Genomic DNA, 57322 nt, shown 5'->3' with positions numbered 1-57322 from the left:
GCATTGCGGCGCCGCTGGACGGCAGACAGCCAGACACGGCACCACGGGTCTCCGCGCCGCACGACCGCCCCTCCCGACCAAGGCGAACCCGGCCGCACTCACCCACCTGACCGCCCCAGCCCGCGCCGTCCCGATACCACGCCCAGCCCGCACCCTCCTCAGCTGCTCGCCCAGGCCCGCACCCTCCTCACCTGGCCCGCCAACCCGTGCCATCCCGACGGCCACGCCCGGCGCGCGCCCTCCCCCAATGCTCGGCCCGCACACTCCTCGTCTGGCCGCCCCAGCCCGCGTCGGTCGAGCTAAGCGATGCGGTCGACGGGCAGCGGGAAGTCAACAGTCACGTCGAGGCCGCCTTCCGGGCGGGGCACGACGCGTAACGTGGCGCCGTGGGCGGTCGCGATGGCCTGCACGATCGCAAGGCCGAGACCGTGCCCGCTCGCAGCCCGGCCGATCCGCTGCCCCTCCAATCGCTGAAACGGCTGCAGCAGCCGCCCGATCTCGTCCGCCGGGACCGCCGGCCCCGTGTTGCGCACCGTCAGCCGGGCCACCTCCCGCACCGTCGAACCCGCGCCACGCGCCGTCGCCCCGGCCGCGCCCCGAACCGGCGAGCCCGCACCCCACGGCAGAAGCCGGCCCACGCCCCGCGCCGCCGGAGCCCCGCCCCCTGCCGCTGGTCCAGGCGCGTCCCGGACCGAAGCGTCCGCACCCTGCGCCGCAAGCCGAGCCGCGGCCCGACCCGTCTGGCTGCCCGTGCTCTGCGTCGTCGGAGGGGTGGGGTCCTGCACCATGGACGTGACGACCTCGATCCAGCCGCCGTCGACGTTGTACCGCACCGCGTTGTCGACCAGGTTCGCCACCAGGCTCTCCGCCAGGCGTGGGTCGCCGGCGCCGACGGCCGGGCCCAGCGTGGCGTCGACACGGACGCCGCGGACCTTCGCCTCGCTCGACCGGCGGCGGATCGCGGCGGCCGCGATCTCGGCCAGGTCGACCGGCTCCGCCTGCTCGATGCCCTGCTCGCCGCTGGCGAGGGTCAGCAGGGCGTCGACGAGCCGCTCCTGGGCGGCGCCGAGAGCGAGCACCTCGCGGCACGCTTCGCGGAGGGTGTCGGCGGTGGCGTCGGGGTCGGCGAGCGCGACCTGCAGCAGCGCCCGCTCCGCGGCCAGCGGCGTGCGCAGCTCATGGGACGCGTTGGCCACGAACCGCCGCTGCGACGCGAACGCCGCCTCCAGCCGCTCGAAGACACTGTCCAGCGTCTCGGCGAGATCCGTGAACTCGTCGTCGTCACCGGTCTTCCCGAGCCGCCGGTCCAGGCTCGTCGCCGAGATGTCCTGCGCCGTGGCGATGATGGCGCGCAACGGACGCAGCAGCCGCCCGGCCGTGATCCAACCGCCGATCACCGCGACGACGCTGGCGATCAGCACCGTGAGCGCGATGACGCGGAACATCCGCTCCTCGTAGATGTCGGTCGGAGGGTCACGGATGATGCGGACGCCGCCGACGGTTTCGTCGGCGGGAGCGGACACGCTCTCCCCGAAGGAGAACAGCGCGATGCCGGCCGTCACGGCGATGATGAACGGCACGGCATACAGCGTCGTGAGCCGCAGCTGCAGCCCGCGGCGCGGCCGGCGTCGGGTGCTCACGGCTCCCCGATTCGGTAGCCGGCCTCGCGGACCGTGTGGATGAGCTCGGGCGCGCCGAGCTTGCCGCGCAACCGGCGGATCGTCGTCTTCACCACCGTGGTGAACGGGTCGGCCGCCTCGTCCCACACCCGCTCCAGCAGATCCTCGGCGGAGACGGGCCGGCCGTCGGCGGCGAGCAGGCACTCCAGGACGCCGAACTCCTTGGGGCTGAGCTCCAGGCGGCGCCCGCCCCTGGACGCGACCCGCCGGGATGGGTCGAGCGTCAGGTCGCCGAGCTCGTACACCAGCGGCAATGCCTCAGCGGGGCGCCGCGCGAGCGCCCGTATGCGGGCCACCAGCTCGTCGAAGTCGAACGGCTTGGGCAGATAGTCGTCGGCGCCGAGGCCGAGGCCGTCCACGCGCTGCTTGACGGTGCTCGCCGCGGTGAGCATCAGCACGCGACTGCTGGCACGGGACGCGACGATCCGCCGGCACACCTCGTCACCGTGGATGCCCGGCAGGTCCCGGTCGAGGACGACGACGTCATACCTGTTGACGGTGAGCCGCTCGAGCGCCTCCGTGCCGTCGAGGACCACGTCGACCGCCATGCCCTCACGGCGCAGCCCCGTCCCGACCGTCCTGGCCAGGACCTCGAAGTCTTCAACCACCAGCACCCGCATGCCACCACCATGCCAGGCCGAAGGTGTCAGTGAGGTGTCAGCCGCTGTCACCGTGATGTCACCGGCCGCCACGTACAACGGACCGCATGATTGTCGTCAGCGGACTCCGCAAACGATTCGGGTCGCACACCGCCCTCGACGGGATGAGCTTCGCCGTCGAGCCTGGCCAGGTCACCGGCTTCGTCGGGCCCAACGGCGCCGGCAAGTCCACCACGATGCGGGTGATCCTCGGCCTCGACGCGCCCGACGCCGGCACCGCGCTCGTCGCCGGCCGTCCTTATCGCAGCCTCACCCGCCCGCTGTGCCACCTCGGTTCGCTGCTCGACGCGGGCGCGTTGCAGCCCGGCCGCACCGCGCGCAATCACCTCCTGTGGATCGCGCATTCACAAGGGCTGCCGAGCCGCCGCGTCGACGAGGTCCTCGAGCGGGCCGGCCTGCAGACCGTGGCCCGGCGCGCCGCCGGCGGGTTCTCCCTCGGCATGCGTCAGCGTCTCGGGATCGCCGCCGCGCTGCTCGGCGACCCGCCCGCGCTGATGCTCGACGAGCCGTTCAACGGCATGGACCCCGAGGGGATCGTGTGGATGCGCCAGCACCTGCGCGGGCTCGCCGCGGAGGGCCGCGCCGTCCTCGTCTCCAGTCACCTCATGAGCGAGCTCGAGGACACCGCGGACCATGTCGTGGTCGCCGGCCGGGGCCGGGTCATCGCCGACACCAACATCGCCGCGCTGCTCAAGACGGCCGCCGCAGGCAGAGTCACCCTGCGCGCAGGTGCTTCTTCGATCGATGTCGCGGCAGGTGTACTGGAAGCAGAAGGCGCCTCCGTCAGCCGCACCGACGCCGGCACGCTGACGGTCACCGGGCTGCCGGCCGAGGCCGTCGTGACGCTGCTGACCACGCGTGGCGTGCCGTTCGCGGAGATCTCGTCGCACCGGGCCACCCTCGAGGAGGCATATCTCGAACTGACCCGCGACGCCGTCGAGTTCCGCGCCGCAACCGGGTCGGAGGCGGTGGCATGAGCGCCTTCGCACGGCTCGTACACGCGGAATGGACGAAATTCAGGACGGTGCGTGGCTGGTTGATCGGCATGGCCGCGGCCGCCGCCGCCATCGTCGGTCTCGGCCTGTTCCCAGGCATGGAGGGCACGTGCGGCTCCGGCTGCGGCCTGCCCGTCGGTCCAGGGGGCGAGGAGGTCACCGACGTGTTCACGTTCGTGCACCGGCCCCTCGCCGGCGACGGCACCATCACCGTCCGGGTCGCGTCGCTGACCGGCGAGCTGCCGCCCGACGGGCCGGGCAAGGGGCCGCAGCCGGGGCTGGTGCCGTGGGCGAAGGCGGGCCTGATCGTCAGGAGCGGCACGCAGCAGGGCGCCACGTATGCGGCGGTCATGGTCACCGGCGCGCACGGCGTGCGGCTGCAGCACGACTATGTGCACGACCGGGCCGGGAAGCCGGGCGCCGTCACCGAGTCGGCGCCGCGATGGCTGCGGCTGACCCGCGCCGGTGACGTCGTCACCGCCCTGGAGTCCGCCGACGGCACCTCGTGGACGGGCGTGGGCACCGTCCGCCTCAAGGATCTGCCGGCGACCGCGGAGGTCGGGCTGTTCGTCACGTCGCCGATGTTCGTGGAAGGGGTCGGCGCGGCCGGCGCGAGCAGCGCCCCCAGCCTCGCCACCGCCGGCTTCGACCACCTCACCACGACCGGCGGCTGGCAGTCCGCGACCTGGACGACCGAACGCATCGGCGGCACCGCCGACGAGCACCCGATCGGCAGCGGCCCGCCGCCCGGGCCGGCACCGGGCGACGCCCCCGGTGGAAGCAGAGCACCCGCCGGAGGACAGGCGCCCGGCGCCGAGCAGACCGGCGACGGCTTCACGGTCAGCGGCTCCGGCGACATCGCCCCGGCCGTGGCCGGCGCCGCCGGGCTCGGCACGACGATCAGTCAGACTCTCGTCGGCACGTTCGCCGGTCTGGTCCTCGTCGTCGTGGTCGGCGCGATGACGATGACCGGCGAATACCGGCGCGGCCTGATCCGCACGTCGCTCACCGCCGCGCCCCGCCGGGGTGCCGCGCTCGCCGCGAAGGCGACCGTGCTCGGCGCCGTCACGTTCGTCGTCGGGGTCGCCGCCGCGGCCGTCGTCGTCACCATCGGGCCAGGGCTGCTCCGCGACAACGGCGTGTATGTCCATCCGGTCTCCACCACCACCGAACTGCGGGTCATCGCCGGCACCGGCGCCCTGCTCGCCGTCGCCGCGGTCCTCGCCCTCGCGTTCGGCGTCCTGCTGCGCCGCGGCACCACGGCGGTCACGCTGGCGTTCGTGGCGACGGTCCTGCCGTACCTGCTGTCGATGACCGTCCTGCCCGTCGCCGCGGGTGCGTGGCTGCTGCGCGTGACGCCGGCCGCCGCGTTCGCCATCCAGCAGAGCACGCCGCAGTACGCCCAGGTGGAGGGCCTGTACACGCCCGCCAACGGTTTCTTCCCGCTCACCCCGTGGTCGGGGCTGGCGGTCCTGCTCGCCTGGGCGGCTGCGGGGCTGGCCTTCGCCGCGTACCGCTTCCGCAGGAGGGACGTATGAGCCGCGACCTGCTTCCGCCGGAACGGCGCGGGAACCATGACCTGCCACCGCCACCCGGCGAACACCGGGACCGCACCCCGCCACCGCTGCACGACCGGGCCGGCTCCTGGGAGGCCCGCCACCAGCGTGGAACAGACCCAGGGCACCTGCCGGCGGCGCTGCGACGCACGCCGACGACCGACCCGCAGCACGACCTGACGGCCGAACCGCAGCGCGAGCCGACGGCCGAACCGCGACATGAGACGACAGCCGGGCTGCGGCGCGGGCTGGCGGCAGAGTGGCGGCGGTATCTGCGGGCGGAGTGGACGAAGCTGCGGACCGCCTCGGAGACCGTGTGGCTGGTGCTCGGGATCGTGGCGGCGACCGTCGGGGTCGGCCTCGTTGTCGTGCTCAACATGCCGTGCGCCACCGAGTTCTGCGAGGGCGACCCGACGAAGACCGGCCTCACCGGCATCCAGCTCGGGCAGGCCGTCGTGGCGATCCTCGCGGTGCTCGCCGTCGGTGGGGAGTACAGCACCGGCATGATCCACGGCACCCTCGCCGCCATGCCGCGCCGCACCGGGGTGCTGGCGGCCAAGGCCGTCGTGGTCACCGCCGTCATCGCGCCCGCGGCGGCGGTGGCAGTAGCCGTCTCCGCCCTCGACGGCCGTCACTTCCTGCCGGCGGACGCGTCATGGCCGTCGGTCCTGCGGGCCACGGGTGGCTCGGTGCTGTACCTGATGCTCATCGGACTGCTCGCCCTCGGTGTGGCCACGGTGGTCCGCAACGCCGCCGCGGCGGTCGGGGTGGTGCTCGCCCTGCTGTTCCTGTTCCCGATCCTCGCCGCCGCCGCGCCCGACCCCGCGTGGGAGCGGCACCTGCTGCAGGTCGGCCCGATGACCGCCGGCCTCGCCGTCCAGGCCACGACGGGTCTGGACAAGTTACCGATCGGACCGTGGGCGGGCCTTGCCGTGACCGCGGCCTGGGCGGTGGGGGCGCTGGTCGCCGCGGTCATCACCCTGGAGGCCCGCGACGCCTGACCATCTCAGCACGCTGACGGCCCACCGCCTGACCGTGATGCGGCGGCCCGAGTGGCGCACGTCGCCCCGCAACCCTCCCGGCCGGCGGGCCGAGGCTGACGAGGGGGTCCGCTCCTGCCGGTCCAGCGCAGACCGACGAACCGCAGCGGGCAACCAGCGACACGACGGCCACCGCAGCCGTGATCGCGGCGGGGACCTGGTGGCGGGCGTTCATCACGGGGTGGCGCGGCGGTTCGATGGGGTTGTGCGCGGCGCCTTCGGGCCACCCGCCGGTTCAGGCGTGAGCACCACCGACTGCCAGAGCCGAGGCGACGCGCTCGCGGCACCGTCCGGGTTGATCGAAGGACGGAAACGACCGGACTCAGCCTTCGATCAACCCGAACGTGCGCCGCCAACGTGAGTTTGTGCGCGGCGCCTTCGGGCCACCCGCCAGTCCAGGTGCGAACACCACCGACTGCCAGAGCCGAGGCGACGCGCTCGCGGCACCGTCCGGGTTGATCGAAGGACGGGAACGGCCGGCCGCACGACCGGATTCGGCCTTCGATCAACCCGGCGGCGGGAGTGGGTGCTTAGGGGGAGGGGCGGGTGGGTACCGGGGCGGGTGTGAATGTCGCTGTGATTGCGCATGCTGGGAAGAGCATCGGTGGGGGGCTTGACGAGCTGCGGCGGGAGTTGGCCCGGGCGGGGGTCGAGGCGCCTGACTGGCGGGAGGTGCCGAAGAGCAGGAAGGCGCCGAAGCAGGTGAGCAAGGCCGTCGAGCAAGGTGCGGACCTGGTGTTCGTGTGGGGCGGCGACGGCATGGTGCAGCGGTGCGTCGACGCGCTGGCCGGGTCGGACGTGACGGTGGCGATCGTGCCTGCCGGGACCGCGAACCTGTTCGCCACGTCGCTGGACATTCCGCAGGACATCGGGGCGGCGGTGAGGATCGGGCTGGAGGGGACGCGGCGGCGGTTCGACCTGGGGAAGGTCGGCGGGGAGCACTTCGCGGTGATGGCGGGTGCCGGGTTCGACGCGGAGATGATCGATGATGCCGATCGGGGGATGAAGAGCCGGGCGGGGAAGCTGGCGTACTTCGGCACCGCCGTCCGGCATGTCACGGACAAGCCGGTCGAGGCGACGGTGGAGCTCGACGGCGCAGAGTGGTTCTCCGGGCCGGCGACCTGTGTGCTGCTGGGCAACATCGGCACCATCGCTGGTGGGATCGAGGCGTTCGACGACGCGAGTCCGTTCGACGGGCGGCTGGAGGTCGGGGTGTCCACCGCGCACGGCGCCCTGCAGTGGGCCCGGACGCTGGGGAGGATGGCGTTCGCGCGGACCGACGGCTCGCCGTTCGTAAGGGTGGCGAGTGCCCGCAAGGTCAAGGTGCGGTTCGCGGAGCCGGTGCTGCTGGAGCTCGACGGCGGCTCCCGGACCGAGGTCCGCAAGCTCAAGGCCCGGGCCGTGCCGGCGGCCATCAGCATCGCCGTCCCTTAATACGGGTGTGATAGGACACCCGGCATGCATCGCGGGTGGCGGATCGCCGGGGTACTGGTCGTGCTGCTGGCCGGCGGGTGCGGAGCGCAGGACGAGGCGCCGCCGCCGGCGGAGAACGGGGATCAGCTGCGGCGGCAGGCGCGGGAGGCGTTGGACCGGTACGACCAGGCGGTCGCGCGGGCCGGCGGTCAGGGGATCGGCGTCGTCGGAGTGCGGACCGGGCAGGTCGGCGAGTGGGAGGCCGACCAGGCCCGGCTCAAGGTGTCGCTGCTCGTGGGCAAGGTCGCCGCAGTCGCGGCGCTGCCCGCCGCCCCGCAGGCGGACGGTGTGGTGGTGTGGGACGGCGGCGCCAGTCGTACAGTCGCCGTCATCGCTGCCGGAGCGGCCCTCGCGGAGCTGGTCAAGGACGGTGCCGGGGACTGCGCCGACTGCCCGGTGATCGAGGTGACCGGGGCGCGGCTCAGCACGGCACGGATCCAGACGGCGCAGGGTGCGGCGACGGCGCCGGCGTGGGAGTTCGCGCTGCGGGGGTCGGCGGTGCTGCTGACCAGGACGGCGTTCGCGGGCGTGACGGTGGTGCCGCCGCCGTGGAACGCCAGCCACCCGCCGGGCGGGCTGAGCATCCAGACGGTGCGGGTCGCCGGCACGACGCTGACGGCGGAGTTCGTCGGGGCGGTCGACCCGGCGAGCGCCGGACCGTGCGGGGTCGACTACACGGCGGAGGCGGTCGAGTCGCCGAACGCGGTCGTCGTCATCGTCCACGAGCATCCGGCCTCCACGAACGCCCGGTGCACCGCTCTGGGCGCGACCAGGACGGTGACCGTGGAACTCGCCGCCCCACGACACGACCGGGCCGTGCTCGAAGTGCGACAAGGGCTGCCGGTGCCGGTCACGGGCGGATAATCGACGGTGTGGCACTGGAGAAGCTGGGTTTCCTGACGATCGGGTTGTTCGACGAGGCGGATCCGCGCAAGGGTCACGAGTCGACGCTGGAGGTGATCGAGCTCGGGGAGCGCCTCGGGTTCGACAGTGCGTGGGTGCGGCACCGGCACCTGCAGTTCGGGATCTCGTCGCCGGTGGCGGTGCTCGCCGCGGCCACGCAGCGGACCAGCAGGATCGAGCTCGGCACCGCCGTCATCCCGCTCGGCTGGGAGAACCCGCTCCGGCTCGCCGAGGACCTGGCGACCGTGGACGTGCTGTCGGGCGGGCGGCTCAACCCGGGGGTGAGCGTCGGGCCGCCGATGCACTTCGAGCGGGTGCAGGAGGCGCTGTACCCGCACACCGCCGACGCCGAGGACTTCGGCTACGACCGGGTGCGACGGCTGCTCGACCTCGTCCGCGGGGTTCCGGTCGCCGAGGCGAGCACGGAGGGCTTCGAGGTGTTCTCCGACCGCGTGCAGCCGCACTCCCCCGGTCTCGGCAGCCGGATGTGGTACGGCGGAGGCAGCCTCGCCTCGGCCCGCTGGGCGGGCGAGCACGGCATGAACTTCCTGACCAGCAGCGTGGTGAAGGCCGAGGAGTCGGAGGACTTCGCCGGGATCCAGCGCTCGCACGTCCGCGCGTTCCGCGCCGCGCACCCCGACGGCGACCGGGCCCGCGTCTCGCAGGGCCTGGTGGTCATCCCGACGGACTCCGCGACGCCCGAGCAGCGGCGGCGTTACGAGGTGTACGCGGAGCAGCGCACCCCGCGCACGGCGACGCCACAGGGACCGGCCCGGCTGATGTTCGCCCCGGATCTGGTCGGGACGTCGGCGCAGATCGCGGAGCGGCTGCACGCGCACGCCGGCTACCAGGAGGTGCGGGAGGTGGCGTTCGCGCTGCCGTTCACCTTCGAGCACGAGGACTATCTGCAGATCCTCACCGACATCGCCACGAATCTCGGCCCCGCGCTCGGATGGCGGCGGCGGGATGTCGATCCGGGCGGGGCGAGTTCGTACAGCGGGTGAAGGCAAGTCCGCACACCTGGAGGTACGCATGCGCACACTGAACGTGATCGAGTTTCTGACCCTGGACGGGGTCATGCAGGGGTTGGCGTCGCCGGACGACGATCGCGACGGCGGGTTCGAGCACGGCGGGTGGGGCGCGCCGTACTTCGACGACGTCCAGGCGGCCGCCGCGCTGGAGGGCCTGGCGTCGACGACGGCGTACCTGTTCGGGCGCCGCACCTACGAGCACATGATCGCGTTCTGGCCCGGGCAGCCCGACTCGAACCCGATGGCGGCCCACCTGAACTCGACCGTGAAGTACGTCGCGACCGGCACGCCGCGGTCGCTGACGTGGAACAACGCGCACGTGCTCGACGGCCCGCTCGGCCCGTCGGTGCGCAAGCTCAAGTCCGAGGGCGAGGGCACGATCGCGGTGCTGGGCAGCGGCGTGCTCGTCCAGGACCTGATCGCCGAGGACCTGGTGGACGGTTACCGCCTGTTCCTGCACCCGCTGCTGCTCGGCACCGGCAAGCGCCTGTTCCGCGGCGCGGCCGCCCCGCGGAAGCTGTCCCTGGTGGACTGCACCCCCACCTCCACCGGCGTCGTCATGCTGTCGTACGACGTGATCTAGACGACGTGCTTGCGGGCGGTGTCGCGGGCACGCGACACCGCCGGCATCCGGGAGCGCAGCAGCCACGAGTCGGTCTGGCAGCCGCGGCAGGTGCGCACGGCCCCGACCGGCACGCGGGTGTCGCCGCGGACGTACTCGAGCCGGTGCAGGTCGACGAGCGGGCGGCCGCATCTGCGGCAGTCGCCCTCGCCGGTGCCGATCGTCGTGTACGCGACGTGCTGGGTGGTGTACCGCACGGTCGAGTACGACTTCTCGTCGCCGATCCGCAGGTCGGGGTCGCGCGGGGCGCCCGCATACGGGCCGGTGTCGGCGTGCGAGACCGCTCCGGCCACCCCGCCGAGGACCCGGAACCGGCGGCGCAGCCACGCCATGAACGCCGACCGCCGCTCAACTGACTCCACGCGTGCCCCTGTCCCCCGACGGTGCCGGCAGCAGCGCGGCGAGCACGCCGGCGGCGACCGTCGCCACGTCGGTCGACGGGTCGACGGCATGCAGGAGGGCGAGGCCGCCGCCGAGTGCGCCCCACGCGACCACGAACTGCGCCAGCGGCACCGCCGGCCGGATCCCCAGCCGGCGGCAGTGGCGGTCGAGGTCGGCGGCGACGGCCTCGTCGAGGCGGCGCTGGGTCTCGGCCTGGTGTGCGGAGCGGCCCGCGACGGCGGCGAGGTGCTCGGCGGAGACCAGGGTCCAGCGGGCCGCCGCCGGGTCGCGGACGAACGCCGCCGGGTTGAGCACCTCCAGCAGCTCGTCGCGGCTGCCCGCGCGGTCGAGGGCGGCCCGCAGCCCGTCCAGCAGCGCGCCGGCCCGGGCGTCGACGATCGCCTGCCACAGGCCTTCCTTGCCGCCGAAGTGCTTGTAGACGGCGCCGCGCGTGAAGCCGGCCTCGGCGGCGATCTCCTCGACCGTCGCGCTCAGATATCCGCGGCGCAGGAAGACGGCCAGCCCGGCGTCCAGAAGCTGCTCATGCGTCCGTTGCTGCTGCTGTACGCGGGTCAGCCGCACCAACTCGCACCGCCCGAACTCAGAAACGCCGTGTATCCAGAAACACTACGTCACCGAATGAGTCGGCGACAAGAGCGCACCGAGGACGGTGTCGAGGTAGGCGCCCTGGCCGCCGGCGTCGGCCGGGAGCAGCGCCGGCAGGCGGGCGGCGAGCTGCGACTGCCCGACGTACGCCGAGTAGGCCAGCAGCGCCCGCCGGGCGGCCTCGTCCTGCGCGAACCCGGCCTCGGCGAACAGCTGCTCGACGTACTCCAGCCGGCGCCGGGTCACCCGCTGCACCACCGGCGCGACCAGGGGGTGGTCGGCGACGGCGAGGACGTTGGTCTCCAGCCGGCTCGACCGGGCGTGCCCGAGCACGGTCGTGAACAGCAACGACAGCTTCCGCGGCGGGTCCCCCGCCGCCTCCACCATGTCGATGATCGCGTCGGTGCAGGCGCGCTCCCACAGCTGCATGGTCGCCTCGATGAGCGCGTCGCGGTTGGTGAAGTGCCAGTAGAAGCTGCCCTTGGTGGCGCCCAGCCGCGCGGCGATGGGCTCGACCGCGACCGCGGGCAGCCCTCCGTCGGCGATCGCGGCCAGTGCCGCCGCCGTCCAGTCCTCCGCGCTGAGCCGCCGTTGTGCCATGCCCATACGGTAGCGTACGGTCCTTCCATACGGCACCGTACGGAACGAGGGACGGGCAGGTAGCCATGGAGAACGTTCAACGCCGCACGATCGACGCGCCGCCGGAGCTGATGGGCGCGCTGCTGGACCGGGTCGCCGGGCCCGACGGCGTGTTGTGGCCGGTCAAGGCCTGGCCGCCGATGCGGTTCGACCGGCCGCTCGGCCCGGGCGCGTCCGGCGGGCACGGCATGATCCGGTACGACGTCGTCGAGCACGTCCCCGGCCGGCTGCTGCGGTGCCGGTTCGACCCGGCGATCGGCGTCGTCGGCGAGCACGAGCTGCGGGTCGAGCCCGACGGCGACGGCACCGCGGTCGTGCACGTCATCCGGGGCCGGCTCACCGGCGCGATGCGGGTGCTGTGGCCCGTCGCCGTCCGGTGGCTGCACGAGGCGCTGATGCAGGACCTGCTCGACAACGCCGAGCGCGCCGGCACGGGCACGGTGCGCCGTCCGGCCCGATGGTCACCGTGGGTGCGCCTGCTGCGCCGCGCCTTCCGGGGGCCGCGTCGGGTGCCGCTCCCCCGCGGCGCGCGGCTCGCGGCCGGGACGCTGGACCGGGTCGACCTGATGGACGCGTGGCAGGGCACCCGGCCGCCGGGCGCGAGCGCCGACCCGGCCGCCTGGCGGGCCGCGATGTTCGGCCGCCCGCCGCGCTGGGTCGGCGCGCTGATGCGGCTGCGCAACCACATCCCGGGCCTGGAGCCACTCGACACCAGGAAGGTGTTCGCGCCGCTGGACGCCCGCCCCGACGAGGTCCTGTTCGGTGCCGACACCCGCCACTTCGACCTGCGGATCTCGCTGTTCGTCGACGCGGAGTCGGTGGTCTGCTCGACCCTCGCCCGCCCCCGGACCCGCCGCGGCCGTGCCTACCTGGCCGTGGTCGGCCGCGTCCACCCGTTCGTGGTCAGGACGATGCTCGGCCGCGCCCTCCGCGCCGCCCCACCGGCGATCGCCTGACCAAGACCGCCCCGGCGACCTGACCAGAGCCGCCCCGGCGACAACCTGAAAGACCTAAGCGGTACCCATGATGGCCAGCAGCGATCCGTCGGGGTCGACGAAGAAGGCCATCCACTCCTCCACCCCGTTCTCGTGCCGGTGGATCATCGTGGGCGGCGCCTGGAAGGTGACGCCGCGGCCGGTCAGCGAGTCGTGGGCGGCGTGGATGTCCGGCACGCGGAAGTAGATGATCGACTGGGCGGCGGGGTCGAACGCGCCGGACTCGGGCCGGCTCAGAAACAGCCGGGTGCCGTCGCAGTCGAAGAACGCCAGGTCGCCGAACGTGTACAGGTGGGGCAGGCCGAGCACCCCGCCGTAGAAGTCGGCCGCACGGCCGATGTCGCTCACGTGCCGGGCGATCTGCCCGATCGGTCCGAGCCCGAACAACGCCATGGACCCGACCATAGACCCGTCACTCCCGGACGGACGACAGGCGCCCCGGCGGCGTGCGCAGGGCGAGCGCCGCCGGCACCAGGCTCGCGACGAGGGTGATCGCCACGCAGACGCCGGCGATCACCCCGATCGGCGTCCACGGCACCACGGTGCGCGGGTCCGCAACGAGACCGGTGAGCCCGGCCCGCAGCCCGGCCAGCATCCCGGCGGTGACGGCGCCGGCGAGCAGGACCCCCGTGGCGCCCACCAGCAGCGCCTCCACCGCGATCATCGCGAGGACCTGCCGCGGCGTGGCGCCGCCGAGGCGCAGGACGGCGAGGTCCCGCACCCGGGCCCCGGTGGCCATGACGAGCGTGTTGGCGATCGCGATCGACGTGTACACCAGCGCCATGCCGAGCACGGCGACCAGCGCCAGGTGGTTGAGGCGGCGCTGCGCGGCGTTCAGCGACCGGAAGTACTCGGCGGCGGTGACGACCCGCGCACCGTCCAGGGTGGACCCGGTGAGGTAGACCGCGTCGGCGCCGGTCCGCGGGGCGTGCGCCGCCCGGAGCGCCCACGGCAGCAGGACCGTCTCGTCGAGGTCCAGCGACGGCTCCAGCACCGCCACGACCCGCAGCTGGACGGGCGAGGCGTCGTCCAGCCACAGCGTCGCCGTGCTGCCCGTCCGCCAGCCCGCGGCGCGGGCCAGCCCGGCGCCGGCCACGACGGTGTCGGTGCCCGCGAGGTCGGCGACCGAGCCGGAGCGCACCGGCAGCCGCAGCACACCGTCGATGCCCGGTCCGGCGTACAGCGCGTCGAACTCCTCCGGATAGTCGTCGGTCGACACGTACACGACGGACTGCGCCGTGGGAACGCCCACAAAAGCCCGTGGAGGACCGACGGCACCGGAAGCGACCGGGATTCCGGCGGACCCCGACGGCAGGGCGATCGAGCCGGCGGTGACGCGGGCGGCCGACGCGCGCTCCGAGGCGTCCCACAGCGTCGCGGTCGCTGCGAAGGTCGCCGCCGCGATGCCCACCGTGACGAGGATCGGCGCGACCGTCGACGCGGTCCGCCGGACCGCCGTGCGGGCGTTGTCGCGGGCCAGCGCGCCGGCGACGCCGGGCACCAGCAGCCCGGCCAGCCACGCCAGCCGCGGCGCGAAGACCGGTGCCAGCAGCGCGATCCCGGTGATGGCCAGCTGCGCGTCGAGCAGGACGAGGGCGATCGCCTCGCCGCCGAGGGACGGGACGACGACCAGCAGCGCGGCCGCGCCGCCGAGGAAGAGCACGCCGAAGACCCAGCGGCCGGCGGTCATGACCCGCCGCTCCGCGGCCGCCTCGCGCAGCGCCTCGATCGGGCGGACCTTCCCGGCCCGCCGGGCGGCGACGGCCGCGCCGGCGAGCGCGACGAGCAGGCTCACCCCGAAGGCGGCGAGCAGCGGCCACAGGATGAACCGGGCGGTGAACCCGGGCGGCGCGAACCCGGACCGGGCCAGCCACGCCGCGAACGGCGGCGCGACCAGCAGACCGGCGAGGCAGCCGGCGAGGCCCGCGACGACGCCGACGATGAGGGACTCGCCGAGCACGAGCCGCCGCACCTGGCGCGGCGTGGCCCCGGCGGCGCGCAGCAGCGCGAGCTCCTGCCGGCGCTGCACGACCGCGAACGCGAACGTGCCGGCGACCACGAACACGGACACGAAGAGGGCGACGCCGGCGGTGGTGCCGAGCAGCGACGCGGCGACGTCGAGGAGGTCGCCGCCGGGGTCGGCCTCGGCGCCGGCCCGGCGGTCGCCGGTGAGCACGGCCGGGCCCGGCCCGACGACCTCGCGGACCTGCGCCGCGGTGACCCCGTCGACGGCGATCGCGTCGACCCGCCCCTCGGCGAGCGCCGCCGCGGCCGGGTCGGTGAGGTAGACGGCCGGCGGGCCGGTGACGATCCCGGCGACGAGCAACGCCCGCGGCCCCAGCGGCGTCGACACCTCGACCCGGTCGCCCGGGCGGGCGCCCACGGCCTCGGGCAGCGCGACCTCGTCGTCGGCGTGCGGCGGACGGCCGTCGCGCACGGTGTACGGGTGCAGCCCCGCGCTCGACCACGGGTGCGCCTCCAGCGCGACGCCGGCCACGTCGACGGGGACGGCACGGTCCACGACGACGGTGGCGCCGGGCAGCGCGGCGAGCCGCTCGGCGGTGCCGGCCGGCAGCTGCCGCGGGCGGCGGGTCCGGGTGCTGGAGGTGTAGTGCTCCCCGTCGCCCTCGTCGACGGTGACGCTGACGGTCTGGCTGCCGGTGACGACGACGGCCGGCCGCGCGTACCACACCGGCGCACGGCCGCTGGAGACGGTCGAGGCGATCGTCAGGCCCGTCGTGGCGAGCAGGCACGCGCCCAGCGACAGCGCCACGAACACCCCGGCGAACGACGCCCACCGCGCCCGCAGCGTCTGCGCGGCGACGCTCAGCACGGGACCGCCTCCAGGGACGTCATGCGCGCGGCGACGGCCTGCGCGGTCGGCCGGTCCAGGGTGCCCGCGACGCGCCCGTCGGCGAGGAACACGACCCGGTCGGCGTAGGACGCCGCGAGCGGGTCGTGGGTGACCATGACGACGGTCTGCCGGCCGCCGCCGTCCGCCGTGGACACCATGGCGCGCAGCAGCCGCAGCACGTCCCGCCCGGTCGCGGAGTCCAGCGCGCCGGTCGGCTCGTCGGCGAACAGGACCGCGGGCCGGGTGACGAGCGCCCGGGCGATCGCGACCCGCTGCTGCTGCCCGCCGGACAGCTCCGCCGGCCGGTGTCGTCCCCGGCCGCCGAGCCCGACGGCGTCGAGGACGGCGCGGACCTCGGCGCGCGCCGGCCGCCGGCCCGCGAGGCGCAGCGGCAGCGCCACGTTCTGCTCCGCGGTCAGCGACGGCAGCAGGTTGAACGCCTGGAACACGAAGCCGATCGTGTCCCGCCGCAGCAGCGTCAGCCCGGTCTCCGACAGCGTCGACAGGTCGGTCCCGGCGACGGTGACGGTGCCGCCGGTCGGCCGGTCCAGCCCGGCGGCGCACTGCAGCAGCGTGCTCTTGCCGGACCCCGACGGGCCCATCACCGCGGTGAACGTCCCGGCCGCGAACCCGAGCGTGACCTCGTGCAGCGCGGTGACCGCCCGGTCCCCGGCGCCGAACCGCCGGTGCACCCTGTCGAGCGTGACGACATCCGTCTCCATGCCGTCGATTCCATCGTGGACGACCGGCCGGCACACGCCCGCACACCAGCCGAACACCGGTATGGCAGGCACTACTACAAACCGTATGGCAGGCCCGACACCATGATCCGCTACGATCGGCGCCTTCGAGGCGGAGGTATGGCATGACCACGGTTGCCGAACACATCGACGTGGCGTTCGCCGGGGACGGCGCCGGGGAGGCCGACCTGTCGTGGGGGCAGCAGGACATCTGGCAGGCGATGGTGCGCCAGCGCTCGTGGCTGCCGAACGGCGCCTGGGGCCCGCTGCCCGAGGGCACCACCGTCGACGACGTCGCCGAGCAGCTGCGGTACATGATGAGCCGCTTCCCGACGGCGCGCACGAAGCTGCGGTTCGACGCGGAGGGTCGCCCGAGCCAGGTCGTGGCCGGGTCCGGCGAGATCACCCTCGAGATCGTCGACGCGGGCGACGACGACCCGGCGGCCGTCGCCGAGGCGGTACGGCTACGGCTGCAGGACGCCGAATACGACTTCGCCGCGGACTGGCCCGTCAGGATGACCGCGGTGCGGTCCGGCGGCCGGCTGACCCACCTCGTCGTCGTCATGTGCCACCTGGTCGCCGACGGCTTCGGCACCGGCGTGATGCTGGAGGACCTCGCCACCAGGATCGAGACGCCGATCCCGGAGCTGCAGCCGCTGGAGCAGGCCCGGTGGCAGGCGTCGCCGTCCGGCCAGCGGCAGAACACCCTCGCGCTGCGGCACTGGGACGGCATCCTGCGCGGCATGGCACCGCGCCGCTTCCCGGACCCGGCCGGGAAGCCCGAGCCGCGGCACTGGCGGGGCGAGCTCACGTCGTGGGCTCTCGCGCCCGCGCTGCGGGTGGTGACCGAGCGGACCGGCGTGCCGCCGGCGCCGGCGCTGCTCGGGGTGTTCGCCGTCGCGCTCGCCCGGGTCACCGGGGTCAACCCGGTGGTGCTGCGCCCGATGGTCAACAACCGGTTCCGCCCCGGGCTGGACCGGGTGGTGTGCATGCTCGCCCAGTACGGCATCTGCCAGCTCGACGTGGCGGGCACGTCGTTCGCGGAGGTCCTCGACCGGGCCAAGCGCGGCGCCATGACCACGTACAAGCACGCGTACTACCACCCGGTGGAGCTCGACGACCTGGTCCGCCGGGTGGTCGAGGAGCGGGGCGGCGACCTGGAGCTGCCGGCCTACTTCAACGACCGCCGCGCCGCGGGTGAGGGCGGCACCGAGTTCCAGGGCCGCAAGGACGCGGCGTTCGAGTGGACGACCCGGCAGGACGTGCCGTTCGAGCCGCTGATCGTGCACATCGACGACCTCCCCGACGACGCGGTGCGGGCGATCATCTTCATGGACACGCACGTGATCTCCCCGGCGGACGGCGAGGCGCTGCTGCGCGGCATGGAGGCCGTCGCGGTCGAGGCCGCCCTGGACCCGGAGGCGCCGACAGGAGTGTGACGGCGCTGCGGCGATCCCGCCCCTGGTAAAGCCTTTCGAGGTTTACGATCTGGTTTGTCCGGATTGCGGACTTTGAGTTCGGGGGTATTGCATGGTCTCTGTGACGCGGGTTCTGGCGGTGGCTGCGGCGGCCGCGGTCCTGGTCGTCGGGGTGCCGGCCACGGCCGGCGCCAGCTCCGGCCACTACCCGGTGGCGACCTGGTCGATGAACGAGGGCCCGGGCGCCCGCACGATGATCGACAGCAGCGGCAACGGACTGCACGGCCAGATCGGCAACGAGGTCGGCACCGGCGTCGGGGTCCGCGGCGCGACCGGCTACCGGTTCACCCGCCTGCAGCCCGACCAGCCGCCCACGCACCCGCGGCACCTGGTGACCGTGCCGGACAGATCCGCCCTCGACCCCGGCAGCCGCGACTACGCCGTCACGCTCAGGCTGCGCACGACCTACCAGTTCGGCAACATCATCCAGAAGGGCCAGGCCACCACGTCGGGCGGCAACTTCAAGTTCCAGATCCCGAACGGCATCGTGCAGTGCCTGTTCCGCGGCTCCAACGGCACGATCATCGTGCAGGCGTCCCGGCGGATCAACGACGGCTGGTGGCACATCGTGCGCTGCGAGCGGACCCGCTCCGGCGTCAGCCTCGAGATCGACGGCCGGACCGTGGCCCGCCGCGGCGGCTGGACCGGCTCGATCTCCAACGCCTGGCCGCTGTCCATCGGCGGCAAGACCGACTGCGACCAGCGCGACGTCGGCTGCGACTACTACGCCGGCGACCTCGACTGGGTCGAGATCGAGGCCCGCTGACCCGCTGACAGGGCCGTTCAGTGCAGGATGCTCGCCGGCGGCGTGCCGGCGAGCACTCTCGCGCCCACCAGCGGGGCGTCCTCCGTCGCCGCCTGATGTACGCGCACCGCCTGATACGTGAGCCGGTCCGCGAGCGCCTGCCGCAGCGGCGGCCACAGCTCCGCCCGGCGCGCCGCGATCGCCCCGCCGACCGCGACCGCCTCCAGGCCCGCGCTGAGCGCGAAGTTGGCGATGCCGGCGGCCAGGCGCTGCGCGTACACCTGCCAGAAGCGCGGATCGTCGACGTCCTCCAGCCCCCGGCCCAGCCGCCGGCGCAGCTCCGCGCCGCCGAGCAGCGTCTCCAGGCATCCGGTCTGCCCGCAGCCGCAACGCCGGTCGTTGCCCTCGACGAGCTGGTGGCCGGCCTCGGTGGTCAGCGCCACGAAGTGCTCCCCCCGCCCGAGCCGCACGGCCGCGCCGACCCCGGTCGACAGGGTGAGGTAGCCGCACCGGTCCTCCCCGCGCAGCGTGCCGAGCGCGTGCTCGCCGAGCAGGCCGCAGGTCGCGTCGTGGGCGACCCGCACCGGGCAGCCGAGCGCCGCCGCCAGGTCGCGGCCCAGGGGCCGGCCTTCATACGCCCGCAGGTGCAGCGAGACCCGCACGTCGCCGTCCTGGGTGACCCGCCCGCCGAACGACACGCCGACCGCGTCGGGTGGCTCCGTGACCGCGTCCCGCAGCAGGGCGAGCTGCCGGTCGTAGTCCGGCTCGGTCGGGAAGCGCACGACCGTCCCGTCCGCGGCCGCCACTCTGGTACGGGTGCCGCCGACATCGAACGCCACGACCCTCATCGCCCGCGTCACCGCGGCGGCGCCGGCTGGTCCCACGGTCCGGGCTCCGCGGGCTGTTGGCTCAACGGCGTGACCGGCGGCGGCTGGTCCCACGGTCCGGTCTCCGGGGCCGGTCGGCTCCACGGGGTGGCGGGCGGCGCCGTCGCCAGCAGCGCGGCGATGACCAGCGCCAGCCCGAGCACCTGCAGGACCATGAAGAGCAGGTTCATCCCGGCGATGGCGACCCGCATCTCCATCCAGCGCCCGCCGCGCAGGATCTCCGGCAGCAGCAGCTGGTAGAGCAGGTTCGTCACGGCCCCCGCGAGCAGCACCGCCAGCCCCGCCGACCCCAGCGCCCGGACCCGCGGCAGCAGCCGCCCCCGCCGGTTCCACAGCAGCACCGCGCCGACGGTCAGCGTGACGACCGCCGGGAGCGCGAACAGCAGCTGCGGCAGGAGGTACTCCAGCTCGAACATGGGCCGACCGTAGCAGCGCACCCTCACCGCGCGGGGGTACGACAATGGAACGATGATCGACACGCTGCGGCACCCGACGGAGGACGACCACGCCCGCGTCATGGCGGTCATGGACGAATGGTGGGGCGGCCTGGGCGGCGAGTCTGGCAGCGTGTACCGGGCGACGCTGCTGCCCCGCCTGTACTTCCAGCACTTCACCGACACCAGCTACGTGCTCGACCTGTCCGGCGGCCGGCTCGGCGCGTTCCTCGTCGGGTTCGTGTCGCAGTCCGACCCCGGGGTCGGCTACATCCACTTCGTCGGTGTCTCGCCGGCGCTGCGGCGCACCGGGGTCGGCGGCAGGCTGTACCGCCGATTCTTCACCGACGTCGCGGCGCGCGGCGTCCGGAAGGTCCACTCGATCACCGGCGTCGCGAACCGCCAGTCCCTCGCCTTCCACACCCGGCTCGGCTTCACCCTTGTGCCGGGCGACACCTCGCTGGACGGCCTGCCCGTGCACACCAACTACGACGGACCGGGCCGCGACGCCCTCAAGTTCGTGAAGCACCTCCCATGACGACGCGGGTGGTGTTCTTCGACCCCGAGCACGGCATCGGGCTGCGGATCGCGGCCGGCAGCGGGCGCAGCTGGCAGGACCAGCCCGGCGGGGACCCGCGGCACGCCCACTGCTCGCTCGACATCCCCCGTGACACCCTGCTGCCGTACCCGGGCGAGGACCGGCCCTGCTCGGACACCCTGTTCGTGCCGTGGTCCGACCTGGCCGCCTTCACCGACGACCTGGCGGCGCTGCGACCCGGCGGCACCGCCCGCCTCGGCGACGCCGGCACCGCCCTGACGATCCGGATGCGCCGCGACGGCCACCTCCGCGCCGAGGCCGTGTTCAGCGTCGGCCACCACGTCGCCACCACCGTCCGCTGCCGCACCCTGTGGGACTGGCACCACGGCACCCCCGACGACCTGCCCACCCTGGCGGCCCGCATCCGCGCCGTGGACCGCGTCCGCGCCGCGGGCCGTTAGGATCGATCGATGTCGGTGCTGCTGGTGGGGGCGAATCCGGGGCTGACCGTGGAGCGCGACGGCGGGACGGTCGCGTTCGTGTCGGTGTGGCGGGTCGACTGGTCGGCGCACGGCGCCGGGCGGGCGATCGTGCTGTGGCACGAGGGCCGCACCACGCTCGTCACGGACCGGCCGGAGCTGGGCCGGTGGCTGGCGGACACGTTCAACCGGCACTTCCCCGAGGTCGGGGGGCTGCCGTGGCCGGAGCCGGCGCTCATCGAGGCGCCGGTCGCCGTGGAGCTCGACCTCGCCGCCGGCTGCACGGCCACCGGCGGCGGGATCACGGTCGAGCTGAGCGGGCCGTCCGGGCACCGCCTGATCGCCGTGGACGACTTTCAGGGCACCGGGCGGAACCTGTCCACGGTGTTCGCCCGGTGCGGGCACGGCGCCCTCACGGTCGCGGGGACGCCGGTGCCGGGGACGGCGTCGGGGTTTCTCGCCGACGCCGAAGTGTGGACCTCGGCAGGGTGAGCACGGCCGCGGCCAGCAGCAGGTGCACCGCGCAGAAGACGATCGCAACCGCCGGGGTGGGCGTGCCGCCGACGAACACCGTGATGTGCGACGCCCAGTCCAGCCGCGCCGGGCGCCCTTCCGGCCAGTCGTTGAGGTAGTAGAACGACAGGTCGTTGAGGCCCGACACGACCACCAGCGCCGACGCGAACCCGAGCCGCAGCACGCGCTCCGTGTTCGCGCCGCCGAGCCGGTAGCCGAACAGGATCGCCAGGACGGTGAACGCGTTGACGAAGATCGCCATCTGGTAGAACGGCGCGAAGTCGCCGCCGTCGGCGAGCGCGACGACCCGCAGCACGTACAGGGTGTCCAGGACGCCCATGTACCCGAGGACGACGGCGGCGAGCAGGACCAGGCCCGGCGCGGCCCGCTGCGGGAAGCCGCCGATCGCGACGACCGCGAACAGTACCGGGCTGATCCGCAGCAGGAACTCCGCCGGGTTGTCGATCGTGCGGTCCGGCGGCAGGACACCCATGATGAGCACGGTCATCGCCGCGCCGGCGAGCCCGGCCGCCAGCCACCACCAGCGACGGATCACTTCTGCGTCCAGAACGGCCCGAGCGCCAGCGCGTCCATGTCGGTCTTGAGGTAGCAGCGGACCGCGTCCTGCGGCGTGCAGACGATCGGCTCCTCGTTGTCGTTGAACGAGGTGTTCACCACCATCGGCACCCCGGTCAGCGCGTGGAACTCGCTGATCAGCTCGTGGTAGAGCGGGTTGTCGACGGGCGAGACGGTCTGCACGCGGGCGGTGCCGTCCTCGTGCGTGATCGCCGGGACGACGGCCCGCTGGTGCTCCAGGACGTCGAAGACGAGCAGCATGACCGGGCTCGGGTAGCCGCTGGCGAAGTACTCCCCCGCGTGCTCGACCAGGCACGACGGCGCGAACGGGCGGAACGGCTCGCGGTGCTTGACCTTCTCGTTGAGCCGGTCCTTCGTGTCGGCGCCGCGCGGGTCGGCGAGGATCGAGCGGTTGCCGAGCGCCCGCGGGCCGACCTCGCCGCGGCCCTGGAACCAGCCGATGATCTTCCCGTCCGCGATCGCGGCGGCGGCGGTCTTCGTGATCGGGTCCCGGCGCTCGTACGGCAGGCCGGCCTCCGCGAGCGCCTTCTCCATGTCCGCCTCGGCGTAGGTGGGCCCGAGGAAGATGTACTCGCCCCGCGGGCGGGGCAGGCCCAGCCCGGCGGAGACGACGGTCGCGGCGCCGAGCGCGGAGCCGTCGTCGGCGGCGGCCGGCTGGGCGAAGAACTCCTCGAACCCGGTCTGCAGCAGGATCTTGCCGTTCATGACGCTGTTGAGCGCGACCCCGCCGGCGGTCAGCAGCCGCGGGTTGCCGGTCTTCTCGTGCACCCACTTCGCGACGTGCAGGCCCGCCTCCTCCAGGGTGTTCTGCAGCGCGTACGCGACGTCGGCGTAGTGCTGCGGCACGGCGTCGCGGGTCTTCGGCCGGGGCGGGCCGAACGTGGCGCGGAACTTGTCCGACACCTGGTGCTTGCCCGTCGCGTGGTGGCGGAACCAGCTGAGGTTCAGCGCGTAGCGGCCGTCGCTGTCGAGGCGGACCAGGTCGCGGAACTGCTCCACGAACGTCGGCCGCCCGTACGCGGCGAGCCCCATGACCTTGCCCTCGTCGCGGGTCGGGTGGAAGCCGAGCCAGCCGGTGACGTCGGCGTACATGGCGCCGAGCGAGTGCGGGAACTTCACCCGCCGCAGGTCGTGGATCCTGTCGCCCTCACCGACGGCCAGCAGCGTGCTGGTGCCGTCGCTGCCGATGCCGTCCCAGGCGATGATCGCGGCGTCGTCCCACGGCGAGATGTGCAGGGCGCTGCCCGCGTGCGCGTGGTGGTGGTCGACCAGGTGCACCTTGAGCTTCGTCGGCCCGTCGAAGCCGGTCGCCGCCCGCAGCAACGCCTCCAGCTGCGACGCGCGGCGCCACAGCACGAGCAGGGTGCCGCCCATGTGGTGGTCGTCGGCGTTGGTGGACGTCTCCCGCCGGGTGGCCGTCTCATGGAAGCCGCGGGCCTTGCCGTAGTCGCCGGCGTCGTTGCGCAGCACGGCCAGGGTGGCCGGGAAGTAGCGCAGGAAGTGCTTGCCGGCGTGCCACAGCAGGCGCCGTCCCTGGAAGAAGTACGCGACGTGGTCGACGTCGCCGAGGGTGATGCCCGCGCTGCGCAGGCACCACTGGATCGCGCGGACGGGGAAGCCCCCGTCGTGCTTGATCCTGCTGAACCGCTCCTCCTCACAGAACGCGACGATCCGCCCGTCGTGCAGGAGTGCCGCAGCCGAGTCGTGGTGTTGACTCAAGCCGAGTACATACATTGATCCTCATCTCATTGACCGAAGATCGTCCAGGCCCCCCGCCAACCTGCAAAAGTATTGACGGAAGTGGTTGCCCAAGGGAAGCCTTCCGGTCGGATTGTTGACCGCCTGCAGATCTTGGCGGAACATCATCAGCATCGACGAACTGGTATTGGATCTTCTCGATCCGACCGGCTCCGCCACGCCGCCGTGGTGGGGCTCCGCGGTCCGCGACGCCGAGCTGCACTCGGTGCTGGACTGGCCGGTCATGCGGGCGCTGGCGTCGACCCGGCGCGGCCCGGTCCTCGTCGGCGCCCTCCGCGACGGCGACAAGGTCGCGGGGCTCGTCACGCTGCGCCTGCGCCGGCTCCCCGCCCTCGGCCTCGCCGTCGCCGACGTGGAGAGCATGATCATCGGGGCGTTCTCCGGCATCGCCCTGGCCGGCGGCCTGCCCGGCACGCTGCACCCCAGCGGCGGCCCGGCGCCGTCCCTCTTCGCGGCCGCGGTCAGGACCCTCGAGGCGTCGTTGCGGCAGCGGTACGGCAAGCGCCTCCAGGCGGTCATGTACCGCCACATCTACCGCCGCGAGCTGCCCCACCTCCTGCACGGCGTCTCGCTCGTGCGCGCCGGCGCCCCGGCCCTGCTGCTGCGCAACACGTTCCCCGACTACGACTCGTACCTGCGAACCCTGCGCAAGTCGCGGCGCGTCGACCAGCAGCGACTGGTCCGCAACATCGACGCCGACCCGTCGCTCACCGTCGCCTTCGGCCCGGCCGCCGACGCGGGCCTCGACGCCACCGCCCTGCACCGCCTCTGCGCCGACACCGCCCGCCGCAACCACACCCACCGCTGGCCACCGATGCGGGTCTGGCCACAGGCCCTGTTCGAGACCGTCCTGCAGCAGCCGGACGTCCTCGCCCTGCGCTACACCGGCCCGGACGGCCTGGTCGCGGCGACCCTCACCTTCGACCACCCCGTGGCGCCGATCCTGGGCCCGTGGGGCGCCCTCCCACTCGGCGGTCCCCGGCGCAGCGGCCTCTGGTTCGACCACCTGGCCCGCCTCATCCGCTGGGGCATCGAGCAGCAACGCCCCCTCATCGTCGGCGGCAAGGGCGCCCAGGGCCCGAAGGAGGCCCTCGGCTTCACCCCAGAACCACAGTGGACAGTCCTCCGCCGCCTCACCCCCTGACCCCACACCCCCTGACCCCACACCCCCTGACCCCACACCCCCGGCACCCAACCCCTCGCCGCTCACACCCTCCGACGCCCAGGGCGCGACCCGCCTACCACAGACGTTGGTCAATACCCCTACTTGCGGCTTACTCCATAGGCAGTGAACGATCTCCACCCAACTTGACCACTTGCCCGCGCTCCTTCTGCCGCCCAAGACCCCGACGCCCGCACCCACCCCCGCACTCAAGGGCCCGTCGTCCGCGCCCACCCCGATGCCCCAGAGCTCGACACTCCCGGCGCCCCGGCGCCCCGGACGCCCGCGCCCACCTTGACGGTCGACGCCCCACCGCCCGCCTCCGGCGCCAGACCTCCCCAACTCCCGGCGCTCGCACTCGCACAACACCCTCCGACGTCCAGGCACGACCCGTCAGCACAGACGTGGGTCAATGCCCCATTTGGCGGCTTTACTCCATAGGCAGTGAACGATCTCCACCCAACTTGACCACTTGCCCGCGCTCCTTCTGTTGCCCAAGACCCCGACGCCCGCACCCACCCCTGCACTCAAGGGCCCGTCGCCCGCGCTCACCCCGATGCCCCAGAGCTCGACACTCCCGGCGCCCCGGACGCCCGCGCTCACCTTGACGGTCGACGCCCCACCGCCCGCCTCCGGCGCCAGACCTCCCCGACTCCCGGCGCTCGCACTCGCACAACACCCTCCGACGTCCAGGCACGACCCGCCAGCACAGACGTTGGTCAATGCCCCTGAATGCGGCTTTTGCTCCATAGACAATGCGCGATCTGCACCCAATTCGATCTCCGAAAGTGGGTGGATTGCGCAGCGTCGATGGCGAAACACGGACAATTTTGGGCATTGACCAACGTCTGCTTCCGGGTCGGGGCACATCGTCGCCGCCGTGTTCGCTGAATCGTCCGCGCGACCGGGCGGCGGTCGCTTCAACGGCGCCGCGCGACCTGCATCGGATTCGATCTCTGGAATTGCGGCCGAATCACGGAGCATCAATGACAAAGCGGGTGTTCTGGGGCATTGGCCAACGTCTGCGCGCAGGCGGGTGCCTCACTGGCGTCGCGCTCCCAGTTACGCCAGGTCCGTCTGCAGGCCGCGGCGGCGGAGGCCCGCGGCGGCGGCGTTGGCGTTGCGGCGCAGGCGCTCGACCTCGATGGCGAGCCGGGCCGCGCCCTCGTCGGTGAGCCGGTAATAGCGGCGGAGCCGGCCGTCGACGGCCTCCTCGCGCTCCACCGCGACCAACCCCTGCTCGGCCAGCCGGTCCAGCGCGCCATACAGCGTGCCCGCGCCGAGCACCACCGCGCCCCCCGAGAGGGCGGTCACCTGCTGCAGGATCCCGTAGCCGTGCAGCGGCTCGCCGGTGAGCGCGGTCAGCACCAGAAACGTCGGCTCCTGTAAAGGCGGCATGACCAGCAAATTACAACCGTCGTGATATTACGTCAATCGTAACATGCTGAAATCGGGCGGCGGGTCATGGCAGCATTCGGTGGTCGATGATGGCGGTGCACTGGCGACAGCACGGGACGAGGAGACCGGATGGGCGCACTGCGACGGCTGCGGGCCATGTCCGGGCCGATGCGCGCCTCGTGTCTGGTGCTGGCCGCCTGCACGACCTGGTTCCTGGTCAACCTGGTGACGCCGGTGGGGCCGCCGGTGCTGCTGTGGCTGCCCACCCCGGCCGGCGCGCTGCTGCTCACGGCCGCGTTCCGGCGCACGGCGAGGACGATGACGCTGCCCGCGCCGACCCGGAGGTTCTGGGGGCACCTGAGCCTCGCCGCGCTGTGCGTCGGGGTCGCGCACACCGCCCAGGCGATCGACGTGCTCACCCACCCGGACGTCGGCGGCGCGTACAACGGGCCCGTCCTGCTGGCCTTCGACAGCGCCGCGGTGCTGCTCATCCTGTACGCGCTGTACCGCCTCCCACTGTCCCGGCGCAGCGCCGGCGAGCGGCTGCGGGTGGCGCTGGACGGCGGCACGGTCGTCGCCGGCGCCGCCGTGTTCATCTGGCACTTCCAGACCAGGGTCGCGCTGCGCACCGACAACCGCAACGAGGTCCTCGGCTCGCTGATCCTCGGCGTGCTCGCCCTGGTCGTGGTGCTCGCGGTGGCGAAGGTGATGCTGTCGGGCTACGAGTTCATCGACAAGTCGGCGCTGCAGTGGCTCGCCTTCTCGATCTTCTACGGCGCCACCAACTCGATGCTGCAGCCGCTGCTCGCGCCCGGCCATCCGCACCTGATGTCGACCCAGCTCAGCATCCCGGTGGTGTGCTGCCTGGCGGCGTGGGCCGCGGAGCGGGAGCGCGGCGCGCCCCGTAAAGCGGTGACGGCGAAGCGGCGCCCGTTCAGCCTGGTGCCCTACGCGGCCGTCGCCGCCGTCTACGTCCTGCTGGTCCTCGAGACCTGGTTCGGCGACCACGGCGACGAGAAGATGCTGGTGCTCGGCGCCGTCACCCTCACGGCGCTGGTCATGGTGCGGCAGGTGGCCGCGTTCGTCGACAACGGCCGGCTCCTCGCCCGGCTCGACCACAACGCCACCCACGACGCGCTCACCCAGCTGCCCAACCGGGCGCTCTTCGGCCAGCGCCTCCAGCAGGCGCTGCGGGAGCCGGGCCCGGTCAGCGTCGCGCTCATCGACCTCGACGACTTCAAGGAGGTCAACGACACGCTCGGGCACGAAGTCGGCGACCTGCTGCTGGTCGAGGTGGCCCGGCGCCTGGCGGGTCGCGCCGGCGCCGCGGACACGGTCGCCCGGCTCGGCGGCGACGAGTTCGTCGTGGTGCTGCCCGGCGCCGACCCGGCCGCCGCCAGCCTCGCCGTGGAGCGGCTCGCCGACGCGCTGCGGGCGCCCGCCGTCGTCAACGGCCACGAGCTGCCGATCTCCGCCAGCATCGGCATCGCCGACGGGCGCGACGGCGACGACCCGAGCCTGCTGCTGCGCCGTGCCGACATCGCCATGTACGCGGCGAAGCGGCTCACCGGCACCGCCTACCTGCACTACGACTGCGCGATGTCGGAACTGGGCGGCGAGACCGGTGCGGGCGACCACCCGTCCCAGCTGCGTGAAGCCATCGACAGTGGGCGCTGCTTCCTGGTGTACCAGCCGATCGTGTCCCTCGACGACGGCCGGCTCGTCGGCGCCGAGGCCCTGGTCCGCTGGGACCACCCGGTCCACGGCGTCCTGCCGCCCGACGCGTTCATCCCCCTCGCCGAACGCACCGGCCTGATCGTGCCGCTCGGCCGGTTCGTGTTCGCCGACGCGTGCCGGCAGTTCGCGGCGTGGGACGCCCGGCACGGCGCCGCCGCCCCGGCGGTGCTCAACATCAACGTGTCCCCGCGCGAGCTGCGCGAGGCCGACTACGCCGGGTTCGTCGCCGAGACCCTGACGCTGCACGCCGTCGACCCGGCCCGCATCGTCCTGGAGATCACCGAGTCGATGGCCCTGACCCTCGGGCCGGCGACCGCGACCCTCGAGCGGCTCCGCGCGCTGGGCCTGCGGATCTCGCTCGACGACTTCGGCACCGGCAGCTCCACCCTCCGGCTGCTGCACGACTGCCCGGTCGACGAGGTCAAGCTCGACCGCTCCTTCACCCAGGCGCCCGCGCCTGCGTCGGGGGAGGGTCGTCCACCGGTCGCCGCCGCCGTCATCCAGCTCGCCCAGGCGCTGCGGCTGCACGCCGTCGCGGAGGGCGTCGAGACGCCGGAGCAGGCCGAGCAGCTGCGGTCGCTGGGGTACCGCTCGGCCCAGGGCTACCACTTCGCCCGCCCCGTCCCCGCCGCGCAGCTCACCGAGTGGATGACGGACCGCGCACCGACCGGCGTCGCTACTTGAGCGTGATCTTCTGCTGGGTGCTGCCGCTCAGCTTCAGCGTGGCCGGCTTGCCGGCGCGGGTCAGCGCGCCCTTGGGCTCGAACCGGAACGTCAGCGTCTGCACCGAACCCTCCGCGACGTCCATCCGCACCTCGTCGCGGATCGTGTAGCCGTTGGTGGGCACGGTCTCGCCCACGACGTCGGCGTTGGACGCCTCGACCGTGACCGCCTTGCCGTTGGCCGTCAGCTGCAGGCTCTGCCGCATGTCGACGGTGCCGTCCAGCACACCGATCGAGGTGAGCTTCGCCTCCACCCACACCCGCAGCCACGTGCGCCCGGCCGGCGCCCACGTGCCCTGCAGGCGGTGGTCGAACGGCTCCAGCGCCGCCGACACCTCGATCTCCACGGAGGTCTGGGACGGCTCGCCGCTGATCTGCCCGAGGAGCTTGTAGGACGTCTGGCCGTACGGCCGCGGCTTCAGATAGGCGGCGACGGCACCCGGCCCGACGGCACCCGTGCGCAGGTCGATGCTCTGGTCCTTGTCGGCGTCGGACACGACGAGCGTCACCGGCGCCCCGGCGGGCACGAGCGCGACGAGCACACTGTTCGGCGACACGATCCCCTCGACCGGGCGCGCCTTGTCGCCGACCCGCAGCCGCGCCTTCACCACCGCGGACGGCTGCGTCTCCAGGCCCGGCACCGCCGCCAACCGCGCGAACACGAACTCCTTGCCCTGCCCGGCGGCGATCGGTCCGCTCGCGTCGCGCGGCACGCCGGTCGCCGACTGCATCTTGCCGAACTGGGTGACGACCGTCGGCTCCAGGTGATCGGCGGTGCCGACCTCGGTGAGCCGCACCGCGTAGTCGGGCCCGCCGATCGCGGCGCTCGCCGGGAGCTGCTTCGCCGCCGGCACCGCGATTCCGCCGCCGGCGACGACGGCGAGCTCCTCCGCCACGGCCACCACCGACGGCAGCGCCGACGCGGGCGCCTTCACCGCCTCCCCGCCGCACCCCGCGAGCAGCCCGCACGCCGCCACGACAACCAGGACCCGTTCGCGCATCGGCACACCCTATAGAGCCTGTTTCTGAACCCGTCGGGCTGGTTGTGCTACAGGCTGGACCGGCGTGGCGGAGATCGACAAAGGCGGACTCTTGGTAGGCAATGGGTTCCTACACCTGCTGCCCTCCAAGAGTCCGCCTTGTCATTGAACACTGCCCCCAGCCCTGCCGGCACGGCCCGTCCAGCACGCCGCCGAGCAGCCACCACCCGTCACGGTGTCATGCACCTGCAGCTGCGCCACCCGAGTCCGCCGCTACCCGACCGACCTCACCGACGTGCAGTGGCAACGCATTGAGCCGTTCCTACCCGCCCCGGCCTGCCAGACCCCCACCGGCGGCCGACCCGAACGCCACCACCGCCGCGCCGTCCTCGACGCGATCTTCTACCTCGTCGACAACGGCATCAAATGGCGGGCACTACCCGCCGACTTCCCACCCTGGCGCACCGTCTACGGCCTGTTCGCCCGTTGGTCGGACAACCTGTCCACAATCGAACTCGCCGACAAACTCCGCGCCGACCTCCGAGTCGCGCTCGGCCGCAACCCACAACCCAGCGCCGGCTGCATCGACTCACAATCCATCCACGAATCAGCTGAAGGCATCGTCCCCACCGCCACCAGCGGCTACGACTCCTACAAACGCGTCAACGGCCGCAAACGCCAGCGCGAGCACAGCCGCGTGCAGCCGGCGCATCAGGTCACCGCCAGGCGACGCAGGCCCACTGCGGCCACCGACCTGGTGCGCTCCAGTTCTGCCTGGAGCATCTGCCTTCCCACCGGAGTGAGCTGATACGGCTTGCGTCTGTCCTGGGCTGCCAGGGCCTCGATGAGCCCACGCTCTTCCAGGCGCTTGATCGCCCCGTACAACGTGCCCGGTCCGGGGCGGTCGCCGATAAGCATGCCGATGTCCTCCTGGATGGCATAGCCGTACTTCGGGCCGTCCGCCAGGCTGACCAGGACAAGCAGCCCAGGCTCGGAGAACCTGCCCAGCTCGGAAAGGCTCACGGGAATCACCTCCTACTACTACGCAGGACGTAGTATCGCCGACGTAGTAATGACGTCAAGCTATCGAGGAGGGTTCCACCAGGGCGATTGCATAGTCGAGCGGCGAGGCGCGGTCCTGGCCGGCGCGTCGTCGTTCGCCGGGATCAGCGACTGGCGGCACGACCTCGACGAGCCGGCCCGAACGGACATGGTGCGATTACTCCTCGGCCAGCAGTCGAGCGGTGGGCATACGGTGCAGCAGTGCGGCGGGCACCAGCGCGGCGAGGGTTGCCAGCAGGGCGCCGGTCAGCACGGCGAGGACTGCGGTCAGGACCAGCCCGGTGCTCACCGAGCCGACCAGCCAGGCGGCGCCGCCGACGCCCAGTCCGGCGCCGAGCAGCCCGCCGAGCAACCCGATGCCGAACCCTTCGGCCATGACGAGCCGGGACAGCGCGCCGCCGCTCCACCCGGTCGCGCGTAGGGTGGCGAGCTCGGCCGACCGGTCGCGGATGTTGAGATACAGCACGTCGCCGACGGCGAACGCGCCCAGCAGTACGGTCGCGACCGCCGCGATTGTGTCGACAGAACGCACCTGCAGCGACACCGCGTCACCGAGCAGCGTGCCGACGATCGCCCCGTGGAACGCGAAGGTGATCGCGCCCAGCAACGTCGCCGCGGTGACGCCGATGGCGATCGCGGCCGCCCCGAGCGCCGTGCGGCCCGGCACGCGGGCCAGGTTCAGCAGTCCGAGCGTGATCGCCCCGCGCGGCCGGCCGGCTGCGCGCGGGTTCGCCACCGCGGGGCGCAGGCCACGGGCGGGGTGGGCCCGTGCCGCGCCGAGCGCGGGCAGCGAGCCGGTCAGCAGGGCGAGGCCCAGCGCAACTGGCACCGCCAGCAGCGTCTGGCCCCATGTCATGTGCACGTCGAGCAGGGCGCCGAGCGGCCATGCGAGCGCCAGCGAACCGAGTCCTGACAGCAGCCCGATCGCCGCGACCTCGCCCAGCACCGCGCCGAACAGCGACCGGGCCCGCCACCCGAGCGCAGCGAGCGCGGCAAGCTCGGTGCGCCGGTCCCGGACCCCGGCGGTGACCGCGTTGGCGAGAAACAGCGCGCAGACCACGAGTACCAGCACGAACAGCAGCGCGCTCTTGCGGTCGACGGCGCTGATGATGGTCGCGGCGACGCCCTTGCGCACCCAGGGCTCGCTGATCCGGAGTTCGGGACGCCCGAACTGCCCGGCGGCCAGCGTCACCGTCTGCGGCGTCGGGGACGAGCCGTAGGTGATGTCGACGTCGAGCCCGGTGGTCGCCGCGATCTGCTCGGCGACGACTCGGACCCGCTCCCGCGAGGTCGGCGTGAAGACCTCGACGCCGGCGACGCGGACCCGGATCGCGCTGATCGGCGCCGTCCGGTTGGGAGCCGAGGTCTTTGCGAGCACCGTCGTCAGCGCGTCGAGACTGGTCAACAGGATCGGCGGGGAAGACAGGTAGCCGGCCGGATTACCGTCGGGCCGCAGGGGCTGGTTGCCCAGCAGATCCATGGCGCGCTGGTCGGCGCCAGTCGCCAGTGGTGTCTCGTAGGTTTCCATCGGCACCCGGCTCAGCGGGTCGAAGCCGGTCAGCTTCCGGGGGTCGAACGTGCCGACCACCTGGGTCCTGTGGAAGATCTCGTCCGAGGTCCAGCCGATCTGTTCTGTGGTGCGGAATGCGGTGTCGCTGATCTGCCAGGGCACCACGTCGCCGTAGATCGTCGGGGTGCGGAAGGCCTCCGGGTTGGCCTCCGTGGTCACCGCGGCCAGCGTGCCGTCCGGCAACTGCTGATACTGCACTCCGCCGACCTGCACGAACTGCTCCAGGCCCGGGCCGCCGGCGTACTGCATATGCCGGGCGAGCATCGTGCGGTAAGCCTCCTCGGCGTGCAGGTCACGGGTGGTCAGCACCGGGTGCTGCGGCAGGGCGTCGAGCCACGCGATCGCCTCGCCGGCCGAGCCGCCGACAGGCCGCGTGCCGACTGGGATCCGCGAGACGGCGACCTGGGCGCTGTTGTCGGCGTACGCCAGATCGGTGGCGAGCACCGGCACCGACAGGTTCTGCGGTTGAGGGCTCGTCGGCCGGTCCTCGGCCGTCAGGAACCGCCCGCCGGTGACCGCGCCGCGCAGCCCGGCGAGCCGGTCCTCGGCCTCCGGGTCGACGCCGGCGACCAGCAGCGGCACATGCCAGCTCAGCCGCATCATCAGCCTGTCATTGACGGTGACGCCGCCCTCGACGTCGCCGGTCTCGAACCTGCCGTCCCAGGTCAGCCGCACGGTGCGCAGGTCGGTCCACTGCTGGTCGGTCGTGAGGTTGGACACCACGCCGTCCAAGAGCCAGTTGCACACCGGCTGGCCCTCCTCCAGCACCGCGATCGAGCCGCCGCAAAAGTCTTCGCGCTTGCCGACAGTGCCGTCGGAGAACGCGGCGCCCGGCGAGCCATACCCGTTGATCTTCGGCCAGCCGACGCCGTGCTTGGTGACGTAGACGTAGATCGGCCGGCCCGGTGCCCGGCTCAGGCGCCGGTCGGCGAAAAACGTGCGGTCGAGCCGGATGACCTGTCGGTCGAGGCTCATGTCGATCAGATCGGTCAGGTCGACGTCGCTGGCCAGTGAGGCGTTGGCGTAACCCGCCATCGCGATCGGCGCGGCGACGTCGATGCCGGGGACGGCCCGCACCTTGGCCAGGTCGTCCATGGTGAGCCCGCCGTAGATCCCGCTGAGCGAGTTGGGCCGCACCAGGCTGCGCTGGTCCTCCAGTGGTGTGTGGGTGCCTTTCGGCCGCACCAGGATCTCGTAGGCGGCACGGGCGCTGCGGTCAACGGCGCCGGTCACCGCCAGCCGGGCCGTGCCGGTGGCGCCGGTCAGCACGGTGAAGCCGGTGGTCGCGGTGAGCACACCCAGCAGGAGCGCCACCGACCTCGACGCGCGCCGCCGGAGGTGTGTCCAGACGAAGGAGATCACCCGTCCACTCTGTCGCAATGCATTGTGACAATGCAAGACGCGGTACTGTTTTGGCCATGCCGATCCATCACGCGGGAGCCCGACGAACCCGACGAACCCGAGGCTGAGCGCCACCGCGGCCGGAGACCGCAGGGATCCGCGTCATCGTGCTGACCACGTTTGAGATCGACGAGTACATCTTCGAGGCGCTGCGGTCCGGCGCCAGCGGCTTCCTGTCGAAGACGGTTGAGCCGCGAGGAGTTGTGCCAGGCCGTCCACGTGGTCGCCGCGGGTGAGGCGCTGCTCAGCCCGACGGTGACGCGGACCGTGATCGCGGAGCTGACGCGCCGCCCGGCGGCATCGCGAACCGCGCCGCAACGGCTGGCCGGGCTCACTGGTCGCGAGCGTGAGGTGCTGGCCATGGTGGCCGCCGGTGCGAGCAACACCGAGACAGCGCAGGCCCTGCGGATGAGCCCGCTCACCGCCAAGACTCACGTCAGCCGGATCATCACCAAGCTCGGCGTCCGGGACCGGATCCAGCTGGTGGTCCTCGCGTACGAGACCGGCCTGGTGATTCCGGGCGGCACCACCGGTCCGCCGTGACTGCCCGGCGTCGCGGTGTGAGCAGGAGCTCCGGACCATAGTCGGGTACAGCAGCCGGAACACCACGACCCAATCGTGCACCGCCCGACAAAATCGCAGCTCACAATCGGTGCGACGAGTCGTGGCGCGACACAGGGTGGTTCGTATTGTCGCGCCATTGAACACTCGGGTGATGGTGCGTGATCCGGAACTGCCGATATCGGAGTCGATTCGCGAAGAGTTGGGAGATCCCGTTCTTATTCGCCGGCTGGCCAGCAGTCCGCGTTCTGAGGTATGCCTGGTGGAGTTCGCTGGCGTGCCTGCCATTGTCAAGCGCCTTACCAGCGCGCCGGACTGTGCTGAGAGGTATCAGACCGAGGTAGCCGCCTTGCGGCTGGCCGGCCAGGTGACGCCCCGCCCGGTGGCCGGGCTGCTGGCAACCGACCCGGCCGCGGTCAAGCGACGCTGGCCGCGTCTGTCCGCCATTCCGGCAGCTCGCGACAGCCCGTTGGCTCAGTCGTGAGCAACCCGCCTGGCGGTTGTCTATGCGCCAATTGCGGCGGTGCCAAGTAGTGCCTTGAGGTCGCCGTACAGTGCCGGGCCTGGCGTTACGCGGCATGCCTTCAGGTCCAGCAGGTGGGTGCGCCCGCTGGTGCAGGCCAGCCGGACGTGTACCGGGGCGGTGCCGTGGTGGCGGGTGAGGATCTGCTTGAGCTCGTTGACGAGCTGCGGCGTCACCTGGGTGTCGCGTAGCGCCAGCACGATCGGTGTGTCGTCGCCGGTCAGGTCGAGGGGCGTCACGTCTTCGACGTGGATGCTCATCGTCTCGTCGCGGACGTTGATCCTTCCCCGGACGCTGACCACTCGGTCCTGCGCGAGTGTCGCTTCGCACCGTTCGTACGTCTTGGGAAAGGCCAGGCATTCCATCGCTGCGTCGTGGTCCTCGAGGGTGAGCACCGCCCACGCGTGCCCCTGCCTGGTGATCTTGCGTTGCAGGTCGGCGATGATGCCGCTCACCTGGACCAGGCCTTCGGTCCGGCCGGAGGTGAGCAGGTCGGCCAGGCCGATGTCGCGGTGCTGGCGGAGCACGTGTTCGGCGCCGTCGAGGGGGTGACCGGAGACGAAGAGGCCGAGCATCTCCCGCTCGTACGCGAGCAGGGTGGATCGGTCCCACTCGCCCTCCGGTACGGTCACCGCGAATTCGGCGCCGCCCAGGTCGCCGAAGAGGGAGTCTTGGCCCATGGCCTGGCTGCGTTTCACGCCGATGACCGCGTCGATCGCGTGCTCGTGGACGGCGACCAGGCTCTTGCGGTGGGCTGCATCAGTCGCAGCAGGACGCGCTGCTGAGAGGATCACCCCGGCCGCGTGGATGCCGGTGCCCCGGGTGAGCCCCTCCAGGCCGGCCGCGTTGTCCAGCACCAGGCGGACGTCCGGCTCCTGTTCGTACATGCGCCGCAGTTCGGCGGCCTCGCCGTGGCGGGAATGGCCGCTGTCGTGGATTGCCGCGAGCGGAATCTCCTTGCCGCCGGCGGCCGGCGGGAACGCCTTGGTGATGCGGTCGCCCAGCGCGTACGGCAGGCCCAGCACCCGGCAGGTATCCTTCACCGCTGCCTTGGCCTTGATAGTGCCAAACGTGACGATCTGGCACACCCGGTCCTCGCCGTAGCGCCGGGTGACATACGCGATCATCTCGTCGCGCCGGCGGTCGTCGAAGTCCAGGTCGACGTCCGGCATGGAGATCCGCTCGGGGTTGAGGAACCGTTCGAAGAGCAGCTTGTGCTCGATCGGGTCGAGCTGGGTGATCCCGGTGCAGTAGGCGACGATCGAGCCGGTCGCCGAGCCGCGGCCGGGTCCCAGCCCGATGCCCTGGTCCCGGGCGTACTGGCAGATGTCGGCCACCACGAGGAAGTAGCCGGGAAAGCCCATCGTGTCGATCACCGACAGCTCGTGGTCGATCCGTGCGAGCACCTCCGGCGACGGTGCGTCGCCGTATCGTCGGCGCGCCCCGCGCAAGGTCTCGGCGCGCAGCCAGCTGGACTCGGTCTCGCCCTCGGGCACCGGGAAGCGTGGCGTCAGGTCGCGGTGGGCGAAGATCTCGTCGTAGGCTTCGACCCGCTCGGCTACCAGCAGCGTGTTGTCGCACGCGCCGGGGACTTCGTCGTCCCAGAGCGCGCGCATCTGCTCGGCGGACTTCAGGTAGTAGCCGCTACCGCCGAACCGGAACCGGTCGGTGTCGGCCAGCTGTTTGCCGGTGCCGACGCACAGCAGCGCGTCGTGCGCGGCCGCCTGGTCCTCCGCGACATAGTGCGAGTCGTTGGTGGCCAGCGGCGGGAGCCTGAGATGTCGTGGACGGATTGGGCGTCGATGCAGCCGGCGGTCGGGTGGGGTTGCGGCCGTGTGCCACGCGTAGCTCGGTGCGGAGCTGGTTCGCCAGTTCGATGGTGGTGAGGTCGTCGGACCAGCGGGCGAGGAAGCCGTAAACGGTCCGCCAGGGCGGGAAGTCCGTGGGCAGGGCCCGCCATTTCACGCCGTTGTCGACCAGGTAGAAGATCGCATCGATGATCGCGCGGCGGTGGTGGCGTTCTGGGCGGCCGCCGCTACTGCGCTGGCAGGTTCAGACACAGCCTCTATAGGTGAATGCGACGATGGGACGGTGGACGTCAAGGGCCTGCAAGCCGGCTCACACAACACACAGATCAACCATTACGCGGCCGCCCCGCCGCCGCTCGCCTGGCCGCTGCTCGTGGGCCGCGCCCCGCTGCGCGCCGACGCCTTCCAGCCCAGAGGTGCCCTCGTCGCCGTTTCTTCGCCGGTACTGGTGGGCGACGGCGGCACGGGAAAGACCCAGCTCGCCGCCGCGCTGTTCGAGCAGGCCCGCGCCGACGGCACCGACCTCGCGGTCTGGGTCACGGCATCCTCGCGCACCGCGACGCTGACCGGCTACGCGGACGCCGCCGGCGCCCTCCGCCTCGCCACCGGCGACGTGGAGCGCGCCGCCGCCGCCTTCCTGACCTGGCTCGCCAACACCGACAAGACCTGGATCGTGGTCCTGGACGACGTCGCCGACCCCGCCGACCCCGCCGACCTGCGCGGCCTGTGGCCCGCCGGCCCGACCGGCCGCCTCGTGCTGACCACCCGCCGCCGCGACGCGGCCCTGCGCTCCCGCGGCACCGTCATCGACGTCGGCGTCTTCACCCCGGCGGAGTCGGCCGCCTACCTGACGGCCAAGCTGGACCGGGCCGACCCCGACGCCGCGACCCTGGCGGCGGACCTCGGCCACCTGCCCCTGGCCCTCGCCCAGGCCGCCGCCCTGATCGTCGACGACGCCCTGACCTGCGCCGAGTACCGCGCCCTGTTCGCCGACCGGACCAGCCGCCTGGCCGACCTGTTCCCGAACGCGACCGGCGACGACTACGACCACGAACTCGCGGCCACCTGGTCCCTGGCCGCCGACCGCGCCGACGCCCTCGCCCCGACGGGCCTGGCCCGCCCGATGCTGCTCCTGGCAGCAACCCTGGACCCCAACGGCATCCCGGAGGCGGTGCTGACCGCCCCGCGGCCTGCGCCCACCTCGGCAGCACCCCGGCCGACGCCCGCAAGACCCTCCGCAACCTGCACCGCCTCAGCCTGGTCTCACACAACGCAACCGACCCACTCCGATCGGTGCGGATGCATGCCCTGGCCCAGCGCTCTGCGTTAGAATCGTTGACGTCGGTCGCATTGCTGGACCTGCTGATGACCTGCGGCGATGCACTGCTGGAGGCATGGCCGGATGCCGCCAGGTCACGTCCGTCGGGCAATGCGTTCCTCGCCAACGGCAGCGTCTGGACGCGACACTGCGCGGCCTTGATGCGACACGACACGGCAGCCGACGGACTGGACACGGCCGCATGGGCACTGCACCCACTGACGGCGCACATCAACAGCATGCTCGGCGAGCTCGGGTATGCGAAGGACGCATGGGCGGTTTCCGCCGTGCGGGTATCACTGGCCGCTGCGGCACTGGGCGACCTGCACCCCACCACCCTCACGGCGCGCTACGAGGCCGCCTACTGGCAGGGCGAGTCCGGTGACTTCGCCGGGGCCATCGCGGCGCAGCAGTCGCTCTTGACCGACCAGGCCCGGTCACTCGGTGCCGAACACCCGAACACGCTGCGGACCAGGGGCAACCTCGCCTACTGGCGAGGACACGCCGGCGACCCCGGCCGGGCCGCTCGCGAAACCTCGGAGGTCCTCTCCATTCTAATGCGGACCCCCGACATCGAAGAATCGACGATCCTGAGCACGAGGCACAACCTGGCGCACTGGCGGGGGCTTGCCGGGGACCCGCGTGCGGCCGCGGAGGAGAGTGCGCGGCTGCTCGTCGACGCGGAGCGGGTGCCCGGGCCCGATCACCCGGACACGCTCGACACCCGCCGGGATCTCGCGCACTGGCGGGGGCTCGCCGGGGATCCGGGCGCGGCCGTCGAGGGCCTCGATGCGGTCCTCGCCGACTATGTGCGCGTGCTCGGGGCGGATCATCCCGACACGATGCAGGTGCGGGAGAACCTCGTACATTGGCGGCCTCAGGATCTCGACGCGCTGCTGGCCGACAGGACCAGGGTCCTCGGGGCCGACCATCCGCACACCGTGCGGACGCGGCGGATGCGTCAGTAGACGTCGCGGACGTAGCGCTTGTCGGCGGCGAGCTGCTTCACATAGGCCTCGGCCGCGTCCGGGGTCAGGTGGCCGTGGGCGACGGCGATCTCGCGCAGGGTCCGGTCGACGTCCTTGGCCATGCGGCTGGCGTCGCCGCAGACGTAGAAGCAGGCGCCGTCCTGGAGCCAGGACCACAGGTGGGCGCCGTGCTCGCGCATGCGGTCCTGCACGTACACCTTGTTGCGCTGGTCGCGGGAGAACGCGAGGTCCAGGCGGGTGAGGACGCCGGTGTCGCGCAGGGCGAGCAGCTCGTCGGCGTAGTAGAAGTCGGTGCCGCGGCGCTGCTCGCCGAAGAACAGCCAGTTGGCGCCGCGGGCGCCGCGCGCCTGGCGTTCCTGGAGGAAGCCGAGGAACGGCGCGACGCCGGTACCGGGGCCGACCATGATCATGGGGGTGGCAGGGTCGGCCGGTGGGCGGAAGTGCGGGGCGCGCTGGACGAAGACCGGCACCTCGCCGTCGGCGGGCAGGTCGGCGAGGAACGTCGACGCGACGCCCTTGCGGATCTGGCCGCGGCTGTTCGCGAAGCGGACCACCGACACCGTGAGGCTGACCCGGGTGGGGTCGAGCAGCGGCGTCGAGGAGATCGAGTACTGCCGCGGCTGGAGCCGCTTCAGCACGCCCGCCCACTCCTGCGCGGTCGCGTCGACGGGCCACTCGGCGATGACGTCGATCGCCTGGCGGCCCCACGTCCACTTCGCCAGCTCGCCCTGGTTGTCGGGGCGCAGCAGGGTCTTCAGGTGCGGGTCGGTGCTGCGCTCGGCGACGAACCGCAGCAGGTCCGGGCTGATCTTCGCGATCTCCAGGCGGCGGTGCAGCGCCTCGGCGAGCGGCAGCGTGCCGTGCTGGGCGACCTCGACCGGCTCGTCGGCGCGCAGGCCCGTGACCTTCAGCCACTCGTCGACCAGGTCCGGGCAGTTGACGGGCCAGACGCCGAGGGAGTCGCCGGCCTCGTACGGCAGGACGCCTTCCTCGGACTCGAACGTGAACTGCCGCACCTCCTTCGCCGAGCCGGGCAGGCTCAGCAGGCGGTTGCCGGTGAGCCGGGCCGTCACCGGCTGGTTGCGGGTCGGCACCGCCGGTGGCGCCGCCCGCCGGGCCGGCGTGGCCCGCAGCGCGGCGATGACCTGGTCGAGCCAGTCGCTGGCGGCCGGCTGGTAGTCCGGCTCGCAGTCGACGCGGGCGGTGAGCCTGGTCGCGCCGAGCTCGCTGAGCCGCGCGTCGAGGCGCCGGCCGTGGCCGCAGAAGTCGTCGTAGTTGGAGTCGCCGAACGCGAGCACGGCGTACCGGCGGTCGTCGAGCCGCGGCGTGTCCGGCCCGCCGAGCGACTGCCAGAACGCGGCGCCGTTGTCGGGCGCGTCCCCGTCGCCGAACGTGCTGGTGATGATGAGCAGGTCCGCCGGCCCGGCCAGGGTGTCGACGCCGACGTCGGCCATGCTGCGCACGCTCGCCCGCCAGCCCGCGTCGGCGAGCCGCCGGCCGACGACGCCGGCGAAGTCCTCGGCGTTGCCGGTCTGCGACGCCCACAGCACGTGGACCGCCGGGCCGGCCGGCTCCTCGGGCGCGGCCACCACGACCGGCGCGGCCGTCGGCACCCGCGAGTACCGCCCGGCGAGCAGCCCGTTCACCCACAGGGCCCGCTCGGGCAGGATCGGCGCCGACGCCGGGAGGACGGGCACGGTCGTGTGATCCGGCGGGGCGGCGACGAGCGCGTCCAGGAATCCGGCCAGATACCGCTTCTCATTGTCGGTGAGCTGCGGCTGTACCGGCGGAAGACCCAGCATCTCGCGCAGGCCCGGCTCGTCCGCGGGCAGGTCCGCGACCCTGGCCAGGGACACGGCGCAGACCTTCAGCTCCGGCTGGAACGAGATCGGGTCGACGGCGTCGTTCGTGACGGCGTTGACGCTGAGGTACTCGCCGAACAGGTCGTTCCAGTGGAACGGCGCGAAGCAGCCGCCCGGCATCACCCGGTCCGTCACGACGGCGGGCAGCACCGCGCGGCCGCGGCGGGACGCGACCTCGACCCGGTCGCCGTCGGCGATCCCGAGGCGCGCGGCGTCGGCCGGGTTCAGCTCCACGAACGGGCCGGGGTTGAGCTTGTTGAGCTTGCCGACCCGGCCGGTCTTCGTCAGCGTGTGCCACTGGTGCTGCACGCGGCCCGTGTTGAGCAGGAACGGGTAGTCGTCGTCGGGCAGCTCCGCCGCCGGCAGGTGCGGCCGCGCGAAGAAGACCGCGCGGCGGCTCGGCGTCGCGAACGCCAGTCGCGGCCGTGAGCCGTCGGGCCGCTCGTACAGGTGCTGGCTGACGCCGTCGTTGAGGTAGCGGATCGGGTTGCGGTCCCCCGCCCCCGGCGGCGCGGGCCACTGCACCGGGCCGTCGCGGAGCCGGTCATAGCTGACGCCGCGCAGGTCGTACCCGGTGGCCGGGTTCCAGAACGCCCGCAGCTCGGTGAAGATCTCCTCGGCGCTGCCGTAGTCGAAGGCGGCGCCGTATCCCAGCTCCGTCGCGATGCGGGCGATCAGCTGCCAGTCGGGCAGGGCGTCGCCGGGCGGGGTCACGGCGGGGTGCACGAGCGTCAGGTTCCGCTCGGAATTGATCATGATGCCGTCGGTCTCGCCCCAGATCGTCGCGGGGAGGATCACGTCGGCGTACGCGTTGGTCTCGGTGTCGCCGTACACGTCCTGCGTGATGACCAGCTCGGCGGCCTCGAGGCCCTCGATGACGGTGCGGCGGTTGCCCACGGACGCGACGGGGTTGGTGCAGATGATCCAGCAGGCCTTGATCTCGCCGTCGGCCATCCGCTGGAACATGTCGACGGTGCCGGTGCCGACCTCGGTGCGGATGGTGCCGCGCGGCAGCCCCCACTGGTCCTCGGCGAACGCGCGGTCCTGCTCGGCGAGCACGGAGCGCTGCCCGGGCAGGCCGGGGCCCATGTACCCCATCTCGCGGCCGCCCATGGCGTTGGGCTGGCCGGTGAGCGACAGCGGCCCGCTGCCGGTGCGGCAGATCGCCCCGGTGGCAAGGTGGAGGTTGACCAGGGCGTTCGTGTTCCAGGTGCCGTGCGTGGACTGGTTCAGCCCCATCGTCCAGCAGCTGACCCAGTTCTTCGCGGTACCGATGAGCGCCGCGGCCTCACGCAACGATTTTTCGGAAATGCCGGTTATTTCGGACACGATGGCGGTCGGGTAGTCGGCCAGGAAGGCGGGCATGGCGTCCCAGCCCTCCGTGTGCGACTCGATGAACTCCTCGTCGGTGTGGCCGGCCTCGACGAGCAGGTGCAGCAGCCCGTTCAGCAGCGCGAGGTCGGTGCCGGGGTTGACCTGCAGGAACAGGTCGGCCTTGTCGGCCGTGGCCGTGCGCCGCGGGTCGACCACGATGAGCTTCGCGCCGGCCTTCATGCGGTCGAGCATCCGCAGGAACAGGATCGGGTGGCAGTCGGCCATGTTCGCGCCGATGACGAGGAACACGTCGGCGTGGTCGAGGTCGTCGTACGAGCCGGGCGGCCCGTCCGAGCCCAGCGACAGCTTGTAGCCGCTGCCGGCGCTCGCCATGCACAGCCGCGAGTTCGACTCGATCTGGTTCGTGCCGACGAAGCCCTTCGCCAGCTTGTTCGCGAGGTACTGCGCCTCGAGGGTCATCTGCCCGGACACGTACAGCGCGACCGCGTCCGGCCCGTGCTCGTCGATGATCGCCCGCAGCCGCCGTGCGGTCTCGGTGATCGTGGCGTCGAGGTCGGCGTCCTGCGGCGCGGCGCCGCGCTCCCGGCGGACCTTCGCCGTGCCGAGCCGCCCGGGCGCCGCGAGCATGTCGGCGCTCGTCGCCCCCTTGGTGCACAACCGCCCGCGGTTGGCCGGGTGCTCCTTGTCGCCGGCCGCCTTCAGCGCGCTCCGCCGGCCGTCCGGCCCGGTCTGGATGTCCAGCACCATCCCGCAGCCGACGCCACAGTACGAACACACCGTCCTGACCTGCGTGCCGAGTGCTACCACAACCACATCCCTCCGCCCGGCCGACACCGTCGCGTCGACCGTGACGCTGCGGGCAGCCTAAGGAGAGCGCGTTACACGCACGTCACGCCGTTCATCGCCGCCCCGTTACACGTGCCCCACATCGACACCGTCCGAGCTGTGAACGAGCTCGCCGCCGTCGCGCGGCGCGCCTTGGAAGTCGCCGTCGCGCGGCGCCTCTTGGAGGTCGTCGGCGCGCGGCGCCTCTTGGAAGTCGGTCAGGTCGCGCAGCCGCCGGACGGGCGACAGGACCAGCGCGAGCGGGGCGGCCAGGGTCGCCGCGGCGAACAGCCACAGCGTCGCGCGCCCGTCCAGCGCGCCGGCCAGGGCACCCGCGACGAGGCCGCCGACGGGAATCGCGCCCCAGGACACGAACCGTACCGTGGCCATGACCCGCGGCAGCAGCTCCGGCGGGCTGGCGATCTGGCGGTAGGTCCGGGTCGTGACGCTCAGCACGACCACCCCGCCGGCGAACAGCACGTTGCCGGCGGCGAACGCCACGAACGCCGGCCAGCCGGCTCCGGCCGGCACGAGGGCCGCGCCGGCGACCGCCGCGAACCCGGCCCAGAGCAGGGCCCGGGCGGATCCGAGCCGGCCCGTGATCCGCGCCGTCAGCGCCGCGCCGACGAGGGACCCGACGCCCTCCGCGGCGAGCAGCAGGCCGACCAGCCCGGCGGGGGCGTGCAGCTCGCGCACCAGGTACAGCGGGTACACGGCCAGCTGCGCACCGCAGACGAAGTTGACGGCGGTCGCGGTCCACATGCCGGGGCCCATCACCGGATGCCGGACCACGAACCACCATCCTTCCCGGATCAGCCCCCAGGCCGGCCCCGCCCCGGCACGGACCCTGCCGCCCCGAACCGGCAGGGTCCGCAGCAGCGCGGCGGAGACGACGAAGCTGGCGGTGTCCACCAGTACCGTGGCGACGGGACCGAACAGTTGGACGCAGAACCCACCGACGGACGGCCCGCCCAGCTGGGTGGCGGCGTGCGTGGCCGACACGAGGCTGTTGCGGGCCTGCAGCCGCTCCCGCTCGACGATCTCCGGCAGGAAGGTCGCGTTGGCCACGTCGAAGATGACGTTGGCGAAGCTCACGACGAGCGCCACCGCGACCAGCTGCGGCACGCTCAGCCACCCCCACCACCAGGCGAGCGGCACCGACCCGACGGCGGCGGCCCGGGCGAGGTCCGCGCCGACCTGCACCCCGCGCAGCGGCAGCCGCTGCACGAACACCCCGGCCGGCAGCCCGATGACCAGCCACGCGAGATAGCTCGCCGCCGCGATCAGCCCCATCTCGAACGGCCCGGCGTCGAGCACCGTCAGCGCCGTCAGCGGCAGCGCGACCGCCCCGACCGCCGACCCGACGCTGCTGGTGGTCCCGGCCGCCCACCAGGTCCAGAACAGCGTCTCTTTGCGTGGCGTGGTGAGTTCCATAATGGAACGCACTATAGTCGGTAGGCATGGACCGCGCTGCCCTCGCCGACGCCGACTGCGGCATCAGCCAGGCGCTGGGCGTGATGGGCGACGGGTGGACGTTCCTGATCGTGCGGGACATCGCCGGCGGCACGACCCGCTTCGACGCACTGCAGCGCGCCCTCGGCGTGAGCCGCCGCGCCCTCACCGAGCGCCTCGCCCGGCTCGTCGAGCACGGCGTGCTGCACCGGCGGCAGTATTCGGCGCACCCGCCGCGCTACGACTACCTGCTCACCGCGAAGGGCGAAGGGCTGCTGCCCGTGCTGATCGCCCTGCAGGACTGGGGCACCCGCCACGTCATGGGCTCAGGCGCCCTGACCGCGACCGCCGCCTCTGCCCCCGACTCCACTTCCGACTCCGCTTCGGCTTCCGGCTCCGGCTCTGCTTCCGGCTCCGGCTCCGGCTTCGGCTCCGGCGAGGTGCGCAGGGTGCACGCCCTGACCGGCCGCCGCCTGCCCGCAGTCACGCTCACCGCACACGACGGCACCCCGGTCGACCTCGGCACCCCGGTCTCGTGGATGCTGCTGTACTGCTTCCCCGGCGCCTTCGCCCCGGACGCCCACGGCTACCCGCCAGGGTGGGGCAACATCCCCGGCGCGCCCGGCTGCACCCTGGAGTCGCTGACCTACGCCGACCGCCACCCGGCGTTCCTGGCGAAGGGCGTCGCGGTGCACGGCGTGAGCACCCAGCGCCCCGACCAGCTGGCCGCGTTCGCCGCCCACGCCCGCCTGCCGTTCCCGCTGCTGTCGGACCAGGACCTCAGGCTGACCGCCGGCCTGCTCCTGCCGACCTTCCGCGCCGCGGGCGTCGACCGCCTCAAGCGACTCACCCTGCTCGCCGACCCCGCGGGCGTGATCCGCGAGGTGCAGTTCCCCATCACCGACCCGGCCGCCCCGGTCGACGAGATCCTCGCCCGCATCCCGCCCCCCTGACGCTGCTTCGCGGGCGTTACAACGTGACGACGGCCCGCCCGTCGGGCCGACTGTCGGGGTCGAGCACCCAGTGCTCACGGATCGCCGCCCGGTACATCCGGTAGATCCCGTCACCGGTGACCTCTTCGATCCTGACCAGCCGCCCACCCTTCGGCACCGCCGCCGCCCCATACGCCGCCGCGACCTCCGCCACGGCCTCCCCGGTGACCTCCTCCGCCACCCCACTCATGTACACGGCGAACGCCCCACCCACCTCCACCCGCGAGTCGAACACCACCATGCTCACCTCGGGCCGCCCCGCCAGGTTCCGCGAGTGCAACGTCTCCGGCGACGACAGCCAGACAAGCTCCCGATACCCGTTCATCGTGTAGAAGACCGGCGACACCCACGGCTTCCCACCCGCGTCCGCGGTGCCCAGCACCACATACCGCCCCAAGTCCAACACACCCCGCGCAGCATCCTCAAACCCCGCCATACCAACACCGTATGCCAACCCCCGGCACCCCGCAGCCGGCCGTCACCGCGTCAAGACAAACGTGACCTCGCCCGGCCCGGCCGGATCACGAACCCACACCTCAACCTCCACCAACCCTTCGGCCACCGGAACCCAGTGGTCAACGGCACTGACCGTCATACCCACATCAAGCCCTGCCGGACCAACCTCGAGACGTCCCGTGTGCACCAGCCTCCAGCCATCGAGCAGGGGCCGCCCGTCATACACACGGACGGTCACCGCCCCGCAATCATCACTCCAGGTCGCGACCAGCATCCCGCCCAGCCCCGACACCACCGTGTGCGGTCCACCACCCCACTCCGGCACGCCGTCATCCCCACCGGTCACGGACAGCCTGATCTGGCTGTACTCGGGCTCAATGCCCACCTCGATCAGCAACTCACCTTCCGCCATCGGCTGATGATGCACGACCGCCCCCACGCAAGAAACCACGCCCGCACCCCACCCAACCCCGACGACACCAACCGCCCGCCGCAACAGGAAGAAAAGCAGAATCAGCCAGCACGGCCAGCTCCAACCGCACCACGCCCGCCCCCAAGTCCACACAGCAGGTCGCCGACGCCTCGCCCGCCCAAGTCCGGAGCCGCGACCGGGGTGACCAGGCGGCGCTCGCTGCCTCAGGTTGCCCCGACGACCGGGCTCGGACCAGGCAACGGCACTCGTCGTGGCCGTGGCCGCGGCCGGCGTGAATGCAGCACGGCCGGTGCCCGGGCCAGCCGCACACACCACGGAGCTGTGGAACCGCATCGAGCAGCGACAGCAGCCGGGAGACGCCGCAGCAAACGGGACACCCGCCACGTCGGTGATCAGATGGTGCTCGCTGCCCAGCTTGCCCCACTCGACCGGGCTCGGGCCAGGCAACGGCACTTGTCGTAGCCGTGACCACGGTCGGCGTGGATGCGGCACGGCCGGTGCCCGGACCAGCCACGCACACCGCAGAGCTATGGGACCGCGTCAAGCAGCGGCAGCAGCCGGGTAAAGCCGTTGCGGTGACCACCGGTCAGCGCCACGGCGAGCCGGACACCAGCCCGCATCCGGGATCAGGTGGCACTCGCTGCCCGACTTGCCCCGGTCGGTCGGGCTCTGGCCGGTGTGCTGCCCTCGTTGAGCGCACGCGGATGCGAGGGCCCAGCCCCGGATCGGCGAGCACGCCGGCGAGGAAACGAGGGCTGCCGCGGACAGGTCCAGCCGCTCGGCGGCACGCAGCTCGGCCAGATCAGTTCGTGCGGCTGCTGCCAGACGCCGGCCTCGTGCCGCTCCTGCAATCGCCGCCAGCAGGTAACGCCCAACCGCCGCCAGCAGGTAACGCCCAACCGCCGCCAGCAGGCAGCGCCGGAGGTGTCGAACGCCGTCGGCAACGCGTTCCGCGGCACTCCGGTCCGACCGCGAAGCCGAGTCACTCCGAAACGAGCTCGAAGGCGCAGCGCACGCGACCGTGTGCGCGGCGTTGCCGGCGCCCGGGCGGCGCGGCAGTCAGGAGCGGCAGTCAGGAAGGAAAGCGGGCAGGAACGGCGGTCAGGAAAGGAACAAGGCGGCCAGCCGGGGCAGGTGCAGCCGCATCTGCTCGTCGTCCTCGAGGTCCCACCGCTCGCCGCGGGCCGGTGACGGGCGGGTCGGCGGCGCGGTGGCTAAGGCCTCGTCGTAGCCGGACGGGGAGCCGGTGCTGCGGGTGTACGCCGTGCGGCCCACATACAGCATCGCCTCGCAGCCGAGCCAGCCCTTGCCGGTGGTCGCCATGCGCTGGACCACCGGCAGGTCGGCGAGGGAGTCGGGGTCGGCGACGGCGGCGTCGAACGCGGACCGGCCCTGCAACATCAGGCCGGCCCGGAAGTCCATGAAGCCGTCGTCGCCGCAGCCGCCCTCGATGAGATAGGCGGCGGCCCACAGCGGGGCCAGATACGCCGCGTCGAACACCGCCGAGAAGCAGCGCCCGAACGCGACGATCGACACGGGTGGCAGGGCCGCGACCCGGGACAGCACCTCATCCGGCAGCGGGTCGTCGGCCGAGTCACGATCCCCCGCCGACGACCCGCACGCCGCCCTCGCCGCCTCGATCAGGCCCCACCACTCCCGCAACTCCATGACCGACACGCTAGCCCCGGGGTACGACAAAAACGCCGCTACTCGAAGCGCAGCCCATCGGGGCGCATGAGGCGCCACAGTGCGGGCAGGCTCGCGGTGGTGACGAGGAGGACCACCCCGCCGGCGATGCCGCACACGATCGCGATGCCGGTCACGTCGGCGTGGAAGGGCACGTCGACGGTGGCCAGGAGCATGGCGCCCAGGCCCAGGCCGAGGCCGCTCGCCAGCACCAGGCCCAGGACGACCGGGAACAGGGTCTGCCAGAGGATCGACCAGCCCAGCGTGGAGCGGCGGGCGCCGAAGGCGACCAGCGCGGCCAGGGTGCGCCGCCGCTCGCGCAGCTGCTCGATCGTGCCGACGAGCAGGCTCAGCCCGACGAGCAGGAGGGTGACGGCCGATCCGGCGAACAGGCCGCGGCGGATGCTCATGAACGTGCTGTCGCGCACCTTCGAGCGCAGGATCGACACGTCCATGGCCGGGCTGATGGCCATCGCCGCGTTGCGCAGCCGCTCCTCGGCGTCCAGGCCGGCGGCCGGGTCCAGGTGGACGTAGGACTCGAAGGTGGGCTCCGCGCGGGCGGCCGGCGCGGCGGCGGGCGTGACGAGGATGCCCTCGACGTCCTGGCCCCACGGGTCCTTGCGGGCCTGCGCCCGGTGCGCCGTCGCCGGCACGGTCCACTGTGGACCTTGCGGGGTGGCGGACGGGTCGCCCATGCGCACGGTCCCGCCGATGAGGTCGGGACGGTCCAGCACGAACACGTCGCCGTCCGCGCAGCTCTCCAGCGCGGCCATCTCGCGCAGCACGTCGCAGTCGCCGACCCGCACTCCCACGAAGTCGTCGTCGCTGATGGAGGCGATGTCCCTCCTGTACGTGCGGACCGACGTCACTCCGGCGGCCCGCAGCTTCGTGTCGATCCCGGCGGCGTCCTTGGCCGTCGTGATCGGGGACACGGTGAGCAGCGTGACCGCCTGCGCACGGGTCGGGTCCTGCCCGGTGTTGATGGTGAACTCGGACTCGGCTGCGGCGAAGAGCATCTGCAGCGCGATCGTGCCGGCCGCCGCGACCGCGATGGCGCCGACGGCCCGCACGGAGCTGCCGCCGGACAGTTGCAGGCGGCGCACCGCCATCTGCCACGACACGCTCCCGCCGGCGCCGAGGCGGCCGACCAGCCGGTCGAAGACCCACGGCAGCAGCAGCGCCACGCCGAGCAGCAGCAGCGACACCCCGCCGACCGCCTGCCACGGGTTGAACTCGCCGTGCTTGCCGGTCAGCGGCGCAAGCAGGCCGGCACCGGCGAGCGGGACGAGCACCCGCCACCACAGGCGCCGGTGGGTGCGGGAGGTGGCGCGGCGCACGACGCCGAGCGGTTCGACGACCACCCGGCGCATCGCCACGAGGGTCATCGCCAGCGCGGCCACCGGGACGGCCACGACGAGCAGTGCGAGCAGCGGCAGCGGCGGGTGTACGTCGGAGCCGTACACGCTGAGGTCGGCGATCTCGAACACCTCGACGAACTGCCGGCCGGCGAGGAAGAAGGCGCCGCCGGCGAGCAGGCCGAGGGTCGCGCTGATCACCGCCTCGCCGCCGGCGATCCGGCGGGTCATGGCACCGTCGGCGCCGACGAGCCGGACGGCGGCGAGCCTGCGGTCGCGCTGCTCGCCGCCGAAGCGGGTGGCGGCGGCCACGAACATCGCCACCGGCATGAGCAGCACCACGAAGATGACCACGACCAGCATGAGCAGGAACGGGTCCAGCGGACGGTGCACGCTGCGGCTGCCGTACGAGTCGATGCGCTGGACCTGCGGCTGGCCGAGCGCCAGGTCGCCGCGCACGGCGTAGAACACCAGCTCGCTCGGCCCGGAGAGACCGGCCTTGCCGATCGTGCCCGCCACGGTGCCGGGCATCCGGTCGCGCAGCAGCGCGCCGTCGGAGGAGGCCAGCAGGTCCCGCAGCGCCGGCGACACGAGCATCGTGCCGGGCGCCGGCATCGCCTGCACGCCGGGCGGCAGCACCGGGTGGGCGCCGTCGGCACGGACGAGCCGGCCACGGACGTTCTTGCCGTGGAATGAGGTCGCGAGGTTCAGCGTCAGCACGGTCGTGTCCCCGGCCGGCACCTCGTCGCCACCGTACCGGTCGTCGTCGCGGGCGGCGGTGCGGTCGCTGCGCGCGTCGAGCATCGTCGGGATGGACACCGACAGCAGCAGCACCGCGACGCCGAGGCCGACGCCGACGGCGGTGAGCGCGGTGCGCAGCAGTCCCTCCCGGCCGCCGCTGAGCGCGAGCCGGACCCCGAGGCCGATCTCCGTCGCCCAGCGCCGCAGCCGGCCGGCCCGCACGGGACCGCCCTCCGGCGCGTGCCGGCCGCCGCCGCCGAGCGCCACGGACGGCGTGTCGATGGCACTCATGCCGCCACCTCCGCTACGCTCCGGCGTCGGCCTGAGCCAACGCTGCAACACTGATTCGCGGCTCCTCCGCTGCGCTCCGGACCACTCATGCCGCCACCCCGCCGTACACCGCGATCATGACTGCCTCGCCAGGTCGAGGGCCTTGCCGTCGCGGACGACGATCTCGCGGTCGGCGTAGGCGGCGACGCGGGCCTCGTGCGTCACGAGCACGACGGCGGCGCCGGTGTCCCGCGCCGCCTCGGTGAACAGGCGCATGACCCGCTCGCCGTTGAGGGAGTCCAGGGCGCCGGTCGGCTCGTCGGCGAAGACGACCCGCGCGCCGGTGACGAGCGCCCGGGCGACGGCGACGCGCTGCCCCTGGCCGCCGGACACCTCGCCGGGCCGCTTGCCGGCCACGTCGGTGATCTCCAGGCGCTCCAGCCACCCGGCGGCGCGCCGCTGGGCGTCCTTGCGCCGGTGGCCGGACAGGCGCAGCGGCAGCGCCACGTTCTCCAGGCAGGTCAGCTCGGGCACCAGCTGGCCGAACTGGAACACGAAGCCGAACTCGCCGCGCCGCAGCGCGCTGCGCCGGGCGTCGGACATCGCCGACAGCTCCTGGTCGCGGTAGAGGACCTGCCCGCCGTCGGGGCGGACGATCCCGGCGAGGCAGTGCAGCAGGGTCGACTTGCCGGAGCCGGACGGCCCCATCACGGCGACGACCTCACCGGCCGCGACCGACATGGAGGCGCCCGACAAGGCCTGTGTGGATCCGAACGACTTCGTCAGGGACACGGCGGAGAGCATCAGGCACGCACCTTCCGGGCCAGGTCGTCGAGGCGGGCGGCGGTGAGCTCCAGCCAGCGCAGGTCGGCCTCCAGGTGGAACAGGGCGTGGTCGCAGATCAGCTGGTCGGCGAGGTCACCGCCGGTCTTGCGGCGGGTCAGCTCGCGCATGAGGCGCAGGTGCTCGGCCCGCTGCGTGTCCAGCAGCTCGGCGGCGGGGCGGCCGGTCAGCAGCGCGAGGATCACCTTCATGTAGAGGGTGTTCTGCAGGTACGGCTCGGGCTTCTCCGGCGAGGCGAGCCACTGCTCGACGTCCGTGACGCCGGCCTGGGTGATCGCGTAGCGCTTGCGGTCGGGGCCCTCGCCGGGCTCGACGCTGTCGACGGTGACCAGGCCATGCTTCAGCAGCCGGGACAGGGTCGAGTAGACCTGCCCGTAGGCGAGGGGGCGGTCGCTGCCGAACCGCTCGTCGTAGGCCCGCTTCAGGTCGTAACCGTGGCGGGGCTGGGACTCGAGCAGCCCCAGAAACGCTTGACCGATGGACATGGGGGCGACTGTACACCATGTGTATACCTACGTTGTATACACACGTTGTAGAGCCATTGAGCTGGGCGGATGAGCAGAACGTCTCATGCGTTTGGAGGAGGTGATGTGCCAACCGCCGCAGTGCTGAGTGGCCTGGGTCACAGTGCAACCGTTTTGTCCAATTCGGCCGGCATGTCGCTCGGTAGGTTCGCCCGGACACGCCGCTGATCACCCAATTTCTCCCCCCTGGAGGAACGGTGACGCGGGTGCTGCAAACCCGACCGAGAAGGAGAGCCGGTGCGCCTGCCGACCCTGTCCAACAAGGCCAAACTCGCTGCCATCGCGGCGATCGTGGCGGTCCCCGCCGTCGCCCTGCCGATCGCGTTCGCCTCCAAGGACGGCGGCCTGCCCGGCGTCGGCTCCGGTGGAGCCGACGCCGCCTACGCGTTCCCCGCCACCCCTGACCACATCCCCGACACCCCGGTGCGGGTCAACCAGGTGGGTTACCTGCCCAACGGCCCGAAGCAGGCCACCGTCGTCAGCGACTCGAGCACCCCGCTGTCGTGGCAGCTCAAGGACAAGGCCGGCGCCGTCGTCGCCTCCGGCAAGACCACCCCGCACGGTATGGACCCCAGCTCCGGCCAGAACACCCACACCGTCGACTTCAGCTCCTACAAGGGCAGCGGCAGCACGTACACCCTGGAGGTCGACGGCAAGGCCAGCCTGCCGTTCGACCTCGACCCGAAGGCCTACCGCCAGCTCGCGATCGACGCCATGTCGTTCTACTACCCGCAGCGCAGCGGCATCGCGATCGACAACAAGATCGCGCCCGGCTACGGCCGCGCCGCGGGCCACACCGCGGAGACCCCGAACGGCGGCGACACCAAGGTGCCGTGCGCGCCCGGCTCCTGCGACTACACCCTCGACGTGACCGGCGGTTGGTACGACGCCGGCGACCACGGCAAGTACGTCGTCAACGGCGGCATCTCCGTCGCGCAGCTCATGAGCTCCTACGAGCGCTCCCCGAAGGCGGCGAAGGCGCGCGCCCTGCGCCAGCCCGAGACCGGCGGCAAGGCCCCTGACGTGCTCAACGAGGCCCGCTGGGAGCTCGACTTCCTCATGAAGATGCAGGTCCCGGCCGGGCAGAAGCTCGCCGGCATGGCACACCACAAGGTCCAGGACGTCGCCTGGACCGGGCTGCCGACCGACCCGGCCGCCGACACGCAGCAGCGGGTGCTCAAGCCGCCGTCGACCGCCGCGACCCTCAACCTGGCCGCCGCGGCGGCGCAGGGCGCCCGGGTGTTCAAGGCGTACGACCCGGCCTACGCCGAGAAGCTGCTGACCTCGGCCCGCGCCGCGTTCGCGGCGGCGCAGGCGAACCCGAAGGTCTACGCACCGGACTCCGACTCCACGGGCGGCGGCGCGTACGGTGACACCGACGTCGACGACGAGTTCTACTGGGCGGCGGCGGAGCTGTACATCACCACCGGCGAGAAGAAGTTCTCCGACGTCGTGACCGCGTCGCCGGTGCACAAGTCCGACGTCTTCGCCAACGCGTTCGACTGGCGCGCCGTCGGCGCCCTCGGCCGGCTCGACCTGGCGACGATCGACAACAAGCTGGGCGACCGGGAGCGGGTGAAGGCCAGCGTCGTCGCCGGTGCCGACAAGCACCTCGCCACGCTCACCTCGCAGGCGTACGGCCAGGCGTACGCGCCAAACGGCGGCTACGACTGGGCGTCCAACAGCCAGATGCTCAACAACCTCGCGGTCGTCGGCACCGCGTTCGACCTCACCGGTGAGGCGAAGTACCGCGACGGCGTGCTGACCGGCATGGACTACATCTTCGGCCGCAACGCGCTCAACCAGTCCTACGTGACCGGCTACGGCGAGAAGGCGTCGAAGAACCAGCACAGCCGCTGGTACGCCAAGCAGCTCGACCCGAAGCTGCCCAACCCGCCGCGCGGCACGCTCGCCGGTGGACCGAACTCCTCGCTGCAGGACGAGGTCGCCTCGGCGGCGCTGAAGGGCTGCAAGCCGCAGCTGTGCTACCTCGACGACATCAAGTCGTGGTCGACGAACGAGCTGACCATCAACTGGAACTCGTCGCTGTCCTGGGTCGCCTCCTTCGCGGCCGACCAGACCGCCTGACCGCCTGACCTCCTGACCGACGGGCCCGGCCGATCACCACGATCGGCCGGGCCCGTTCGTCGTCGGCCGCTGCGGCGGTCACTCCGATGCCTGGGGCCATTCGTCGCCCCACTGGGCGTCCCGGGCCTGCTTGTACCGCGGACCCTCCCGCTTGGAGACGAGCGTCGGGCCGACCGTGGTGTCCGGGTTGCAGACCTGCAGCGTGACCAGCCCTTTGCGGAACGCGGGGTGCCGCACCACCCGCCCCCGCTCGTTCGGGGCCGCCACGTCTGTCGTGACCGCCACGTCTTTCGTGACCGCCACGTCTTTCGTGACCGCCACGTCTTTCGTGACCGCCACGTAGGAGAACTTCTCGTCCTCGTAGCCGAGCTCGGCGGCCTTGAGCCGGCGGTGCAGCGCGGAGCGGTTGATGCGGGCGGTGAAGTGGCACCAGTCCTTGCCCGTCATCCCGCACGCCTGCTGGTGCGGGCACGGCGCGGCAACGGTCCAGCCACCGGCGATGAGGCGGTCTCTCGCGTCGAGGATTCGCCGGTACCCCAGCGGGGTCCCCGGCTCGACGATGACCACCGCCTGCTCCGCCGCCGCGCCGGCCGCCTCGACGAGGTCGCGCTGGGCGTCCTCGGTGAGCTCGCCCAGCACGTACGACACCAGCACCATGTCCACAGTGGACAACGGCTCGCCGAGGTGCCACTCCTGCCACGTGGCCCGCGGGAGCATGCGCTGGCCGAGCTTCAGCGCCTCCGGCACCTGGTCGAGGACGGTCATCTCCTGGATGCCCGGGAACTGCTCCAGGGCCGCCCAGGTCGCCGCGCCCGAGCCGCCGCCGACGTCGAGGATGCTGCGCGGGTCGACCCTCTCCCCGAGCTGCGCCAGCACGGCCCCTACGGCGGCGTGGGTGGCCGGCATCCGGTAGGCGGCGTACGCGGTGGCGTCGACCATGTTGCGGATCAGCGGCTCGTCGGCGGGGCGGCCGCTGCGGTAGTCGGCGATGAGGCGCTGCACCGACTCGGCGAGCCGCTTCGGCGGGACGGGCTCCAACAGCCGGTCCAGGGCTTCTCTGAGGTCCGTCACTGCCGTGCCGCCTTCCTTGCCGTCATGGTCCAGAACCAGCGTTGGGCGAGCAGGGTCAGCACGCCCGCGGTGATGATGGCCGCCAGGTTCAGCAGCAGCTGCACCGCCGAGCCGAGCGCTTCGTCGGGCACCCAGTACGCGATGGCGACGGCGATGTTGGCGGCCGCCGGCACGGTCGTCACCGAGATGAGGACGCCGATCAGCGGGCCGGCCTTCGACGACGTCAGCGACAGCATGCCGGCGACGCCGGCGAGGAAGCCGACCACCCAGGACAGGGCGTCGGGGCGCCAGATGAAGTCCGTCATCGGCCGCTCCTGCAGCAGCATGCTCCGCTCGACCAGGCCGGCGAGGTCGAGCAGGAACGTCGCGCCGACCGTCGCGAGCATCGCCGTCACGAAGCCGACCGACAGGGCGAGCGCGGACTTTTTCAAGAATGTCGGCCTTCTTCGGACAATTCCGACGCACAGTGCGGCGAGGGGGCCGAACTCGGGGCCGACCACCATCGCGCCGACGATGAGGATCGGCTGGTCGAACAGCACACCGATGCCCGCGATGATCGCCGCGATGGCGAACATCAGCAGGTACGTGCCGGACAGCTCCGTCTCGTCGCCCGTCTTCTGCTCGATCTCGTCCCAGACGACCGCGTCGCCGGCCAGCCCGGGCGCGGCGTCGGCCGCGGCGGCCGCCACGTGCGACAACGCCACGTCGACCTGGTCGATCGCGATCGAACCGGTCTCGTGGATCTTCAGCTTGCGCAGCGCCGACAACACCGGGCTGCCGGCCTCCCGGACGACGTCGCAGAGCACCAGGTCGCCGTCGGGCTGGCGGGCCGCGCCGGGCAGCACGACCAGGTTGGTCGCGCCGGGGGCGGCCTCGATGATCCGGACGACGTCCTCGGTCCGGTCCGGTGGGGAGATGACCCGCAGATGCAGCACGCCTGCGATTTTTGTCGGTGGTCGTCGCTACGCTGTCGGCGCCCCCTCGTTGGTTCGTACTTGAAAGGCCGTGACCGATGCCCCAGACGACCTATCTCGAGCTGTCCGAGGACAGCGGCAGCGCCCACAAGTTCTATGAGGTGACCGTCGACGGCGCCGAGATGTCGATCCGCTATGGCCGCATCGGCGACCCCGGCACCCTGAAGACCACCACCTACCCCGACCACGCGAAGGCAACCGCCGAGGCCGCGAAGAAGATCGGCGAGAAGACCCGCAAGGGCTATGCCCCGGCCGTCGCCGGCCAGCGCGCCAAGCGTTCCGTCTCCCGCCGCGTGATCGTCAGCGTCCGCTCCACCGCGAAGACCGCGCCGCTCCTGTGGCGTTACAAGTCGGGCTCCTCCGCCTTCGGCATCTTCGTCGACGACCGCGTCTGCATGGTCGGCAACGAGGCCGGCGTCGTCACCACCCTCACCCACGACGCCCAGGTCGAGCGCCAGTTCCAGCTCCCCGACGGGGTGAAGTGCATCGTCGCCGACGACGACTGGCTCTATGCCGGCTGCGACGACGGCAACGTCTACGACCTCTCCGGCAAGGTCCCGCGCCTGGCCTACTCCATCGCCCCCGACATCGACATCTACTGGCTCGACATCCACGACGGCGTCCTCGGCGTCGCCGACGCCAAGGGCGGCATCTGCAGCATCGACCACGAGGACGACTTCCTCTGGCGCCGCCAGGGCAACGGCTCCAGCGGCTGGATGGTCCGCTGCGACGACAACGCCGTGCACCACGGCCACAGCAAGGGCGTCACCAGCTATGACTGGCGCACCGGCAAGGAGCTGTGGAACCAGCCCACCCGCGGCGCCGTCCTCTTCGGCTGGCAGGAGCGCGACACGCTCTATGCAGGCATGTCGTCCAACTCGGTCCTGTCCTTCACCAAGAGCGGTGAGACCGCCGTCACGTACCGCTGCGACAACACCATCTACTCCTGCGCCGCCGCCCCCGACGGCCGCTACGTCTTCGCCGGCGACTCCAGCTCCTCGGTGTATTGCTTCGCGGCCGACGGCACCCGGCTGTGGAAGCTCGGCACCGGCTGCGGCAGCGCCTACTCGATGCAGTATCACGCCGAGCGGCTCTACATCGTCACCACCGACGGCTCCCTGGCCTGCATCGACGCCAGCGAGGAGGCCGTCCGCGCCGCCGAGCAGGGCGTCGTCCCCGAGTATGTCGACGTCAAGGCCCCCCGCATGGAGGCCGTCGCCCCCTCCACCACCGTCGAGGTCGCCACCGACCCCAGCGACGGCATCATCGTCGAGTGCTTCGAGGAGGGCGGCCGCCTGCGCATCCGCGTCGTCTCCCCCGGCTACCACCGAGACTGGCAGGTCCAGTTCCCCAAGGGCATCCGCGAGGCCAACGCCCGCTACGTCGTCCCCGAGATCCGCGAAGCCTCCCGCGGCGGCTTCTACCGCGCCCACGGCGACATCCGCCGCCTCGTCTGACCCACCGCCTCTTCCGCCACCGACGCGCGCCGGCCCCCGGCCCCCGCCGGCGCGGCCCCCCGCCCCGCCGGCGCCGGCCACCCCCCCCCCCCGCCCACACACACCCCCCCCCCGCCCGCACCGCC

The 57322-nt window shown here is 72.6% G+C and carries 49 protein-coding genes and 2 pseudogenes; 23 read left to right on the top strand and 28 right to left on the bottom strand.

What is annotated here, in order from left to right:
* Positions 1–299 precede the first annotated feature (299 nt).
* Entirely contained in the window at positions 300–1640 is a 1341-nt protein-coding gene (locus tag AB0J72_RS35940) for a HAMP domain-containing sensor histidine kinase (protein ID WP_363406783.1), read from the bottom strand.
* Positions 1637–2299, bottom strand: coding sequence for a response regulator transcription factor (locus AB0J72_RS35935; RefSeq protein ID WP_363406780.1), 663 nt, complete (start codon positions 2297–2299; stop codon positions 1637–1639). Before AB0J72_RS35935 ends, AB0J72_RS35940 begins: the two co-directional genes overlap by 4 nt.
* Positions 2300–2385: 86 nt before the next feature.
* On the opposite strand from AB0J72_RS35935, the gene AB0J72_RS35930 reads away from it, so the two are divergent.
* From AB0J72_RS35930 to AB0J72_RS35900, 7 genes are all read left to right on the top strand, one after another.
* On the top strand, positions 2386–3315 hold the full coding sequence (locus AB0J72_RS35930) for an ATP-binding cassette domain-containing protein (protein WP_363406778.1): 930 nt from the start codon (positions 2386–2388) through the stop codon (positions 3313–3315).
* A 47-nt stretch (positions 3316–3362) separates the two neighbouring features.
* On the top strand, positions 3363–4871 hold the full coding sequence (locus AB0J72_RS35925) for an ABC transporter permease subunit (RefSeq protein ID WP_363406775.1): 1509 nt from the start codon (positions 3363–3365) through the stop codon (positions 4869–4871).
* On the top strand, positions 4868–5890 hold the full coding sequence (locus AB0J72_RS35920) for an ABC transporter permease (RefSeq protein ID WP_363406772.1): 1023 nt from the start codon (positions 4868–4870) through the stop codon (positions 5888–5890). The genes AB0J72_RS35925 and AB0J72_RS35920 overlap by 4 nt, the downstream gene beginning before the upstream one ends.
* A 615-nt stretch (positions 5891–6505) precedes the next feature.
* Entirely contained in the window at positions 6506–7363 is an 858-nt protein-coding gene (locus AB0J72_RS35915) for a diacylglycerol kinase family protein (protein ID WP_363406769.1), read from the top strand.
* 24 nt (positions 7364–7387) lie between these two features.
* Positions 7388–8266: a hypothetical protein gene (locus tag AB0J72_RS35910; RefSeq protein WP_363406766.1), complete on the top strand. Its 879-nt coding sequence runs from the start codon at positions 7388–7390 to the stop codon at positions 8264–8266.
* 8 nt (positions 8267–8274) lie between these two features.
* Positions 8275–9309: an LLM class flavin-dependent oxidoreductase gene (locus AB0J72_RS35905; protein WP_363406763.1), complete on the top strand. Its 1035-nt coding sequence runs from the start codon at positions 8275–8277 to the stop codon at positions 9307–9309.
* A gap of 28 nt (positions 9310–9337) precedes the next feature.
* Positions 9338–9919, top strand: coding sequence for a dihydrofolate reductase family protein (locus AB0J72_RS35900; protein ID WP_363406760.1), 582 nt, complete (start codon positions 9338–9340; stop codon positions 9917–9919).
* Here AB0J72_RS35900 and AB0J72_RS35895 read toward each other — a convergent pair.
* From AB0J72_RS35895 to AB0J72_RS35885, 3 genes are read right to left on the bottom strand one after another with little or no spacing between them, the layout of a single operon-like run.
* Positions 9916–10320, bottom strand: a complete 405-nt coding sequence (locus AB0J72_RS35895) for a hypothetical protein (RefSeq protein ID WP_363406758.1) — start codon at positions 10318–10320, stop codon at positions 9916–9918. The genes AB0J72_RS35900 and AB0J72_RS35895 overlap by 4 nt on opposite strands.
* A complete protein-coding gene (locus tag AB0J72_RS35890; RefSeq protein WP_363406755.1) occupies positions 10307–10921 on the bottom strand; it encodes a TetR/AcrR family transcriptional regulator in 615 nt (204 codons plus the stop codon). The genes AB0J72_RS35895 and AB0J72_RS35890 overlap by 14 nt, the downstream gene beginning before the upstream one ends.
* A 45-nt stretch (positions 10922–10966) precedes the next feature.
* Positions 10967–11545, bottom strand: a complete 579-nt coding sequence (locus tag AB0J72_RS35885; RefSeq protein ID WP_363406752.1) for a TetR/AcrR family transcriptional regulator — start codon at positions 11543–11545, stop codon at positions 10967–10969.
* 65 nt (positions 11546–11610) lie between these two features.
* Between AB0J72_RS35885 and AB0J72_RS35880 the strand changes: the two genes are divergently transcribed.
* Positions 11611–12540 (top strand): DUF2867 domain-containing protein, encoded by a 930-nt coding sequence (locus AB0J72_RS35880; protein ID WP_363406749.1) that lies wholly within the window; start codon positions 11611–11613, stop codon positions 12538–12540.
* A 54-nt stretch (positions 12541–12594) separates the two neighbouring features.
* Here the strand turns inward: AB0J72_RS35880 and AB0J72_RS35875 are convergent, their stop codons facing one another.
* The 3 genes from AB0J72_RS35875 to AB0J72_RS35865 are packed head-to-tail and all read right to left on the bottom strand — an operon-like array spanning position 12595 to position 16155.
* The gene (locus AB0J72_RS35875; protein ID WP_363406746.1) at positions 12595–12972 is read right to left on the bottom strand and encodes a VOC family protein; all 378 of its coding nucleotides are present in this window, start codon (positions 12970–12972) and stop codon (positions 12595–12597) included.
* Positions 12973–12991: 19 nt separating this feature from the next.
* A complete protein-coding gene (locus AB0J72_RS35870; protein ID WP_363406744.1) occupies positions 12992–15412 on the bottom strand; it encodes an FtsX-like permease family protein in 2421 nt (806 codons plus the stop codon).
* On the bottom strand, positions 15406–16155 hold the full coding sequence (locus AB0J72_RS35865; RefSeq protein ID WP_360562314.1) for an ABC transporter ATP-binding protein: 750 nt from the start codon (positions 16153–16155) through the stop codon (positions 15406–15408). Before AB0J72_RS35865 ends, AB0J72_RS35870 begins: the two co-directional genes overlap by 7 nt.
* 143 nt (positions 16156–16298) lie before the next feature.
* Between AB0J72_RS35865 and AB0J72_RS35860 the strand changes: the two genes are divergently transcribed.
* Both AB0J72_RS35860 and AB0J72_RS35855 read left to right on the top strand, forming a co-directional pair.
* Positions 16299–17612: a condensation domain-containing protein gene (locus tag AB0J72_RS35860; protein ID WP_363406740.1), complete on the top strand. Its 1314-nt coding sequence runs from the start codon at positions 16299–16301 to the stop codon at positions 17610–17612.
* 100 nt (positions 17613–17712) lie between these two features.
* Positions 17713–18417, top strand: a complete 705-nt coding sequence (locus tag AB0J72_RS35855; protein ID WP_363406737.1) for a LamG domain-containing protein — start codon at positions 17713–17715, stop codon at positions 18415–18417.
* Between the two features lie 17 nt (positions 18418–18434).
* Here the strand turns inward: AB0J72_RS35855 and AB0J72_RS35850 are convergent, their stop codons facing one another.
* Both AB0J72_RS35850 and AB0J72_RS35845 read right to left on the bottom strand, forming a co-directional pair.
* Positions 18435–19235, bottom strand: a complete 801-nt coding sequence (locus AB0J72_RS35850) for an ROK family protein (RefSeq protein ID WP_363406734.1) — start codon at positions 19233–19235, stop codon at positions 18435–18437.
* Positions 19236–19252: 17 nt separating this feature from the next.
* Complete coding sequence (locus AB0J72_RS35845; RefSeq protein ID WP_363406731.1) at positions 19253–19699, bottom strand: hypothetical protein; 447 nt, start codon at positions 19697–19699, stop codon at positions 19253–19255.
* A gap of 52 nt (positions 19700–19751) precedes the next feature.
* Here AB0J72_RS35845 and AB0J72_RS35840 point away from each other — a divergent pair, with 52 nt between their 5' ends.
* The 3 genes from AB0J72_RS35840 to AB0J72_RS35830 are packed head-to-tail and all read left to right on the top strand — an operon-like array spanning position 19752 to position 21226.
* Positions 19752–20255: a GNAT family N-acetyltransferase gene (locus AB0J72_RS35840; protein WP_363406728.1), complete on the top strand. Its 504-nt coding sequence runs from the start codon at positions 19752–19754 to the stop codon at positions 20253–20255.
* Positions 20252–20716, top strand: a complete 465-nt coding sequence (locus tag AB0J72_RS35835; protein ID WP_363406725.1) for a hypothetical protein — start codon at positions 20252–20254, stop codon at positions 20714–20716. Before AB0J72_RS35840 ends, AB0J72_RS35835 begins: the two co-directional genes overlap by 4 nt.
* Positions 20717–20725: 9 nt before the next feature.
* Positions 20726–21226 (top strand): hypothetical protein, encoded by a 501-nt coding sequence (locus tag AB0J72_RS35830; RefSeq protein WP_363406722.1) that lies wholly within the window; start codon positions 20726–20728, stop codon positions 21224–21226.
* Here AB0J72_RS35830 and AB0J72_RS35825 read toward each other — a convergent pair.
* Together AB0J72_RS35825 and AB0J72_RS35820 are read right to left on the bottom strand one after the other, a co-directional pair.
* Positions 21147–21803: a hypothetical protein gene (locus tag AB0J72_RS35825; RefSeq protein ID WP_363406719.1), complete on the bottom strand. Its 657-nt coding sequence runs from the start codon at positions 21801–21803 to the stop codon at positions 21147–21149. The genes AB0J72_RS35830 and AB0J72_RS35825 overlap by 80 nt on opposite strands.
* Positions 21800–23563 carry a carbamoyltransferase C-terminal domain-containing protein gene (locus tag AB0J72_RS35820; protein WP_363406716.1) on the bottom strand — a complete coding sequence of 588 codons (1764 nt, stop codon included), beginning with the start codon at positions 23561–23563 and terminating at the stop codon, positions 21800–21802. The genes AB0J72_RS35825 and AB0J72_RS35820 overlap by 4 nt, the downstream gene beginning before the upstream one ends.
* 166 nt (positions 23564–23729) lie before the next feature.
* Here AB0J72_RS35820 and AB0J72_RS35815 point away from each other — a divergent pair, with 166 nt between their 5' ends.
* Complete coding sequence (locus AB0J72_RS35815; protein WP_363406713.1) at positions 23730–24746, top strand: hypothetical protein; 1017 nt, start codon at positions 23730–23732, stop codon at positions 24744–24746.
* A 1080-nt stretch (positions 24747–25826) separates the two neighbouring features.
* Here AB0J72_RS35815 and AB0J72_RS35810 read toward each other — a convergent pair.
* Positions 25827–26162, bottom strand: coding sequence for a PadR family transcriptional regulator (locus AB0J72_RS35810; RefSeq protein WP_363406710.1), 336 nt, complete (start codon positions 26160–26162; stop codon positions 25827–25829).
* A gap of 129 nt (positions 26163–26291) precedes the next feature.
* Here AB0J72_RS35810 and AB0J72_RS35805 point away from each other — a divergent pair, with 129 nt between their 5' ends.
* Positions 26292–28583 (top strand): EAL domain-containing protein, encoded by a 2292-nt coding sequence (locus AB0J72_RS35805; RefSeq protein WP_363406707.1) that lies wholly within the window; start codon positions 26292–26294, stop codon positions 28581–28583.
* Here the strand turns inward: AB0J72_RS35805 and AB0J72_RS35800 are convergent.
* Entirely contained in the window at positions 28576–29622 is a 1047-nt protein-coding gene (locus AB0J72_RS35800; RefSeq protein ID WP_363406704.1) for a hypothetical protein, read from the bottom strand. The genes AB0J72_RS35805 and AB0J72_RS35800 overlap by 8 nt on opposite strands.
* Positions 29623–29896: 274 nt before the next feature.
* On the opposite strand from AB0J72_RS35800, the gene AB0J72_RS35795 reads away from it, so the two are divergent.
* Positions 29897–30409 (top strand): transposase, encoded by a 513-nt coding sequence (locus AB0J72_RS35795; protein WP_363406702.1) that lies wholly within the window; start codon positions 29897–29899, stop codon positions 30407–30409.
* Here the strand turns inward: AB0J72_RS35795 and AB0J72_RS35790 are convergent.
* Positions 30313–30519 carry a helix-turn-helix transcriptional regulator gene (locus AB0J72_RS35790; protein WP_363406969.1) on the bottom strand — a complete coding sequence of 69 codons (207 nt, stop codon included), beginning with the start codon at positions 30517–30519 and terminating at the stop codon, positions 30313–30315. The two genes, AB0J72_RS35795 and AB0J72_RS35790, sit on opposite strands and share 97 nt — an antisense overlap.
* 301 nt (positions 30520–30820) lie before the next feature.
* Positions 30821–33595, bottom strand: coding sequence for an FtsX-like permease family protein (locus tag AB0J72_RS35785; RefSeq protein WP_363406699.1), 2775 nt, complete (start codon positions 33593–33595; stop codon positions 30821–30823).
* Positions 33596–33726: 131 nt separating this feature from the next.
* Between AB0J72_RS35785 and AB0J72_RS35780 the strand changes: the two are divergent.
* Both AB0J72_RS35780 and AB0J72_RS35775 read left to right on the top strand, forming a co-directional pair.
* Positions 33727–34177: pseudogene (locus AB0J72_RS35780) on the top strand (response regulator transcription factor); the annotation flags it as partial.
* A gap of 157 nt (positions 34178–34334) precedes the next feature.
* On the top strand, positions 34335–34679 hold the full coding sequence (locus tag AB0J72_RS35775; RefSeq protein WP_363406696.1) for a hypothetical protein: 345 nt from the start codon (positions 34335–34337) through the stop codon (positions 34677–34679).
* Between the two features lie 20 nt (positions 34680–34699).
* Here AB0J72_RS35775 and AB0J72_RS35770 read toward each other — a convergent pair whose 3' ends face one another.
* Complete coding sequence (locus tag AB0J72_RS35770; protein WP_363406693.1) at positions 34700–36334, bottom strand: OB-fold nucleic acid binding domain-containing protein; 1635 nt, start codon at positions 36332–36334, stop codon at positions 34700–34702.
* Between the two features lie 274 nt (positions 36335–36608).
* Positions 36609–36749 (bottom strand): annotated as a pseudogene (locus tag AB0J72_RS35765) (transposase); the annotation flags it as partial.
* Positions 36750–36809: 60 nt separating this feature from the next.
* On the opposite strand from AB0J72_RS35765, the gene AB0J72_RS35760 reads away from it, so the two are divergent.
* Together AB0J72_RS35760 and AB0J72_RS35755 are read left to right on the top strand one after the other, a co-directional pair.
* Positions 36810–37856 (top strand): NB-ARC domain-containing protein, encoded by a 1047-nt coding sequence (locus AB0J72_RS35760; RefSeq protein WP_363406690.1) that lies wholly within the window; start codon positions 36810–36812, stop codon positions 37854–37856.
* Complete coding sequence (locus tag AB0J72_RS35755) at positions 37826–38812, top strand: tetratricopeptide repeat protein (RefSeq protein WP_363406687.1); 987 nt, start codon at positions 37826–37828, stop codon at positions 38810–38812. The genes AB0J72_RS35760 and AB0J72_RS35755 overlap by 31 nt, the downstream gene beginning before the upstream one ends.
* On the opposite strand, the gene AB0J72_RS35750 is transcribed toward AB0J72_RS35755, so the two are convergent.
* Together AB0J72_RS35750 and AB0J72_RS35745 are read right to left on the bottom strand one after the other, a co-directional pair.
* Positions 38806–42807 (bottom strand): bifunctional nitrate reductase/sulfite reductase flavoprotein subunit alpha, encoded by a 4002-nt coding sequence (locus tag AB0J72_RS35750; protein ID WP_363406684.1) that lies wholly within the window; start codon positions 42805–42807, stop codon positions 38806–38808. The genes AB0J72_RS35755 and AB0J72_RS35750 overlap by 7 nt on opposite strands.
* A gap of 135 nt (positions 42808–42942) precedes the next feature.
* The gene (locus AB0J72_RS35745; RefSeq protein ID WP_363406681.1) at positions 42943–44289 is read right to left on the bottom strand and encodes an MFS transporter; all 1347 of its coding nucleotides are present in this window, start codon (positions 44287–44289) and stop codon (positions 42943–42945) included.
* Between the two features lie 26 nt (positions 44290–44315).
* On the opposite strand from AB0J72_RS35745, the gene AB0J72_RS35740 reads away from it, so the two are divergent.
* Positions 44316–45260, top strand: coding sequence for a winged helix-turn-helix transcriptional regulator (locus AB0J72_RS35740; protein WP_363406678.1), 945 nt, complete (start codon positions 44316–44318; stop codon positions 45258–45260).
* Between the two features lie 16 nt (positions 45261–45276).
* Here AB0J72_RS35740 and AB0J72_RS35735 read toward each other — a convergent pair whose 3' ends face one another.
* From AB0J72_RS35735 to AB0J72_RS35710, 6 genes are all read right to left on the bottom strand, one after another.
* A complete protein-coding gene (locus AB0J72_RS35735; RefSeq protein WP_363406675.1) occupies positions 45277–45735 on the bottom strand; it encodes a pyridoxamine 5'-phosphate oxidase family protein in 459 nt (152 codons plus the stop codon).
* 42 nt (positions 45736–45777) lie between these two features.
* A complete protein-coding gene (locus tag AB0J72_RS35730) occupies positions 45778–46167 on the bottom strand; it encodes a hypothetical protein (RefSeq protein ID WP_363406672.1) in 390 nt (129 codons plus the stop codon).
* Between the two features lie 1122 nt (positions 46168–47289).
* Positions 47290–47856 (bottom strand): DUF4240 domain-containing protein, encoded by a 567-nt coding sequence (locus AB0J72_RS35725; protein ID WP_363406669.1) that lies wholly within the window; start codon positions 47854–47856, stop codon positions 47290–47292.
* Between the two features lie 38 nt (positions 47857–47894).
* On the bottom strand, positions 47895–50261 hold the full coding sequence (locus AB0J72_RS35720) for an FtsX-like permease family protein (RefSeq protein ID WP_363406666.1): 2367 nt from the start codon (positions 50259–50261) through the stop codon (positions 47895–47897).
* A 114-nt stretch (positions 50262–50375) separates the two neighbouring features.
* The gene (locus tag AB0J72_RS35715) at positions 50376–51044 is read right to left on the bottom strand and encodes an ABC transporter ATP-binding protein (protein ID WP_344498341.1); all 669 of its coding nucleotides are present in this window, start codon (positions 51042–51044) and stop codon (positions 50376–50378) included.
* A complete protein-coding gene (locus AB0J72_RS35710) occupies positions 51044–51568 on the bottom strand; it encodes a PadR family transcriptional regulator (RefSeq protein WP_344498339.1) in 525 nt (174 codons plus the stop codon). Before AB0J72_RS35710 ends, AB0J72_RS35715 begins: the two co-directional genes overlap by 1 nt.
* Positions 51569–51844: 276 nt before the next feature.
* Between AB0J72_RS35710 and AB0J72_RS35705 the strand changes: the two genes are divergently transcribed.
* Positions 51845–53695, top strand: a complete 1851-nt coding sequence (locus AB0J72_RS35705; RefSeq protein ID WP_363406662.1) for a glycoside hydrolase family 9 protein — start codon at positions 51845–51847, stop codon at positions 53693–53695.
* Between the two features lie 78 nt (positions 53696–53773).
* On the opposite strand, the gene AB0J72_RS35700 is transcribed toward AB0J72_RS35705, so the two are convergent.
* Positions 53774–54766: a small ribosomal subunit Rsm22 family protein gene (locus AB0J72_RS35700; protein ID WP_363406659.1), complete on the bottom strand. Its 993-nt coding sequence runs from the start codon at positions 54764–54766 to the stop codon at positions 53774–53776.
* Complete coding sequence (locus AB0J72_RS35695) at positions 54763–55701, bottom strand: DUF389 domain-containing protein (protein WP_363406656.1); 939 nt, start codon at positions 55699–55701, stop codon at positions 54763–54765. Before AB0J72_RS35695 ends, AB0J72_RS35700 begins: the two co-directional genes overlap by 4 nt.
* A gap of 77 nt (positions 55702–55778) precedes the next feature.
* On the opposite strand from AB0J72_RS35695, the gene AB0J72_RS35690 reads away from it, so the two are divergent.
* Complete coding sequence (locus tag AB0J72_RS35690) at positions 55779–57197, top strand: WGR domain-containing protein (protein WP_363406653.1); 1419 nt, start codon at positions 55779–55781, stop codon at positions 57195–57197.
* The last annotated feature ends 125 nt before the right edge of the window (positions 57198–57322 follow it).

Origin of the sequence: Dactylosporangium sp. NPDC049742 (assembly GCF_040674675.1) — a bacterium.
GTDB lineage: Bacteria > Actinomycetota > Actinomycetes > Mycobacteriales > Micromonosporaceae > Dactylosporangium > Dactylosporangium maewongense.
The sequence above is the reverse complement of the archived record's forward strand: the minus strand, read 5'-3'. Positions and strand labels throughout refer to the sequence as shown.

Bases quoted from the DNA above. Each gene is read 5' to 3' on its own strand.
- AB0J72_RS35935 (WP_363406780.1), bottom strand. From the start codon at position 2,299: ATGCGGGTGCTGGTGGTTGAAGACTTCGAGGTCCTGGCCAGGACGGTC.
- AB0J72_RS35930 (WP_363406778.1), top strand. From the start codon at position 2,386: ATGATTGTCGTCAGCGGACTCCGCAAACGATTCGGGTCGCACACCGCC.
- AB0J72_RS35920 (WP_363406772.1), top strand. From the start codon at position 4,868: ATGAGCCGCGACCTGCTTCCGCCGGAACGGCGCGGGAACCATGACCTG.
- AB0J72_RS35910 (WP_363406766.1), top strand. From the start codon at position 7,388: ATGCATCGCGGGTGGCGGATCGCCGGGGTACTGGTCGTGCTGCTGGCC.
- AB0J72_RS35900 (WP_363406760.1), top strand. From the start codon at position 9,338: ATGCGCACACTGAACGTGATCGAGTTTCTGACCCTGGACGGGGTCATG.
- AB0J72_RS35885 (WP_363406752.1), bottom strand. From the start codon at position 11,545: ATGGCACAACGGCGGCTCAGCGCGGAGGACTGGACGGCGGCGGCACTG.
- AB0J72_RS35880 (WP_363406749.1), top strand. From the start codon at position 11,611: ATGGAGAACGTTCAACGCCGCACGATCGACGCGCCGCCGGAGCTGATG.
- AB0J72_RS35875 (WP_363406746.1), bottom strand. From the start codon at position 12,972: ATGGCGTTGTTCGGGCTCGGACCGATCGGGCAGATCGCCCGGCACGTG.
- AB0J72_RS35865 (WP_360562314.1), bottom strand. From the start codon at position 16,155: ATGGAGACGGATGTCGTCACGCTCGACAGGGTGCACCGGCGGTTCGGC.
- AB0J72_RS35860 (WP_363406740.1), top strand. From the start codon at position 16,299: ATGACCACGGTTGCCGAACACATCGACGTGGCGTTCGCCGGGGACGGC.
- AB0J72_RS35845 (WP_363406731.1), bottom strand. From the start codon at position 19,699: ATGTTCGAGCTGGAGTACCTCCTGCCGCAGCTGCTGTTCGCGCTCCCG.
- AB0J72_RS35840 (WP_363406728.1), top strand. From the start codon at position 19,752: ATGATCGACACGCTGCGGCACCCGACGGAGGACGACCACGCCCGCGTC.
- AB0J72_RS35835 (WP_363406725.1), top strand. From the start codon at position 20,252: ATGACGACGCGGGTGGTGTTCTTCGACCCCGAGCACGGCATCGGGCTG.
- AB0J72_RS35830 (WP_363406722.1), top strand. From the start codon at position 20,726: ATGTCGGTGCTGCTGGTGGGGGCGAATCCGGGGCTGACCGTGGAGCGC.
- AB0J72_RS35810 (WP_363406710.1), bottom strand. From the start codon at position 26,162: ATGCCGCCTTTACAGGAGCCGACGTTTCTGGTGCTGACCGCGCTCACC.
- AB0J72_RS35805 (WP_363406707.1), top strand. From the start codon at position 26,292: ATGGGCGCACTGCGACGGCTGCGGGCCATGTCCGGGCCGATGCGCGCC.
- AB0J72_RS35800 (WP_363406704.1), bottom strand. From the start codon at position 29,622: ATGCGCGAACGGGTCCTGGTTGTCGTGGCGGCGTGCGGGCTGCTCGCG.
- AB0J72_RS35790 (WP_363406969.1), bottom strand. From the start codon at position 30,519: ATGCTTATCGGCGACCGCCCCGGACCGGGCACGTTGTACGGGGCGATC.
- AB0J72_RS35770 (WP_363406693.1), bottom strand. From the start codon at position 36,334: ATGCGCGCGCTCTGGGACGACGAAGTCCCCGGCGCGTGCGACAACACG.
- AB0J72_RS35755 (WP_363406687.1), top strand. From the start codon at position 37,826: ATGCATGCCCTGGCCCAGCGCTCTGCGTTAGAATCGTTGACGTCGGTC.
- AB0J72_RS35745 (WP_363406681.1), bottom strand. From the start codon at position 44,289: ATGGAACTCACCACGCCACGCAAAGAGACGCTGTTCTGGACCTGGTGG.
- AB0J72_RS35740 (WP_363406678.1), top strand. From the start codon at position 44,316: ATGGACCGCGCTGCCCTCGCCGACGCCGACTGCGGCATCAGCCAGGCG.
- AB0J72_RS35735 (WP_363406675.1), bottom strand. From the start codon at position 45,735: ATGGCGGGGTTTGAGGATGCTGCGCGGGGTGTGTTGGACTTGGGGCGG.
- AB0J72_RS35730 (WP_363406672.1), bottom strand. From the start codon at position 46,167: ATGGCGGAAGGTGAGTTGCTGATCGAGGTGGGCATTGAGCCCGAGTAC.
- AB0J72_RS35725 (WP_363406669.1), bottom strand. From the start codon at position 47,856: ATGGAGTTGCGGGAGTGGTGGGGCCTGATCGAGGCGGCGAGGGCGGCG.
- AB0J72_RS35720 (WP_363406666.1), bottom strand. From the start codon at position 50,261: ATGAGTGCCATCGACACGCCGTCCGTGGCGCTCGGCGGCGGCGGCCGG.
- AB0J72_RS35715 (WP_344498341.1), bottom strand. From the start codon at position 51,044: ATGCTCTCCGCCGTGTCCCTGACGAAGTCGTTCGGATCCACACAGGCC.
- AB0J72_RS35710 (WP_344498339.1), bottom strand. From the start codon at position 51,568: ATGTCCATCGGTCAAGCGTTTCTGGGGCTGCTCGAGTCCCAGCCCCGC.
- AB0J72_RS35690 (WP_363406653.1), top strand. From the start codon at position 55,779: ATGCCCCAGACGACCTATCTCGAGCTGTCCGAGGACAGCGGCAGCGCC.